The sequence below is a fragment of the Exiguobacterium sp. RIT341 genome (assembly GCF_000632205.1).
In the GTDB taxonomy this organism is placed as follows: domain Bacteria; phylum Bacillota; class Bacilli; order Exiguobacteriales; family Exiguobacteriaceae; genus Exiguobacterium_A.
In genome coordinates this window covers 229,284-283,836 of sequence record NZ_JFYW01000009.1, presented here as the reverse complement: position 1 = coordinate 283,836, position 54,553 = coordinate 229,284, and the positions used below count along the sequence as shown (strand labels likewise).

The window sequence follows — 54,553 nt, the reverse complement described above, 5'->3', positions numbered from 1 at the left end:
CGATAGCCAAGTGGTCACACCCGTTCCCATGCCGAACACGGAAGTTAAGCACTTGAACGCCGAAAGTAGTTGGGGGCTTCCCCCTGTGAGGATAGGACGTTGCCAGGCATTTAATTTATTCCGCAATAGCTCAGTGGTAGAGCAACCGGCTGTTAACCGGTAGGTCGTAGGTTCAAATCCTACTTGCGGAGCCAATGGCCCGTTGGTCAAGCGGTTAAGACACCGCCCTTTCACGGCGGTAACACGGGTTCGAATCCCGTACGGGTCACCATTATACTTTTTGTGCCGGTGTAGCTCAGCTGGTAGAGCAACTGACTTGTAATCAGTAGGTCGCGGGTTCGACTCCTGTTGCCGGCACTGTTTTTCTCAATTGTATAAGTTTCCTAGACAAACTGGGGGGGTAGCGAAGTGGCTAAACGCGGCGGACTGTAAATCCGCTCCCTCGGGTTCGGCGGTTCGAATCCGCCCCCCCCCACCATGTCGAGCCATTAGCTCAGTTGGTAGAGCATCTGACTTTTAATCAGAGGGTCGCAGGTTCGAATCCTGCATGGCTCATTTCTTGCGGAAGTAGTTCAGTGGTAGAATACGACCTTGCCAAGGTCGGGGTCGCGGGTTCGAATCCCGTCTTCCGCTTTTTCTTTTGGGGCCTTAGCTCAGCTGGGAGAGCGCCTGCCTTGCACGCAGGAGGTCAGCGGTTCGATCCCGCTAGGCTCCACCAATTTTATTTAAAGATCTTAAGCGAGTTTCGTTCGTCTTAAGTTTTTTTTATATGAAATGCCAAGCATAACCAGAGTACGTACGCAAGAACACCGTGATTCCCTTCACGGTGTTTTTTTGTATATTCATGCGTTTTTTTGTTGAGTTGAACCACTTGTTTGTTACCGCTTACAATACAGGTAGAAGTGACTATGACATAGGGGGAATATCGTATGAACATCGCGTATATCAGCGTACCGTACCGTTATGGACAAGGAAAGCCGGGCACTGAACACGGACCTGCTGCTGTCGAAAAAGCGGGTCTACTAGCGACACTCGAAGCACGGGGACAAGAAGCAGTACGCTACGGGGAAGCGGCTGTCTTATCCGAGGATGCGGTCCGAGAAGAAGATCCGAAGCTGAAACGTCTTGAAGGCGTCGTCCATACGACGAATGACTTGCATCTAATTGTACGTGATGCGTTATCGGAGCAACGTTTTCCGTTATTAGTCGGTGGTGATCACAGCATGGCGATCGGAACGATTGCAGGATTACGCCAGACTGTACCACGTCTTGGCGTCATCTGGTTCGATGCACACGGTGATTTGAATACACCGGAAACATCACCGTCTGGAAACATCCACGGTATGCCGCTCGCTGTAGCCCTTGGGGAAGGACATCAGCGTTTAACGGAAGTCGGAGGAACAGATGTCAAGCTGCAACCGGAACATCTCGTCTTCATCGGATTACGTGACGTTGATCCAGGCGAACAAGAGCTGATTGATCGTCTTGGTATTCGTGTCTATGATATGGAAGCGATCCGAACTCGGGGAATGGACGCGATCATGGAAGAAGCGATTGCCTATTTGAAGGAAACGACGGATGCGTTCTATCTTAGCTTTGATATGGATGGTCTCGATCCATCACTCGTCGTTGGTACAGGAACACGTGTCGCCGATGGCATTTTCTTAGACGATGCGAAGACGGTGCTCCAGCATTGCGCAACGGCAGAAGACTTCATTGCAGCTGAATTCGTTGAAGTGAATCCGTTGCTTGAAGAAGGAAATGGAACAGCAGAACTTGCGAATGAACTGATCGGAGATCTACTTTTGGCAATGGAAACACATCGCTTAGTAAAATAATGGATAGAACTTGAACTCTTTTCATCGGGGTTCAAGTTTTTTTTGTTACAATTTAAAAGGAGATGAAACATTTATCGGTCGACTTCGTATAAGAGATTGACCGCATAGAGCGGGGGGTATTCAAAGTGGAAGAAACGACACTACGCTTAATTGAGCGAGTGAAACAGGGAGACCGTGATGCATTCGCGGCACTTGTTGATCTATATAAGGAAGGTGCCTTTCTTGTGGCTTTCCGCGTCTTGCGCGATCGAATGGAAGCGGAGGATGCGACACAGGAAGCCTTCATCCGTGTATTTACGAAGATTGATTCGTATAATGCACAATGGAAGTTCCGGACTTGGTTGTACCGAATCGTCACGAACGTATCGATTGACCGATTACGGAAAAAGAAACCTGACTATTCTCTTGATGCTGAGATGTCAGGTACTGAAGGACTGACATTGTATTCACAACTCGAGAGCAAGGACACCTTGCCGGAGGACCAAGTGGTCGATAACGAGCAACGAAACGAAGTCGGGGACGCGATTGCAGCTTTACCAGAAAAATACCGTGTCCCACTCGTCCTGAAATATGTAGAAGATCTTTCGCTAAAGGAAATCAGTGAAATGATCGAATTACCTGTCGCTACTGTCAAAACTAGAATTCATCGTGGACGAGAAGCGCTGAAGAAGCATTTTGCCAAACGATGAGAAGGAGGAACTCACCATGTCACGAGAGCATGTACATGAACGGATCCAGGATTATTTAGACCAAAACCAACCACCTGAGGAATTCGAGCGATTAGAAGCAGAGTTACGAGAAGTAGACGCGATGGACGAGTTCGAAGAGTATCGGCTCCTTGATGCTCGACTGCGTCAACTTCCAGCGCCTAAATTATCGGCAGATTTTACATCCCGCGTGCTGGCACAATTGCCTGAACAGGTGGAGACGCCAAGCGCTGCTTTGCTACACCAACCGCAACCGTCTCGTTTTGGAGGTAAGATGAAGCAGTACCCATTGCTCGCGGCAGCGGCTGTTTTCTTACTCTTGTCGGTCGGTAGCCTAGGTGGTTATATGGCACAAGAAGAACATGACTTATCATATACGAATGCACCAGGTATCGTCGCTCAAAATGGCGAGGTCGTCGTCCCGAAAGGCGTCACGGTCGATCAAGATCTATATGTCGAAGGTGGGAACGTCCGAATCGAAGGGAAAGTCAATGGCGATGTCATGACCGTTGACGGGAAAGCTTACACGGCGAGTGCTGGTAGCGTGACCGGAGAAATCAAGGAAATTGATCAATTATTCGAACGCGTTTGGTACGGAATCAAGCGTCTATTTCAATAATCAGCTGGGACGAGTCGAACTCGTCCCTTTGTGCTATAATGGAAACTGTTTAAATCAGATGAGTTAGGGGGCACGGTTGGTGAATTACTTCAGCTGGCAACCACTTCAATTTCAATTGTTGAAACTGGGAGAAAACGTACATTGGTACGATTATATTAATGACGTGATTGATATTGCGGTCGTGACGTTCGTCATTTACCGTCTCATGATCATTGTCAAAGGAACAAAAGCAGTCCAGCTCATTAAAGGGATCTCGGTCATTTTGATCAGTTGGTTCTTGAGTGGCTTTTTTGGACTCAAAACATTGCAATTCTTATTGAATCAAATCATCACCTACGGGTTACTGGGGATCATCATCATCTTCCAACCTGAACTCCGACGTGGACTGGAACACTTAGGACGAACGAGTAAATTCTTCTCACGTAGTGCCATCAGTGATGAAGATGAACAAGTTCGAATCGTCGATGCACTCGTATCGTCTGCCCAGTACATGTCAAAACGTCGTATCGGAGCACTCGTGACGATTGAACGCGAGACAGGACTAAGTGAATACGTGGAGACGGGCATTCCGCTCGGTTCACAAATCACGAGTCAGTTGCTGATCAACTTGTTCATTCCGAATACACCCTTACATGATGGTGCCGTCATCGTCCAGCAAGGCAAGTTAGCAGCAGCCGCTTGTTACTTACCGCTGTCTGAGAGTGCACATATCTCAAAAGAGCTTGGAACACGTCACCGCGCTGCCATCGGTGTCAGTGAGGTGACGGATAGCGTCACGCTCGTCGTCTCGGAAGAAACGGGTGGTGTCTCACTCGCTATCAATGGACGTCTGTACCGGGAACTCGACGAAGAATCATTACGGACAAAGTTACTTGAGACGATCGTCAAGGCCGAACCGACGAATACTTCCTTCTTGAACTGGATGGGGGCGAAAAAATAATGTTCGAAAAGTGGTTCAATGAACGCTGGTTTTTACGCATCGTTGCCGTCGCCTTAGCCGTCATGTTGTATTTGATGGTCGCAGGTTCGAATACGACGGGAAAAAGTGATGCTGCTAGTCTATTACCGATCGCAGGACAAGGTTCGACGAAATTTGACGTTCCGGTCACGGTCCAGTATGATGAATCGCAGTGGGTCGCCTATAATATTCCAGATAGTATGGAAGTGACCGTCAAAGGTCCGTCGAGTAGCTTGACGATGCTCCGGCTCGTCCAAGATTTTGGATTATCGATTGATTTGAAAGGACTCGACCCTGGCTATCATCGTGTCCGTGTCACAGCAACTGGCTTCGGAAAAGATGTCGAGGTGACACCAAAACAGGAGACGATCGAAGTTTTCCTCGATAAGAAGATTACAAAGGAAGTACCGGTACAAGTCGCCTTACTCAATAAAAATAAAATCGCTGAAGGATATGTCGCTGGGGAAGCGCAGCCGAACCAACAAACTGTTGAAGTCACGGGAGGCGCAGAGAAGTTACAGGCGATTTCAGCAATCCAAGTACCGATCGATGTGACCGGTCGGGCAGAGACGTTCAAAGAGACGTTCAATGCTAAAGCGACTGATACGAACGGGAATACGATCAATGCATCTTATCAACCGGAACAATTAGAAATCACAGTACCGATCTATAAGGAAAGTAAGACGGTACCGATTAATGTGAAGACAAAAGACAACGTCAAAAAGGGGTATACCGTCGTCAAGATCGTTCCCGTCACGACGGAAGCTCGTCTATATGGAACAAAAGAGGAATTAGAGCGCATCGGTTCCGTCGATACGGAAGCGGTCTCGCTCAAAGGATTGACGAAGACGACGGAAAAAACCGTCAAACTCGTCGAACCTGAAAACGCGACGGCGATGGATCCGACACAGGTCACCGTCAATATCGTCGTCGAAAAAGAAAATGCCAATTCGACGACAGAAACCGTCGAGGATCGAGCGGAGAAAACGATTCCGGGTGTGACGGTCACGTTGAATGGATTCGATGAATCAAAGTATACGATTGATTATAATCAAACGATTGATGTCGTCGTCCGTGGGAAAGAATCTGATTTAGCATCGATTGATGCGACGGATATCAAAGCGGTCATCGACGTGACAGGATTAAAAGAAGGAACGCATGGATTACCGATCTCGTATCAGACATCAAAAGCCTTTGATGTCCTGCGTCCGGATAATATGGATGTCACATTAAAAGCGATTCCCCGGACATCTATTCCGACCAATTAAAACAAATTAGTGAAATGAGGAAATAACACATGGGTAAGTATTTTGGAACTGACGGCGTACGCGGCGTCGCAAACGTAGAATTGACACCGGAACTTGCGTATCGCCTCGGTCGAACAGGTGGTTACGTGTTGACGAAACACGAAAGCACACGACCAAAAGTCTTGATTGGACGCGATACACGTGTATCTGGTCAAATGCTTGAGAATGCACTCATCGCGGGTCTGTTATCAATCGGTGCAGAAGTCATGCGTCTTGGTGTCATCTCGACACCAGGTGTCGCGTACCTGACAAAAACGATGGATGCGACAGCCGGAGTCATGATCTCTGCATCGCACAATCCAGTTGAAGATAATGGGATCAAGTTCTTCGGTTCAGACGGCTTTAAGCTCGATGACGCAACAGAACTTGAAATCGAAGCATTACTCGATGAAGCAGAAGATACATTGCCACGTCCAGCCGGAAAAGAACTCGGCTTCGTTCATGATTACTATGAAGGGGCTCAGAAATATCTTCACATGCTTCGTCAGACATCGGATGAAGATTTCTCAGGCATCCATGTCGCGATCGACGGCGCACACGGGGCGACGTCAAGCCTCGCACCACGTCTATTCGGTGACTTGGAAGCAGAAGTATCGACGATCGGTACAACTCCGAATGGACTCAACATCAATGATGGTGTCGGTTCGACACACCCTGAACATCTTGCTGCCTTCGTTAAGGAAAAAGGCGCAGATGTTGGTTTATCGTTTGATGGAGACGGCGACCGCTTGATCGCAGTCGATGAGAACGGCGATATCGTGGATGGTGATAAAATCATGTTCATCTGCGGGAAATACTTGAACGAACTCGGTCGTCTGAAAGACAACACGATCGTTGCGACGGTCATGAGTAACCTCGGTTTCCATAAAACCGTCGAAGAAAACGGGATGATGGCGCTTCAAACAGCGGTCGGTGACCGTTATGTCGTCGAAGAGATGCGTAAGAACGACTATACACTCGGTGGCGAACAGTCTGGTCATATCATCTTCATGGATTACTCAACGACAGGGGACGGCATGTTGTCGGGCGTCCAGTTGTTGCAAATCATGAAAGCGACAGGGAAGAAGTTATCGGAACTCGCAGCTGAGATGCCGATCTTCCCACAACGTCTCGTAAACATCCGTGTTTCAGACAAAAATGGCGCAATGAGCGGTCCTGCCGTGCAAGCGATCATTGCTGAAGTCGAAGCAGAGATGGCGGGGAACGGACGGATCCTCGTTCGTGCGTCAGGAACAGAACCACTCGTTCGTGTCATGGCAGAAGCTCCGACACAAGAAGCATGTGATGCATACGTCGAACGGATCGCGAACGTCGTTCGTGAGAACTACGCGTTACAAGAAAACTAAGTAGCTCGAAGCAGAGCGATTGCTCTGCTTCTTTTTTTACAATTATTTTAGAAAAACAGATTGAGATTTTTACAAAATATAGGGATTATACGTATTGATTAGAAAAATATCGGGAATAGTTACAAATACGTTACCTTTCTTGCTTTTTCACATTAAAGTTCGTATGATGGTGAAGTCGGACAGAAACGGGGTCAGACGGAAACAAGAAGCGCCAGGGCTTTCTTCGTAGGATGAAAGCTGACGAGGTGGGGGTTTATCGAATCATTCGGCGGATGCCTCCCGGTACCAGATCCATACCGTAAATCGCTCTGAAATCGTCCAAGTGATTGGGCGGACAAACAGATCGATCGGGATCCTCTCAACAAGAGCCGTTTCCTCTTTAGGGAAATACTTGTAAATGGAGAGATGTAACATGTGCGGAATCGTAGGTATGATCGGACAGGTCAACACGAAGGAAATTTTATTAAAAGGTCTCGAGAAGCTCGAGTACCGCGGCTATGACTCGGCAGGTCTTGCGTTCGTCAATGACGGCGTTCAAGTCCATAAAGAAGTAGGTCGGATTGCTGCGCTACGCGAAGTCGTTCCTGCTGAAGCAGACGGCACAGTCGGAATCGGACACACACGCTGGGCGACACACGGTGTCCCAAGCGTACCAAACGCGCACCCGCACCAAAGTGCGTCAGCACGTTTCACACTCGTTCACAACGGCGTCATTGAAAACGATGAGCAGCTAAAAGCAGAATTGAATGTCGATCTCCTCAGCGACACGGATACAGAAGTCATCGTTCAGATGATCGAAAAGAACTTCAACGAGACAGGTGACGTCGCGGAAGCATTCCGTCAAACACTCCGTGTCTTGCACGGTTCGTATGCCCTCGCATTGATCGATGCTGAAAATCCAGACGTCTTATACGTCGCAAAAAACAAATCACCACTTCTCGTTGGTCTCGGTGATGGTACGTTCAACGTCGTCGCATCAGACGCAATGGCAATGTTACAAGTAACGGATCAATTCATCGAGTTGCATGATGGCGAGATGATCATCTTGACGCGTGATAGCGTCACGATCCAAGATCTCGATGGGAACGTCCAAGAGCGTGAAGCGTACACGGCTGAAATCGATGCATCAGACATCGAAAAAGGAACGTACGCGCACTACATGCTCAAAGAGATGGATGAGCAACCAGCGGTCATCCGTAACATCGTTCAAAAATATCAAAACGAAGCAGGCGACATTACACTCGACCAATCGGTCCGTGATCTCGTACTCGGTCGTGACCGTGTCTATATCATCGGTTGTGGAACAAGCTACCATGCTGGTTTGATCGGAAAACAGTTGATCGAACAAATCGCAGGCATCCCGACAGAAGTGCACATTTCTTCTGAGTTCGGATACAACATGCCATTATTGACAGAAAAACCGCTCTTCCTCTTCCTTTCACAATCAGGTGAAACAGCGGATAGTCGTGCTGTTCTCGTCGAAGCGAAGAAACTTGGTCACCCGGCACTCACAATCACGAACGTTCCAGGATCAACATTGTCACGTGAAGCAAACGCAACATTATTGCTCCACGCAGGTCCAGAAATCGCCGTTGCTTCATCAAAAGCCTATACAGCTCAAATCGCTGTTCTTGCTGTCCTTGCGTTTGACCTTGCTCAAGCGAAAGGGGTTGCCGTCAACTTCGATCTCATGAAGGAACTCGGTAAAATCTCAAGTGCGATGGAATCAGTCATGTCTCAAAAAGATCGTTTCCAAGAAATCGCGACAGAATACTTGTCTGAGTCACGTAACGCGTTCTTCATCGGTCGTGGACAAGATGCATACGTCGGGATGGAAGGTGCATTAAAACTCAAAGAGATCTCGTATATCCAAGCAGAAGGATACGCGGGTGGAGAGCTCAAGCACGGTCCGATCGCCTTGATCGAAGACAACACACCAGTCATCGCGCTCGTGACACAACCACACGTTCACCTCAACAACCGTGGGAACGTCAAGGAAGTCGTCGCACGTGGTGCCAATGCGTGTGTCATCGCAGCAGAAGGTCTTGAATTGCCGACAGATGCATTCGTCATCCCAGCAGTCGAGCCACTCTTGTCACCGCTCTTGTCTGTCTTGCCACTTCAATTGATTTCATACTACGCGGCACTCGGTCGCGACTGTGACGTCGATAAGCCACGTAACTTGGCGAAGTCGGTAACGGTTGAATAAGAAAATAAATCGACTCCAAACGATAGGCGCGAAAGTGTCTGCCGTTTGGAGTTTTTTATATAGGAGGACAACAAGATGAATCGCTGGATCGCCGCATTTCCTAAACGATATGAACAGGACGTCCGAATCGTCCAAGCGTGTCTACCGTTTGCTTGGACGCGTTTATCACCCGGGGCGATCGAAGTAAATACAGAGCACGACCAGATACAGATTCCGACTCGCTTATATGTACCAGAGATCGACTCGGAGCGGATTCAACTGACGTCGACTCAAAAAACGATGTTATTTTGCCTTTACACCCGTCATCATGATGGTCACATCCGTGAACGTTATCTCCGTCAGTTACTCAAAACAAATCAACAAGATGAATGGATACTCGTCTATATTCTTGAACTTGCTAGTGAATACGTCCGTGAAATCGTCGACATCATCGTACCTGTGATCGAGCAATGGGATCTGGAAGTGAAGCGGCGATTTGTCTCCAATGATCCAGCATACATGAAGCGAATCGAAGACCGGATGATCAGTTACTGGAATGCTTATTATCGGTCGAGTGGAAAACGACGATCCGAAGCGGACTACCCAGGCTTTTGGATTATAGAATCGTTACGGGAAGGTGTTTCAGTAGAGGAAGTCTAAAGAGATGAAGAGGAGGCGCACGCATGATCACAAAATCGAAGGATTTGTACTTAGAAGGACCCGGACCTGCTGTTTTGCTGTTACATAGCTTTACCGGTAGTGCGAATGAGATGCGTGGTCTCGCTCGTGTTTTACATGCAGCCGGGTATACCTGTTACGCGCCAAATTATGCCGGGCACGGCGAATCGCCGGAGCGTTTGTTTGCGACGACGATCGAAGTCGTCTGGCAGTCCGCGCAAGACGGATGCGCCTTTTTACATGAGCAAGGGCATGAGAATGTCTTTTTGATTGGGCAATCACTCGGTGGGGTGATGGCTCTTCGACTGGCAGAACAGTCAGGATGCGCTGGACTCATCTTACTCTCGACGCCGATTCTTGAGCGGACGATTGCGGGACTCGAGCACCGTGTTCGTCGCTATACAGAACGGTATTTTCAGTTTGACGATCGTTCACCGGAGTGGATCGCAGACTTTGTCGACCGTCATTTTCCACGACCGGAAAAAGACTTACGAGCACTGCAACAGTTCATCCTCGACATAGGAGTCGTCTTGCCGAAGATCACGCAGCCCATCGCTCTATTCCTTGGCGCCTTAGATGATGTCGTCTATCATGCCAGTATCGAGCGAATCGAAACGACGGTGTCGAGCCGAGATCAGAAAAAGGTTCTTCTTCCGAACAGTAAACATTTACTGACGCTCGATCGGGACAAACAGCGTCTGTTCGAAGAAATCCTCGTCTTCTTGAAGACGCATCCGGTAGATTCCTTGAAACCATCATCTGCTGTGCAGTAGGCTAGATAGGTAAGCGACACGCGAAAGGGGAAGAGATCATGCGAATTTTAGTAGTAGGGGCAAGTGGAACGATTGGTCAGGCAGTTGTCGAACAGTTGAGTGAGCGACATGAAATCATTCGTGCTGGGCGAAGCGGAGCGGATGTGCAAGTCGACATCACATCAGAGGAAAGCATTCGGGCGATGTATGAAGCAGTCGGTTCTGTTGATGCTGTTATCAGTGCTACAGGTGGCGCTCATTTTGGTTCATTGACGGACTTAACACCGGAGCTCAATCAAATCGGAATCGACAGTAAACTAAAAGGTCAGGTTAATCTGGTCCTACTTGGTTTGGAGTCAGTACGAGACGGGGGAAGCTTTACGCTGACGACCGGCATCATGATGGACGATCCGATTCGCCAAGGCGTATCTGCTGCGCTTGCGAACGGTGGGGTCAAAGCGTTCGTTCATGCAGCGGCGATCGAGATGCCACGAGGCATTCGAATCAACAGTGTCAGTCCGAACGTACTGATTGAGTCGCTCGAGAAGTACGGACCCTTCTTCCGTGGTTTTGAAGCCGTTCCGGCGTCACGTGTCGCAACGGCGTTCGAAAAAAGTGTCGAAGGGGCACAGACGGGGCAAAATTACGAAGTCTATTAACTAAAAAAGCAGGTAGCGAAAAATCGCTACCTGCTTTTTTACAGACCGGATAGGATATAACGTTCAATCCCGAAAAGTAATAGAGTGATCCCGAGACAAATGAGTAAGTTGCGTACGAACCAGCGACCTGTCATCGTCCGGTTCATGATCAGTTTCTCCAGTGTCAGATTGACGAGAAGCACACATAAGAAGATGACGCCAAACCAAATCATCCAGACACATCCTTTCTTTCTTCTTAACGAATCCAATAGCTAAAAAGTTTCGCGCCCGTCAGGAGCAGGAAATCATTCAGAAGAACGGGAAGGAAACAAACAGTCGATTTTACAAGGAGGAACATGACGATGAAACAAGCAGTCCTAGTGATTGATTTTCAACAAGAACTCGTCGACGGAAACACGGAAGAACGTCCAGTATACTTAAAGGAACAAGTCGCGCACGTCATCGAAGCGGTCGTACTCGAAGCAGACGACAGGAACATCCCGGTCGTCTTCATTCGGGATCTAGATGTCGCTGGCGGAACAGGACCTGGGTTTGCAGTCCATGACTTGATTCCCGTTCCAACTTCTAGTGTCACGTTCGATAAAGCGGCGACGAATGCGTTCCATGGCACTCCCTTGCTCGATCATCTACGCCAAGCATCGATTGAACATCTGATTGTCTTAGGCTGTAAGACGGAGCACTGCATCGATACCGCGGTGCGCAGTGCGACAGTACATGGTTTTGATGTCACACTCGTCGCAGATGGGCATACAACGAACGGCTCCGATGTACTGACACCGGAGCAAATGATCGCACACCACAATCAAGTCTTGCACGGTCATTACAACGTTGAGCACTTTGCGATGGTTCGTCCGTCGACGGAGGACGTCTTCACCCCAACCCACAATGACTACCGAACATGAAGAGGAGAATAAGATGATCGAATTACGAAAAATGACAGCGTCTGACTACGATCGATACGCAATGCTTGTTCAAGACGAACGTGTCATGCGTTATATCACGGAGCAGGCGTTAACGGAATCAGAAACGAAACAGCGCTTTGAACGAATCCTTGAACAACAGCAGCGCGACCGACTGGGATCGTATCTGATCTATGCCGAAGAGACATGGATCGGAATCGGACACATGACCCGGAGTCAAACTCAACCGTTCGAAGCAGAACTCGGTTATATGCTACTACCCGATCAGTGGGGACGCGGATACGGCACAGCCATTGCAGAGCGTCTGTTACAGTTAGCGACAGAAGAAGAGTTACAGGTTGTCACGGCAACGATTGATCCAGCACATGAAGCCTCGCGCCGTATTTTGATCGGATTAGGTTTTGAATCGACATATGTTGGACCGATTGATGGACTATCAGGCGAAACGCTACAGAAAATATTGGGGACTACGGAATGACACGAGATGAATGGATTAAACATTTTCAACTCGACGTCGTGGCGTGTGCGACCGTCGACGAATCGTATAGTTCTGAAGTCGATCGTCTCGTCCTAACGGATGGTCAGGTCGTCTTCTTGAAGCGTCCGTATACGGCTGAAAAGTGGTACCGGGAATGTGGCTGGATTCGTGCACTAGAAGGGCTTGTACCCGTACCGCGCATCTTTGCTGAAGCAGCTCCTGGGCAGACAACCGGGGCATTCGTGCTGGCTGCCTTACCGGGACAGGCACCGGTCTCGATGACTAAAAAATTGGCGTACGAAATTGGTCGAACGCTTGCAATACTGCATACGTGCACAGGAGAAGCCTACGGCGAGTATACGAAAAACGGATTTTATGCCTACCCGGTTCAGGACTGGCGACGTTTCCGGAATGAAAAACTTGATGGATTCATGCCGTTCATCACGTCCGAACTCGCCCCCGGTTTTTTAGAGAACATTCAAACAGAGTTACTCAGACGAGAACAATCGTTACCAGAGCCTTCACGTCCCGTTGCCACACATTGTGACTTCCGCCTAGCAAATTTACTGACGGTAGGTGATCAAGTCACAGGGGTGATCGATTTCGAGACGACCCGCTACGGGGCCGTCGAGATGGACTTCACGAAGATCGTCCGTAATCTCAATACGTTCGGTTCCATTTACGTCATGGCATTTCAAGAGGGATACGCGACGTTACACCCAGACGTGCCGATTGAGACGTATCTCGCATACTATCGTTTGTGGGAAGCACTCACGGCCGTCGGCTGGTGCATCAAACGTGGACTAGAAGAGCACCGGGTGTTCTTTGAGGAGAACATCATGCTCATCGAGCAGGAATTACAGATGACGAGCATATCGGACGGATATTGATTCACCCATGTCTTGGAAGAAACCTCTATACTTAGAGAAATGAGGAATATGAGGGGGAAGCGAGATGACAGGGAAACGAATCGGAATCATCGGTGGTGGACTCGCCGGAATCTTTGCGGCACGTCAATTGCAGGCAGCAGGACATGCTGTTGAAATCATCGAAAAAAGCCAGAGCGTCGGGGGGCGAATGGCAACACGTCGGATTGATGAAGGAACAGCTGATCATGGTGCTGTCTTCTTCACGGTTCGGACGGAAGAGTTGGGACGCGAAGTCGACGGATGGCTTGAGAAAGGGTGGGTTCGTAAATGGTTCGGAACGGATTTTCCACGCTATGTCGCGACGGACGGCATGAATCAACTCGTACAAGCGATTGGTCGAGGGATTCCCGTCCAGTTGAATGAACAGGTCACGCATATTACGGCAATGGAGGACGAACTCGTCACACAAGCGACGGATCATCAAGGTGCGTATGATGCGTTACTTGTGACGGCGCCTGTACCGCAAGCATATGAACTGTTGCAGGCTTCTGATCTGGCGCTCGGAGAGGGCGATCATGAGCAGTTACGCCAAGTGACGTTCGAGCCGACATTCGTGGGTCTGTTTGAAATCAAAGAGCGACTGACGATCGGGGAAGTCGGCCTACAAGACGAACAACTCGTCGATGGGATGTTAAAACTCGTCAATAATGCCGAGAAACAGATTTCGAAGACGACACTCCTGAGCGTCTATATGACAGCTCGCTTCAGTGAAGACTGGTACGAGCGCCCAGAAGAAGAGACACTCGTGGAAGTCGAGCGTCTGTTACAACAGCAACTCGGACCAGTGACGATTATCTCCCGCCAGCTCAAGCGTTGGCGTTACGCTCAGGCACGCGCAGTTTACCGGACACCGCATTTGAAACTGTCGTCACATCCACTTTGGCTTGCTGGTGATGCGTTCCTTGAAGCCGATGATGCGTCAGGACGGACGCGCGTCGAGAGCGCTATCATCTCCGGATTACGTGTCGCAGAAGCGATCGACACCCACTTACGTCAGACGGTAACAGCGACGGAATGAACGAAAACATGCACTTCTTCTCTGACTCGAGAAGAAGCGCATTTTTTTGTTACTCACGATCATTTCACCTGAAAGTGTTGTTCACTCCAAGCTGCCATGTGATCAAGAATTGGTAAAAAACTATGACCAGCATCCGTTAGAGAATATTCAACACGAGGGGGAACTTCGCCAAAGATGTGCCGTTGAATCAACCCATCCGCTTCAAGCTCACGTAGCTGACGTGTCAATGTTCCCTTAGAGATACCTGTTAATTGTTGCAGTTCATGAAAACGATGTGTCCCGTGTGTCAGGTGCCACAGCAAGATGATCTTCCATTTTCCAGCGACCATCTGTTGGACCCGAGTGACTGGACAGGCAGTGCGTTGATTGGTCGTTGTATCGAATACAGCCACATTCATCCTCTCCCATTGGTTCGTTTTGAGGGACCTAGTTTCAGATAAGTGCCTACTTTTTTTAGTGTATCACCTAGCGTATCATGAAGAACAACATCAAACTTCAAAGGAGTGGTTTCATCATGAAATGGTTAATTACAGGAGCAACCGGAAAATTAGGCGCGCGGATCGTGCAGCACCTCAGTGAACAAGTCGGCAACGAACATGTAGCGGTTAGTGTCCGCGACGTCGAAAAAGCAACAGAGCTTGCAGCACAAGGAATCGATGTCCGATACGGAGACTTTGATCAGCCCGAAACACTCGGACAAGCGTTTCAAGGAATCGATCGATTGTTGATCATTTCGACGGACGGTGAAGAGGCGACTCGGATCCGGCAACACCAAGCCGCTGTCACGGCAGCAAAAGAGGCAGGCGTCAAGCTGATCGGCTATACGAGCATCGCCAATGCGGCACACAGTACAAACGGACTTGCTCGAACGCATCGTGTCACAGAGGAAGCGATTCAAGCGACAGGTATCCCGTATGTCTTTTTCCGTAACAACTGGTATCTCGAAAATGAACTCGGAACGATTGACGCCGTCGCGCAAGGCGCAGACTGGTTAACGGCAGCAGGCGAAGGGAAAGTCGGATGGGCGTTACAAGATGAGTATGCGCTAGCCATTGCGACGGGACTAACGCTTGAGCATCCAAACCCCATCTATGAACTATCGGGTCCGTTGCATACACAAGCAGAACTCGCGACTGCAGTCGGAACAGTGCTTAACCGATCGGTCGCTTTAGATGAAGTGGATGAAGCGACATATGGTGAGCGGATGCAAGCAGCTGGCTTACCTGACTTCTTGATTCCAATGCTGACTGGTATCCAGGCAGATATCGCAGCAGGGACTCTGGCAGTAGAAAGTACTGATTTTGAAGCATTACTCGGTCGTCCCGTGACGACGCTGGAAGAGGGAGTCCGTCTCCTTTTGAAAAGATAAGTTCATCTGAACGTTTTCAGGATGAATGAGTAGGGTAAATCCCCTTTAGAAGCAATTAAAGGAGGAGCCCTACCATGAAACTGTCATCCTATCGTGTTAAGGAAGGCGAGCAAGTCTCGTTTTCGAATTACCCGACATCAGAAGAACATAAAATTTCGGAAGCAGAATTGCGAGAGAAACGGATTCCAAAAAGTGTTGAGACGTTACAAGAGTTACATTGGCGTTTGCATGCTGAAGAGAAAAATGGCGTCCTCGTCATCCTGCAAGCAATTGATGCAGCGGGGAAGGACGAGGCGATCAGCTATATCTTTTCTAACTTGAACGCACAAGGACTCCGAACGATTTCCGTCAAAAAACCGTCGGATACGGAGCAAAAACATGACTACCTATGGCGGATCCACGAAGGACTACCAGAAAAAGGGGAAGTCGGCATCTTAAACCGCTCCTATTATGAGGAAGTCATTGCACCACGAATCCATGATTTGCTCGAGGAGGAAGAAAAGCCGGATGAGGGTGACGTGTGGCAGATGCGCTATCGTCAAATCAATGACTTTGAACGCTATCTCGTCGAGAATGGCTTCCGAGTCGTCAAGTTTTTGTTTCATGTCTCAAAAGAGGAGCAACGGCAACGGCTGTTGACTCGTCTGAAAGATCCAACGAAAAACTTCGAATTCTCGTTTAATGACATTGAGGAACGCAAGCACTGGGACGAATACCATGAGATTTTTGCTGAGCTCGTCTCAGCGACATCGACATCGTATGCACCATGGTATATCTTACCGGCAGATGACGAATGGTATTCCCGCTATATCGTCACCGAAGTCATGAATGACGTCCTGAAGGAAATTGATCCGCAATATCCAAAGCTATCAGAAGAGGATCAGGAACAGCTGGATGAAGCGATTAAACGACTGGAAGAAGAAGCATAAAATATTTAAATACACCAAAAGCGATTGTTCTCTTGCTGAGAAGAATCGCTTTTTTAATACACTTAGAGTTGTATGAAATTCTATTTACTCATCATGATTTCTGAACTTCTGAACATCTCGGGACAAATGTCCTGTTCAAATCAGAAGGACTCTCGTTAAATGAGAGTATCATGGAAGAAGAGAGGAGTATGCATATGCGTGGTATCTTATTTGCGATTGCTGGTGGCTTTTTCTTAACGCTTCAAAGTGTCGCCAATGCCCGGATCAGTCAAACGATCGGGACGTGGCAAGCAGCGACGATCACTCAGATGACCGGGTTCATCGTTGCGATCCTCTTAGCGGTCGTCTTACGGGATCGTAGTTTTTCAGCGATGCGCCGTGTCAAACCGCTTTATCTAGCAGGAGGTGCCTTTGCGGCGATCATATTATTCAGCAACATGACGGCGGTCCACCGGATGGGTGTGACCTTAACGATTTCGCTCTTTTTATTAGCGCAATTAGCGCTGGCACTCTGGATTGACGGAAGAGGCTGGTTCGGCGTCATGAAACGCCGACTGCGGGGGCCGCAGATCATCGGCATCTTGATGATGGTTGCAGGCATCTTCATCTTAAAGAGCTAAGGAGGAGAAGAAGTGACGGACATTGTGAGCTATTTGGAACGGTATCAGTTAACGCATGTCTTTGATGTATCGCTACGCAAGGCGATGCACATCCAGACGTTCGCACCGGGTGAGGCTTTATGCCGACAAGGCGATGTTGCGCATGAACTGTACTTGCTCGTCGAAGGGAAATTGAAGATTACGCATATGTCGGCAACAGGGAAACGTCTCGTGTTATCCTTCAAGCATCCGTTTGATCTCGTCGGCGATATTGAGTTTGTCCGAAAGATTGATTTGATGAACACGGTTAAGGCAGTGACACCAGTAACCGTCTTACGCATCGCCTATGCGGATTTGGAAGAGGCACGTGTACATCATTCTGCTTTTCTATTATTTTTACTCGAGACGATCACGAAAAAGTTTGAATTGAAATCGCATACGCTCAGCTTCAATCTGCTGTATCCGGTAGAAGTTCGGCTAGCCAGTTATTTGCTGTCGATGACACCTGATACGGATGCTTTTGCGAGTAAGGAACTGGTCGATGCGGCAGATTTGATCGGGACGAGCTACCGTCATGTCAACCGTGTCTTACGTCAGTTCGTCGACGATGGGTTGATTCGCAGAACGCAGCATACGATTGAGATCATTGATCGAGACGGATTGATGGAGCGCGTTGGAGAAAGCATTTACGAATGAAAGAGGTGCGACATGGTTACGGGAATCATCCTTGCTCTTTGTGGGGGCATGCTCGTTTGTATTCAAAATACGTTTAACGCAAAAGTCAAAGAACATGTCGGTGCTTGGGCGACGACGACGCTAGTCCTTGGACTCGGGTTCCTCGCTTCACTGACGATTGGTTTGATCGTCGAAGGGTCACAATTGTTTGCACTCGAACAGGCGCAAACTTGGTTTTGGTTCAGTGGTATCATCGGTGTCGGTGTCGTCCTCTGTGTGACGCAAGGAGTTCAACAACTCGGACCAAGTCGAGCGATTTCGATCGTCATGGTGTCGCAAATCTTATTTGCCTTACTGTGGGATACGCTCGGTTGGTTCGGGTTACAAGCCGTTCCATTTACGTGGACGAAAGCACTCGGTGTGTTGCTGATTGGTGGGGGCGTACTGTTATTTCAACTGGGCGGGAAAACAACAACTGTACGACAAGTACGTAAAGGAGCTTGAAGATGTTTTATACGACAGTATTATTCGATATTGACCATACACTACTTAATTTTGAAGCGACGGAACGGATTGCCTTTCGCCATCTGCTCGAGCAACAAGATCTAACGTGGACGATTGAGCGAGAAGCGCGCTACAAGGAAATCAATCACGCGCTCTGGAGAGCACTCGAACGGGGTGAAGTGACACGTGAGGAAGTCATTCACTCGCGATTCGTGACGTTCTTTGCGGAAGAAGGACGAGAAGTCAACGGACGAGAAGTTGACGAAACGTATCGTGGATACCTCGCGCAAGGGACGGAATTGATTCCGGGTGCGACTGCCCTGTTAGAGCAACTAGAAGGGAACGTCGAGATGTACGTCGTCACGAACGGGATTTCAAAGACGCAACGCGCGCGACTTGATGGCGCCGGATTAACGGACTTCTTTAAAGCGATTTTCGTTTCAGAAGAGACGGGTTTTCAAAAGCCGATGGCAGGATTTTTCGATCATGTGTTTGCGCGGATTCCACAATTCGACCCGGCGCGAACGATCATTATCGGAGATTCCTTGTCAGCTGATATTGCAGGTGGCAATCAAGCTGGTATCGCAACATGTTGGTTTAATCCAGAAGGAAAGCCGGCAACGGATATCAAGCCCACGTTTACGATTACCTCTTTAGCCGAACTACCTGCAGTGCTTGAAAACGCAGCAGTCCTTCAACAATGAATCAAATCAGTCGATAGGAAAGAGAAGAAAAGGGGGCGATCACCGTGCAACGATGTGATCAACAGACGCTGGAGGCAACTCCCGTCTAATTAAAAGGGGAAATGAACATGATTCAACTCGTACCGGTAACAGCAGAAAATTGGGAAGCTTGTTGTGAGCTGACGCTGACAGCAGAACAGCAGGACTTCATGGAAGCGAATGTCTATTCGATCGCGCAAGCGAAGTTCGAACCAAGCCTTGTCCTTCGGGCGATTATGATGAACGATATGGTTGTTGGTTTTGTGATGTACAACACGGAACTAGAAGAACTCGACGGTTACTGGATATACCGCATCATGATTGATCAGGTGCGGCAAGGGAACGGGATCGGGCGATTAGCGATGCAAGCCGTGATTGAAGAGATGCGAATGTTACCCGCAGCAAAACGAATCGTCGTCGGTTATCGACCGGATAATCAGGCGGCACACCGTCTGTATGCGAGTCTTGGCTTCATCGACCACGGGGATCGATTCGGTCGGGAAATGGCAGTACGATTAGAAGTATAAAACTTGATGAACCGTCGATTAAACAGGAGTCTCCTGACATGCTGTCGAACTAGAATCAGCATGTGAGCAACAAAGGAGTCTGATGAGATGAAAGTACGTCAAATGATAGCGGACGATTACGAAGAAGTCGTCCGTATTTACGAACAAGGAATAAAGACGGAGAACGCGACGTTTCGCACGGAAGCATTACCGTACGAAGAATGGACGAGACATCACCATGAACACAGTCGTCTCGTTGCGATTGAAGGCGAGCAACTGCTCGGCTGGGTTGCGTTAAGTCCATTTTCTTCGATTCCAGCATACGCTGGTGTCGCTGAAATCAGTCTTTATATTGCAGAAGAAGTACGCGGTAAAGGTGTCGGCACTCGCTTGATGGAAGACGTCATTGCAACAAGTGAAGCAGCAGGCATCTGGACCCTGCAATCGCAAGTCTTTCCGGAAAATCATGCGAGTCTGCGCCTTCATGAACGTTTTAATTTTCGCGAAGTTGGTCGCCGGGAGCGAATTGGTCGGCTCGGAGGCAGATGGCGCGATACGGTATTGCTCGAGCGACGCAGCACATATCTCTAAAATTCGGCAAGTGGACGCAATGTTCCCTTGCCTTCTTTGTGTTGAAAGCAAGGGATAACGGGAAAAGACAGACAGCAAAAGAAGGGGAGGGATCACGATGGATGATTTTTTTGGTGAAGGACTTGAGACCAATCAACAAAAGCGGAAACGCAAACTAGAGGAAATTTTTGATCAGTCGTTTGAATCGGAGCGACGGGATTTTAATCAATCGTTGGAGCAGGACGTGACAGTTGCTTTGATCGGAGACGTCAATGCGGGAAAATCCTCGACCTTGAACGCAATTCTTGGTCGCGAAGTCGCAACGGTCGGAGCACGTCCAGGTGAAACGGTTCGGATCGATCAAGTAAGGCAACATCCAGAAGATAAAGTCATCTTCGTCGATACACCGGGACTAAATGATGCCAATACACAGAACTCGGAAGCGACATGGACGTATTATCAAAGTGCCGATGTCATCCTTTATTTTTTAAATGCGGCAGGTACCGTCTTATCTGAGACAGAGACGAAGAATTTCCAGAAAATCTATCAACATAACCAAAATGTCTTGATCGTTGTCACGAAGATGGATGCGACGGATGATGTCGACACGATCGTTCACCATATTGCAGAAAAACTACCAGGACCAAAAATCATTCCCGTATCAGCACGAGAAGGAACGAATATTGATCGGCTCCGCCGGGAGGTCCTCGATATCTTAAAAAAGTTCGACAAGGATAATGTGTTCGTTCGCCAGATGGATCCGACCGTTCGTGGGAAGATCGCCAACAATTGGATCGTGGGTGCTGGAACAGCTGCTGGTGCAATCGGTGCCGTCCCGTTTCCAGGAGCTGATATCATTCCGTTGACTTCAATTCAAATCGGCTTGATGCTCAAGTTATCAAATCTGTATGAACGGCAGTTATCCAAGGAGAGTGCGAAGGAGTTGCTTGTCGTGACAATCGTCGGAAACTCCGGGAAAACGGCTTTTCGACAAATAGCGAAACTGGTTCCGGGATATGGTGCCGTCATTGCAGCGGGAGTCGCTTCGACCGCCACCCTTGCACTTGGATATGGAACGAAATATGTCTATGAGAATAAGCTCGAACTAACGCCGGAACAACTAATGGGATTCGTCAAACGATTCCGAAAGAAGGCGGAGGAGTCGTCAAAAGAGACAAACGAGTAATCTCCTTGCTATTCCATACAGCAATGAAGGGGGAGAACATATGACACGATACTCGAAGAAATCAAACAATATCAATCGAAATTCCGACAAAAGGCACCTGCTGAGAAACAACGGTTGATGGCGGAAGCGACAGCTGAACTGGCTGCTTCTGGAGTCGCACAAGGTCTAGGTGTCGGTGACACAATCCCACACTTTACATTACCCGATGTATTTGGAGAACCAGTCGCAATCGAGACATTACTCGAGCAAGGTCCTGTTATCTTAACGTTCTACCGGGGTGGCTAGTGTCCGTACTGCAATCTCGAGCTTCGCGCGTACGAACGGTAAATCGACCGAATCCGCGCTCAAAGAGCGCCTGTCATTGCAATTAGTCCGGAGACAGCTGATTTTGCTGAGCAAACGGCGAATAAGAATGCGTTAAGTTTCCCTGTCTTAAGTGACGTTGATTTACATGTATCCCGTCAATTTGATTTGGTGTTCGACTTGCCAGATTATTTGATTGAGATTTACAAAGCATCGGGACTTGATGTAGCGAAGCACAATGGAAATGAGGATTGGCAGTTACCGAAACCGGCGACGTTTATCATTGATACGAATGGTGTGATTCGTTTCGTAGAAGTGCCGTCCGATTATACGAAACGCGTTGATCCAGAACACATCCTCCAAAACCTTGAACAGAATAAAAAGTATGAAGATTGACTTAAACGGTCTGGCTTCTCTCTACTTGTTGGGAGAAGTCAGACCGTTTGAAGTTTCCCTTTATTTTGTATCAAGAAGTACTCGTCTCAGCCATTCTTGAAATTTGAGATCAGTCTGTTGCCAATCCATTGCCCGTGCAAAATGATGAGCGGAGATGCGAATGGCTTCGTACTCCTCTGGATCTCGGAAGCAAGCTCGCATTTCGGCAGCGAGTGCACCAGGTGTTTTGTTTTTAGCCATGTAGCCTGTCATGCCGTACTGAACGGCGTCTCGGACACCAGGAGCATCATATACGATGGATGGTGTTCCGACCGCCGCCGCTTCAATAATAGAAAAACCTACGCCTTCACGTATGGAAGGGAAAAGGAGAGCGGTGGCACGACTCATCATGCGGCGCGTTTCTGTTTCAGTGACTGAATCGTAATATGTGATAGCATCCTTCACTTCTTTAGGAAGGGGAAGTGTAAGGTATTGCAAAAGATGAGAGCTGTTACGAATACCAATCAGCCAGAGGCGTGTCTCAGGAAACTCACGTTGGACCATGAGGAATGCCCCAATCGTATCTTGAAGTTCTTTTTTGTTCAGACGGTTGATATATAGAAAGGTTGGAACATGTTCTTTTAACTCCCATTCCTGTTCAGACCACGTGGAAAAGGAAAGTCCTGGCGGCAACATCGTGATATGACTGTTAGTAAAACCAGCACTTTGTAGTTCATCTACAACAGAGGGGCTGACAGTCAAGGCATGACTATCTTTATACCAGCTTAACCGTCGAGTCTCTGTCCATTCGCCAAGCTTTGAAAAAGGAAACACAAGCGTCGTCGACCAACGCTCACGAATCAATTGATAAAGAAATAAAGTTCGTTTATGACGTGGAACATAAAGTGGTGTGAAGAAATGAAACCCATTCAAATGATCCAGAACTAAATCAATCGTTTTAGCATAAGACCAGTAATAATAAAGTGCATATGGAATAAGAGAAGCTGTCGTACCATAACGGAGGTAAGTGATACCATCTCGATACTCCGTCGGTGATCCGCCCTTGAATGAGACAGACAAATGGGTAACTCGGTAGGTAGTACTGACACGCCGCAACATTTCATGAATAAAAGTTTCAGCTTCTCCGGCTTGTGGATGTCGAGCATCACGCCAAGATAAAAAAAGTAGATGAGGTTTCATGTCGTACCTCCTTTGCGTAGAAAAAATTGGATCCGAAAGATCGGTTCTGCTAATAATCTTCTCTAAAGTAGAAGGATATTCCTAGAAAATGCATCAAATCAATAGACTTCTGTTTCATCCATGATGTCCTGAAGCGTTACGTATAAAAGCTTTTGGGTAAAGAACAATAACGAAACGGGTAGGAGGAAAGCGCATGAAATGGAAGGGAAGAGAACGGAGTTCGAACGTCGAGGACCGGCGGGGAATGGGTGGGAAAGGAATCGCCGGTATCGGCGGTGGTGTCGGGATCATCCTGCTGATCGTCATCACTTTGATGGGCGGTAATCCAACTGAACTACTCGGAGACTTAACCGGTGGGGATCAGCAAAATACGACGTATGAGGAAACAGCGCAGGAAAAAGAAGCAGCGGACTTCGTCTCCGTCGTCTTGGCCGATACGGAACGAGTCTGGACGAAAGAATTTAAAGAAGATGGTAAGACCTATAAAAAACCGAAACTCGTCTTATATACGGATCAAGTTAGTTCGGCTTGCGGACAAGCAGGGAAGTCCGTCGGTCCCTTTTACTGTCCCGGTGATCAGAAATTATACATTGATTTAAGCTTTTATGATGAACTGCAGACGAAATACGGAGCACCGGGCGATTTTGCGATGGCGTATGTCATTGCGCATGAAGTAGGGCATCATGTCCAGACGTTACTTGGAAAATCGGATGAGATCATGCCACTTCGAAAGCAAATGAGTGAGGAGAAGTTCAATAAATACCTCGTTCGATTCGAGCTACAGGCAGATTATTATGCCGGCGTATGGGCGCATCACGCGCAAGGAGAAAACTTGCTCGAAGAAGGCGATCTTGAAGAAGCGTTGACAGCAGCCAATGCTGTTGGGGACGATACGTTACAAGAGAAAGGACAAGGATATGTCGTACCGGAAAGTTTCACTCACGGCACATCGGCGCAACGAGAGCGTTGGTTCCAAAAAGGCTTTGATAACGGCACGATCGAAGGTGGAGACACATTCAAAGCGAAGAATCTATAAAACGAAGTAAAGACATACCTTTTGAAACATTTTCCAGTCGTTTCCGTAAAGAAGAGAGAAGGATTCAAAGGGGAGTGTCGAAGTTGAAGCACATCAGTCTATTTTTGTTGCTGTATACGGCTGTCGTCGTATTGACGTACATCGTGTCACGATTTGCGCCAAACTTGTTGGTCTACATGGTCTATATTGCGATTGCGTCGTTACTCGTCATCACGGGCTATTTATTGAAACGGCTTGTACTGAAACGTTAAATACCAAAAAGGGGCTGACTCACATGTCAGCCTCTTTCGCTATTTAAAAGCAATCTTATGAACGGAACATCGTCGGATCATCTGGAACGTTCTCCAGGTAAGTGATCCGTCCGTTTTCATTAAGACGTGCGATATCTTTTCCGTCTTGCGTGAAGACGCTACCGTCTGCCCGTTTTCCGCAAACTGCCCAGCGTGTTTCATACGTTCCTGGTGTTGTTTCTTCCCAGCCGGCGTACATATGCTTAATATCCTGATTCGCCGTGAACACATGACGGACGAATTGTTTCCAGGCGTCGATGCCGTGCTTTGGTTGTCCGTTCAGAACGAACGTGATGTCTGTCGTAAACAAGGAAACGAGATCCTCGAACGCTTGTGCGTCCGTGCGTGACGCGTCGAATAAATCGAAATAACGATTCAATACCATAGTAAAAACCTCTTTCTGTTCATTAAAGTGTCATCATCCGGTCTGTGATTAACGCATGCAACCGTTCTAAATGTTCCGGTGGACAGGAGGTATCGATTGCTTGACGGATCGAGCCGATTGATTCGCGCTTCAACGTCGATTGCCAAGCATCTTCTGCCTCTGTCATCAGATTCGAGAGCAGACCGATCTCCTGTTCCTGAATCCCCATCAAATCTTCAAAGACACCACTTGACGCGTACAATGTCTGTTTGCCCTCAATGGCTTGATAGACATCGAAGATTTGAATTTCTTCTGCCGGACGTCGTAAGCGAAAGCCCCCTTTGACACCCGGTACGGAATACAACAGATCCGCCTGAACGAGTTTTCGTAAGAGCTTTTGGAAATAGGTCGGTGAAGCACCGAGTTGCTGACTAATGAACTCACCGGACAAAACGGCGCGCTCCGGCAGGAAGGTTAAGAGCAACATCGCATAAACGGATTGCTCGACTCCTGTTTTCATTTGCATAGAAAGACTCCTTTCGTTAAACGTGGATAATGTATATCCATAATAGTTCGATGATGAAAAATTGTCGAATGATATGCTCTCACAAAACCGTCACACCTTTTCGACAGCATCTGCATGGCATCCCCGTTCCGGATTCGGTATACTAAATGTACGATATGTGAAAATATTCACTAAAAGTCGTTCACACTTTGTGAAAGGACGTTTGTATATGAATCCATTAAAAGGAATCGTCCAGATTCCACGTAGTATTCTCATTCAATTCATCATTGCAGCTTTCTTAATGGGGGTCGCGGTCGTCGGTCAGTCATACGGCATCGTGTTGACGGTCGATCGCATTTTCCTAAAAGAACAACCGTTTGAAGCTGTCATTCCGTTACTACTCACCGTTCTCGGTATGTTGTTGCTCCGAGTCGCCGTGACGTATTGGAACGGTCGTCTTGGTACGACGTTATCGGCACACATGAAGCAGGCGCTTCGAGAAGCACTCGTTGCGAAATATACGAGTCGCTCAGTCGAGATGATGCTACAAGGGCAAGCGGGACAGAAGGTCAGTGTCTTGCTCGATGCAGTAGACGAGATGGACAGCTACTATAGTCAATATTTGCCGAAAGTCGTCCAGACGACGATCGTTCCCTTGATGGTCTTGATTGCGGCATTCAGCTATGACTGGATCACGGGTCTTGTCATGATGATCACGGCGCCGTTCATTCCGTTGTTTTACATCATCATCGGCATCATGACGCAAAAGCGGGCCGATGCTCAACTCGAGAAGATGACGGCATTCTCAGGAACGTTCCTCGATACGTTACAAGGACTGACGACCTTGAAGTTATTCGGTCGCGCGAAACGACAGCGTGACGTCATCGAAAAAAGCAGTCTCGATTTCCGAGATGCGACATTAACGGTCTTGAAGCTCGCCTTCTTGTCGTCATTGATGCTTGAGTTCGTCTCGATGCTCAGCATGGGAATGATTGCACTTGAAGTCAGTCTGCGTTTGATTCTGTTTCAAAGCATCACCTTTATCCCAGCGTTCTTGATGCTCGTGTTGGCACCAGAATACTATCTTGCCTTAAAAGAGATGGGGGCTGCTTTCCACACGGGACGCGGTAGTGTGGCAGCAGCGAAACAAATCGCAGCCGAATTGACGGCAGACGATCGTCCTGTTGCATTCGGTCAATCGGAACTCACGATGAATCGTCCACCACAAATCGTCTTGGATGAAGTCGGCTTTACGTACCAAGAAGGACGTTTTGCCTTGCAAGATATCGGGCTTACGATTGAGCCGTATCAAAAGGTAGCGTTGATCGGTCGCAGTGGGGCCGGTAAATCGACCGTCTTGCAGTTGATTGCCGGACTCGCGGATCCACAAGAAGGACGGATCCTACTCGACGGAACCGAGCGCGGTCAGGTGGAGGAAACAAGCTGGTTCCGTCAGTTGAGCTACATTTCTCAACATCCGTATCTGTATGCCGGAACACTGGCAGAAAACATCGCGATTGGTGAGCTTCGTCAAGCGACGCCGGAAGAGATTTTCGAAGCGGCGCAGGCGGCAGGGCTCGAGGAGTTGATTGCGACGTTGCCTGAAGGGATCGACACGGTGATCGGAGAAGGTGGACGCGGTCTATCGGGTGGCGAAAAACAGCGTGTTGCGTTAGCGCGAGCGTTCTTGAAACGACCGAACGTCGTCGTCTTTGATGAACCGACGACTGGACTTGATGTCAAAACGGAGCGACTGCTCCAACAAGCGATTGAGCAACTCGGACAATCGGCAACGGTCATCACTGTCGCGCACCGTTTGCATACGATTGAACGATCGGATCAAATCGTCGTTCTCGACGGCGGACGAATCGTCGATCGTGGCACCCATGATGAATTGCTTGGTCGCGATTCGGAATATGCGCGGATGCGTAGCGTCCAGAGAGGGGAGGAAACACGATGAAGGAATTATTAGGAGTCTTTCGGTTGATGGTGCATCAAAAACGCGATATCGCCTGGTCGATCTTCTTCGGTGTCCTCGCCGGTGTGACAGCGGTCGGTTTATTCGCAGCAAGTGGTTACCTGATTTCAAAGGCAGCCTTGTTGCCACCGATCCAGACACTCGCCGTCTTGATCGCCCTGCAAAAAGTGTCGAGTCTGACGCGCGCCGTCAGTCGGTATGCGGAACGTTACTATTCGCACCGGGCGACGTTTACGATCCTTAGTGACATCCGAACGTCATTTTACCGTCGTCTCGAGCCGCTTGCGCCAGGGATTTTTGGTAAGTACCGCAGTGGTGACTTACTTGCGCGGATCGTCGGGGATGTCGAGAGTCTACAAAATACGTTCTTACGTGTCCTCTATCCACCGATCGTGTTACTGCTCGTCTTCTTCTGTACGATCTTTTTCGTCAGTTTCTTCTCATGGACGATTGCCGGGATTCTGTTGCTTGGTTTAATTTTGACCGGTTTCTTGATTCCGGCATGGTTCGCGTACCGTGAACAACGCTTCGCCCGTTCAGTCCGTGTTCGACGTGGTGACTTGTCGACAGAAGTGACAGAGTTATTCCAAGGCTATCGTGATTTGAAGATTTACCAACAGCTCGACCAAAAGGAACAGGACTTGAATGCCGTCGCGAAACGGTATGTCGAGGAAGAGAAACGTAATGGTTTACACGCTGTCTCGAACCTGGCCTTGAATACGATGGTGACGTTGATCATCTCTTGGCTTGTCCTCGGTGTGGGTGCCTATCTCGTCGCAAGCGGACAACTCGAGGGAGTTTTCCTCGCTTTACTCGTCATGACATCGCTGACCGTCTTTGAAAATGCGGCACCGATGGCGATCTTACCCGGCTTTTTTGAAGATAGCCGCCATGCTGCGAAACGACTCGATGAAGTCGTGACTGAGCAAGAGGAGCCGACGTACGCTCCGTTCGTCCTCGATCAGGCACCGTCCTTTGAAACGAATGCGCTGACGTTTACGTTTCCTGATGCACCCCGTCCAGTCTTACGTGACGTCACTGTTTCGATTCCGGCTGGTAAGAAGACGGCAATCGTCGGAGCGAGTGGTTCCGGGAAATCCACGTTACTTCAATTGATGTTACGGATGTATCCGACGGACGGATTAACGATTGCTGGACAGGACAGTCAGACGGTTGATCCGGAAGGACTCTGGCAGCACGCGAATGTCGTCCTGCAACAAAATCACTACTTTTATGGAACGCTTCGTGATAATCTACTGCTCGCAAACGAAGCAGCGACGGACGAAGCGATGCGACAAGCACTCGACGATGTCGGATTAACGACATTCGAGTTGAGTGATCGTGTGTTTGAAAAAGGAGAGAACTTATCCGGAGGAGAAAAACAGCGGCTAGCGATTGCCCGCGTGCTCTTGCGAGAAGCATCGCTTTACTTGCTTGACGAACCGACGTCATCCGTTGATGCTTTGACGGAACAGATGATTCTCAAGCGACTGTTTGCGCGAGCAACGGATGCGACACTCGTGCTCGTCAGCCACCGCTTAGCGGGTCTTGAAGCGATGGATCAAATCATCGTCATGGATCAAGGACAAGTCATCGAAGTCGGAACGTATGCCGAATTGATGACACGACAAGGGGCATTTTATGAGTTAAAACAAGTCGAACAATCTGTGTTTGCTCCAATTGGATAAAAAGTATGGAAGGCAATGAATCAAGTAAGGTTCATTGCCTTTTTTATTTAGCTTGGAAGAACTGAAAAGACATGACAGTCTACTTCTGAAATGGTAAAGTCTAGAAAAAACATAGGGGGATTTTATGCATATCGAACAATCATCCATCGTTGTCGATCAGTCGACCGTTTCATATGATCATTTTCAGATGGGATCCAAACAGGTCTGCTTCTTGATTTCGGGAGCATCGTACGTATACGACCATCCATACTTTTACTACAGTCGAATGGCATTACTCGCGCGAGGCATCGATGTCATCTGCATTCACTATGTGACAGAAGATCTATTTTCGATGTCAGACGCTGAATCAAATGCCTGCATGACCCGTAGAGTCGACGCTGTCGTCTCGGAAGTGCTTGCGACGCATCCATACGAAAACGTTCAGTTTATCGCAAAATCGTTAGGCACGATTCCGCTTGCCGCGTTACTTGCTAAGCCGAGTCTACAGACAGCACGCTTCGTTTTCTTAACACCCGTCCTAAATGAAGTGGTCGAACAAATCGCCGCCTCGACGCAAGCTGGACTGATCGTCATTGGCACGGCCGATAAGTTTTATGATGAGGCAGCACTTGAAACGTGTCGGACATCACAATTAATGATTGATGTTATCGAAGGAGCGAATCATTCACTAGACCAAGGATTTGAGGTCGATTCGTCACTTGCAGTTCTCGGACATGTCATTCGTCAGATCGAAGCCAGTCTATTCGAACCGCTACATCAGTAAAAAATCCGTCCAGCAGAGAGGCTGCTGGACGGATTTTTTAGTATGGGCGAAGTAAGGCGCGAACGGGACTACCATCGCCGTCGACGAGCGGGAGCGGGACGGCATTCAAGTGGTAATTACCAGGCGTGATCGCATCGAGGACGAGTCCTTCGAGGATATGGATTCCATGCTGTGCCAGTGCGTGATGGGCTGCCATTTCCTTGCTATCAATCGCATCGACGCTTGGTAAGTCAAGACCAATCAGCGAAATCCCGAGTTCTCCGAGACGTTCAGCAAGACTTGGTGTCAACACAGGAATCGTCTCTGGGAAAGTCGATTTGTCGATCCAACCATCCGTTTTGATGATCAAGCGCTGGACGTCATTTAGCTCAAAGCCATCTAAATCAGCGGCTGTGATTTCTGTACGACCTGGTAAGTAAATGACACGCGCATGTCCGATATAGAGGTCTGGATCCAGGTCGATGATTTTTTGTCCAGCATCATCAAAATGAAACGGCGCGTCGACATGGGTACCGGTATGCAGACTCATCGTAACTTTGCCGACGTTAACGGAACCGGTGTCTGCCTTATTCCATGTCAATGTGGCTTCAAAAGGTGTATCCCCCGGCCACGTCGTGACGTGACGATCAAGTGGTTGTGAAACATCAATCCATCGTGTCATCGTTTCATCCTCCTCATAATGTCGTGCGGACCGACCACAGTTCTGGGAAGAACCGGTGGTCGAGCACACGCCGTAGATAACTGACACCAGACGAACCGCCCGTTCCTGGTTTTTGTCCGATGATCCGTTCGACGGTACTCATATGGTTAAAGCGCCACATCTGTTGCTGGCTCCCGATATCCAGTAGTTTTTCACCGAGTTCATACAGATCCCAGTACCGCTCGACATCACGATAGACGCTTGCCCAAGCGGCCTCGACACTTGTATTTGGTGTCCAGTCTTCCGTGACATCACGCTCAAGGACGGACGCGTCGATCGGTAGCCTATGGCGCGCCATCGCCCGGATCGTTTCATCGTAGATGCTTGGTGTCTTCAAGTCTTCGAGCATCATCGGATAAAGTGTTTCATCATGTGCATAAACTTTTAGCATCTGCTCATTCTTGAAACCGAGCGCGAATTCGATTTGCCGGTTTTGATACGATTGGAAACCGGATGAGTGACCAAGTGCGTCACGGAATTCCAGATATTCGGCAGGGGTCAAGGTCGACAAAACATTCCACGACTGGATCAACTGGTGCTGAATCTTTGAGATCCGTGCGAGCATCTTAAACGATGATTCGAGATCATCGTTTGCAACGGCTTGCGTCGCTGCACGCATCTCATGCAGGATCAGCTTCATCCATAGCTCGCTCGTTTGATGAATGATGATGAACAGCATCTCGTCGTGATGACCTGATAAGCGATGTTGACTCGTAAGCAATGGATCCAGTTGCAAATAATCCCCATAGGACATATCTTTCTTAAAATCCGTTTGAATCGATGCTTCAATAGACGTAGGATCTGTCTTTGTCATTCCCATTCATCCCCTTTATCGAGTTAATTCAGTTTTCGTTTTTCAGCGGTCTTCAGTTGTTCTGGATGCGCCCGTTTCCAGAAGAAATAGGCGATAGATAAGAACACTAACCACGGTATACCAAACTTCAAGACGATTTGGAAATCTGTGAACCATGTCGTCAGGACGAGTGCGAATAACAACAATGCACCGAGAGCCGTTAGATACGGATAGCCCATCATCCGAACCGGTAACGTCCGTCCACCTTCACGTTCCCAGGCTTTACGGAAGTAGAGGTGGGAGATGAAAATCATGAACCACGTGAAAATCGCCCCGAACATCGAAATCCCCATCATGAACGGATAAGAGACGCTCGACTGACTGCTGATGATCGCTGCGAGAAAAATGCCGAGTGTTGATAAGGCGAGTGCAAAGAGCGGTACACCTTTTCGATTTAAACGACCAAATACTTTTGGCGCATACGTTGCCTTGGATAATGAATACATCATCCGTGTCGAAGCATACAGCTGACTGTTCATCGCGGAGAGCGCTGCTGTCAGGATGATGAAGTTCATGATACCGCCTGCATATGGAATCGATAGCATCTCCATTACTTTGACGAACGGACTTTGATCGACGCCGCCTGCTTGTTGCCACGGGACAATCATCAACATTAAAGCAATCGTGACGACATAAAACGTCGAGAGACGGAAGACTGTCGCTTTCAATGCTTTCGGTACGGCAACGTCCGGGTCCTTTGCTTCACCGGCAGTGACAGCAATCAATTCCGTTCCGAGGAAACTGAAAAGGGAGATGAAGATCGCAATCCAGAGACCCGAGAAGCCGAATGGCATGAAGCCACCATCATTCGTGAAGTTTTGTGGACCGATCTCAGGGCTCGGACTACCGATGACCAAGTAAGCACCAAGCAGGATGAACAGTAAGATGGCACTAATCTTAATGACCGAGAACCAGTACTCAAAGGTTGCGAACGTATTGACTGTCGTAGCATTGATGTAAATCAACGCGGCAGCGAATACGAGAATCCAGACGACCCCGGGAACGTCCGGGAACCAGTATTTCATATAGATGGCGATCGCACTAACTTCAACGCCGATTGCGAGAACGTTTGCGATCCAGTACGAATAGCGGACGAGAAAACCCGCGTACGGACTAATGTATCGTTCGGCAATCGTACCGAACGAGCCAGATGTCGGATGAGCGACCGTCATTTCAGCCAGACAGCCCATTAAAAGTAGGACGATGAAGGCGCCGACTGCGTAACTGATCAAAACGCTCGGTCCAGCAAGCCCGATTGCAAGCCCACTTCCGAGGAAGAGACCGGTACCGATCGCGCAGCCCATTGCAATCATCGTGAGTTGACGTGTCTTGAGTTCACGCCGTAGTTCAGTAGGTTGTTCCATGGTGTACTCCTTAAGCAACGACTTCGCGTTCATTCGCGAAACGTTCGTATTCTTTATCTTCCATGATTCGTTTAAGTGTCGCGACGACGTCATAGACATCGGTAAACGTGTTGTAAAGCGCGACGGGTGCTAGACGGACAATGTTCGGTGCCCGGAAATCGGGGATGATCCGATTTTCCTTGAGTGCTTTACAGATCCGCGCCGCTTCCGGGTGCTCGAGGCTGAGATGCGCCCCACGGCGTTTATCGTCAATTGGATTTCCGATGACGAAACCGTACGGTATGAGTTCCTGCTCGACAAGGTCCATCATGTACTGCGTCAGGGCGAGTGACTTCGTTCGGACGGCTTCAATACCGACTTCGTCAAACATCTCTAACGCACCGATTTGTGGGGCGAGACTTAAGACGTGTGGTGTTCCAATCTGGAAGGCACCTGCGTGCGCGGCCGGTGTCATCGTGTGATCCATGTCAAACTGCTTGTCCTTGCGCGAACCGAACCAGCCCGTCAGCCCAGGCAACGTTCCGAAATGACGTTCGTGGACGAATAATCCACCGACTGTTCCAGGACCGCCGTTCAAGTGCTTGTAATTACACCAGTAAGCAAAGTCGACGCCCCAGTCATGGAAAGCGTGCGGAACGGCTCCGACGGAATGACAGCCATCAAAACCAATCAAGATGCCGCGGTCGTGTGCCGCTTTCGTTAAACGCTCCATATCGAGAATCTGTCCGCTTCGGTACAGCACCGCCGGCAAGACAATCAAAGCGATATCGTCTGTCATCGCGGCAATGATATCGTCCTCCTCTAAAAAGCGACCATCATGACTTGGTACTTGGACGAGATGTGTCTCCGGATCCAGTCCGCGTAAACGAAGCTGACTTTGTAAAGCATAGATATCCGACGGGAACGTCAGCGCATCCGCTAAAATCTTATCTCGTCCTTCTGTTGGTTGGAAGAATGTCGCGACGAGTTGATGTAGATTGACGGTCGTCGAACCGGTGACCATGACTTCTTCCGCTTGTGCGCCGACAAGCGGAGCGTTGAGGGCAGCGAGACGTTCTGATAATTCGAACCAAGGATGACGTCCTTTCATCCAGCCGTCGATTCCGAGTTCTTTCCAGTCTGATAGCGACTCGAGCAACGTCTTCTCGGCACGCTTCGATAATAAACCGAGCGAGTTTCCGTCCATATAGATACTACCCGGTTGCAGATAAAACTCATCACGATAGGTGGACAATACATCTTGATCGTCCCGAGCAACGGCATCCGTCCGTTTTGCTTGTAATGTCATACGTCATCCTCCTCAAATGAATACTCAATCAATTTTGACAAAAGCGTAGCAAACAAATTGACATTGTGTCAATATTATCGAATAGAGAAAACAAAAGGAGTGAAGGACATGTCATCTTCTCAACCAGAAAAAATCGATAAACGGCATCTGCGCACAGTGCGGACACGCGAAAAACTGTTGAGTGCGGCACGTGACGTCTTCTTAGAACAAGGGTTTCAAACGGCAACGATTTCACAAGTGATCAAACAAGCTGGCGTCGGCTACGGAACAGCCTACGTGCATTTTGAAGGGAAAGATGAGTTGCTCGTCGTCCTGATGGAAGATGTCATGAGTCGTTTCCATGCGATTGCGGAACGAACATTTGAACCGACGACGCCGCTAGAGGCAAAGGAACGTATCGTGACGCAAGCTACGGATTTCTTACGTCTCGCGGAAGAAGAACGAGCGATGCTACGGATCGTTGAGCAAGCAATCGGCGTCTCTTACATCGTCCGTGCGAAATGGAAAGCGATTCGAGAACGCTTCATTGATCGGATCAGTCAGGACATTCAATATGCTCAGGAGACAGGACTCGCGCGACAAGATGTCGATTCGAAGCTCGTCGCCCGTGGCTGGTTCTTCGCGAACGAGATGTATTTATTCGAAGTCGTCCGTGAAGAAGCAACAGCGACGATTGAAGAGATCGCACACGTCTTAGCGACGATTTATACGCAAGGACTCTACCGGATCGAGGATTGATGAACGGATAGGAAGGGAACGTTTCAAAGTAGAAGGGAGCGTGACCGGGATGCCATTTGATTACGATCTCGATTTCAAGACGACGGATTTTCGCAAGGAGCCGGAAAAATACCGGGTTGGACGCGGGGAGCAAGGGGTCTTGCTCGTCGAACCCTATAAAAGTGAGATTTTGCCACATTGGCGTTTTAAGACGCCGGACATCGCGAAGGAATCCTCTGAGAAAATTTATGAGATGTATTTAGCTTATAAAGAAGACGGGGACTTCGTCGGCATGGATATGGCGCGGAAGTTCATTCAGATGGGGCATACGCGCGCGCGACGTTACGCGAACTACAAGGGTGGGCGCAAATATAAAGATAAAGAGACCAAAGAATTGCACACACGCGAGATCGACGAAGAAAAAGCAAAATCCGCGGCCATCTTCCAAGAAAAATGGGATTTGATTCGCGCGGACGAAGAATACCTCGAACTCAAACGTGCGCATCAAAAGAAGTACGGATAAGTCATTTCAAAATAAAGGGAATCCATTCAAACCATGCGATACTGAAAAGAAAACGGGAGGCATGAGGATGAACCGTTGGTGGATTCCGCTGTATCCGATCGGTCTGTTTTTACTGGTCGATCACTTTTTCTATGATATTTCATTGATATGGCTTATCATGCTTGGTATTGTGAGCATCCTTTTAAGTATCCGTCCGAAGCGACCATCCTTTTCGTCATATCGTCCATTAATGATTGGGACGTTTTTGATCGGCTGTGGTCTGATGCCATGGTTGACGCTGGATTTTACAGGAGTCGTCTTCGTCTTCTTGTTAACAGAAATCGCTGCAAAACTGCTCGTGTCAGTAACGGAGGAACAATTCGTATGACGAACGAATAGGGATAAAGGAAATAGCCTCGATTACTCTGTCCAATAGGATAGAGCGATCGAGGCTATTTTTGATTCGTTTAAGAACTCTGTTCGACCTTGGCAATTAATCGTGCTTGACGTTTTTGCCAGATGAATGATCCGATGAACGTCACGACGAGGAAGATCAGACCAAGTGCGAATGGATAGAGAATGTTGACGTCATACAGTACACCGGCAAGCGTCGGTCCGAGCACGTTCCCGATGCTCATATAGGCATTGTTCATTCCCATAGCAAAGCCTTGCTCATTACCAGCGAGCTTTGAAATCATCGTATTCAAGACGGGGCGTAAAATCGATGTCGCAAGGAAGATGACGAGGGTAATCGCAAAGAATCCACCGTAACTTGATGTCAATAATGACAACAGGAAGCCGAGTGCTGCGATGAACAGGAACAGGTTCAGGACCTTTCCTTCGCCTAAATTACGGGATAACTTATCGACGATGAAGATTTGAGCAATGACGCTGATGATTCCAGTTGACGTCACCATGATCGCGATGTCCTTCGGTGAAGCACCGAATTGATCATCAACGAACAGACCGAGTACCGATTCGTATGCCATGAGACCAAAGCTCATGACGAGTGTAATGACGAGCGGTACGAAGTACGGTTTTTTAAACGATGCCCCCAGTTTCTTAAGCATCGACCCTTCATCTGGTGCCATCGCTGTTGCATCGTGTTGTTCGCTTTCTTGAAGTAACAGGACGCTGAATAAGACAGCTGCACCCGAGACGATCGCTGAGATGAGCAACGGCAATTTTAAGTCATACTCGGCAAGGAATCCACCAATTCCTGGACCGATGACGATCCCGAGTGACATCGCAGCTGAGACATAGCTGTTTCCTTTTGCACGTTGATCCATCGTCGTGATGTCCGCAACGTAAGCAAAAATCGCTGGAATCAGGAGTGCGGCACCGGCACCACCGATTGCGCGCGAGATGTAGAGAACCGTGACAGAGTTTGAGAAATAGAAGACAAACATCGAGAGCGTCAAGCCGATCAATCCATAGATGATCATCTTACGACGACCATATTGATCTGCCCATTTACCAGCAATCGGTGACATGACGAGCTGTGCTCCGGCAAAGATGGCAATCATTAATCCAGCCGCCGTTCCACCTTGTCCAATCGACGCTAAGTAAGCGGGTAAAATCGGAATGATGATCCCGAAGCTCCCGACCGCAATAAACATATTGATCATGAGGACCGTTAATTTTTTTCGTTGATCCGCGTGCAAGGGGACCCCTTCTTTCGACCCGCTTTTTGTAAGCGGTTATTTGTTTCACCTTCATTATCTTAGATTCAAGCTAAAGCGTCTGTCAATGTAGACGAGTCGATGATTTGAAAAAGACTCTATCCTTCAAGAAGGATAGAGCCAATTCAAACTTATTACTCTTTTTTGAATAACCATTTGACGTTCGGTGACAGCAACGGTCGGAAAATCGTCACGACGGGTCGACTCGACAGCAACCAGACGAATCCGGTAGCGAGTAAGAAAGAAAGTCCAATCAATAACAGTGGTGACTCTGTAATGGCTGGTGGAACCGAATCTCGGAACAAACGAACGATGAACGAGTGGATCAAATAGATCGCGAGCGTCTGAATTCCGATCTGGTCGAACCGTTCACCGAACGACCGATGCGGTACGAGCAGGAGAACGGAGAAGATCATGATAGTGCTGATGGCGTAAAGAAACAGTTGGATTGCCACTCCCTTGAGGAGCGGGACTTCGAATTCACCATACGTATCGCGGTAAAAGAGCCAGACCGTGTCAAACCCGTTTTTTGTCCAGAGAATCATGAAGACGGCAATCAAGAGTGAGATGATCAGTCCGGTCAACCGCCCGATCGGTGCTGTCATCTGTTTTCGCCAACCGGTATCAGTTAACCAGTCACGCTTCTTGACGAGATACCCCATCAAGAAGAACGGATAAAAGCTGACGACTTTTTGTAATGATAGGAAGTTCGTGATCGAATCTGGATTGGCGTTGATCAATAAGGCGAATAAGACACTGACGATCAGCGGAAAACGCATCGCTAGAAAAGCCGGTGTGACGGTCTGCCAAATGATAATGCCGAGCAAATACCAAAGTGTCCAGTTCGGAACGAGTGGATGAAGTAATCCGTCGAGCATTTCCCGTAAGGAGTCATCCTGCGTGTAAGATAAATAAATTTCGTGAATCGACTGCCAGAGAAAATAGAGAACGACGAACGCGATGATTCGTTGTGGTCGCGCTTGTTTGAAGAAATAGCCACTCATGAAGATGAAGGCTGGCATATGCAACAGGTAAATGACGTTATACGCCATCTTGACGACATCATTTCCTGGTAAGTCACGGAACGTCTCGATCAAGTGACCAAAGACAACCGTGAAAATGAGTAGCACTTTATAGTTTCCAAGCCAATGATCGTACATAGGAGCGGTCACTGGTTTGATAGCAGTGGTCATTTTTTTTCACCAAGCAGAATTTGATCAACGAACCGGGCACTCGATTTCCCGTCCTGATGCTCGAAGAAGTACTCCGCGAATGCTTTGACGTTGTGCATTTCGAAGTCTTGATTTTTAATTCGCTCAATCAACTCTTCTGATGTCTTGACGATCGGACCAGGTACGAATTCCTCAAAATCATAGTAAAAATCGCGTTTTGAGATATAGTCTTCAAGATCGTACGCGAAGAACAACATAGGTCGATTCAATAGAGAGAACTCGAAGCACGTCGATGAGTAATCCGTGATTAAAATGTCTGAGACGAACAGCAATTCATTGATTTCACGATGATCCGTCAAATCAAGGAAGAAGTCGGCATAGACTTCAGGAATCTCCATCCGACGACGGATGAACGGGTGGAGTTTTAGGACAAAGACATACTCCTCATGAAGTGCTTCATACAATGCATCGAGATCCAGCTGATCAAAATCATAATAAGCACTCTTCGCACCATTTCCTCGGAATGTCGGAGCAAACATGATGACTTTCTTTTGTTTGAAGGTTGGATATTCCTCATAAATACGTGCTTTCGCTTCCTCGATGAACGGTTGATCGAAGAACATATCCGTCCGAGGAATACCGGTCGCGACGACTTGATCTTCCCGTAAACCAAAACCTTCTGCGTAATGACGGGCGACATTATGAGAGCTAACGATCGCTTTCGTGTAGTTCCGGTGACTGAGCGAGTTCGCACTTGGACCACCTGGTTTTCCGAGGCGACTGTAACCGAACGTCTTGAAGGCGCCAACGGCATGCCAGACTTGAACGAGGTCACTGCCTTTACGAATATTCAATGGATAGATCATCGGATAGAAGTCATCGACAAGAATCGTCTTTGCTGTCGCTAAGTGATATGGCAGCGTAAACTTATCACGCCAATCACGGCGAGACTGGAGATTCGGTTTGAAGAACGTCTTCACATCAAGATCGAGATTGCGACGCTCGACTTCATCCAAGATATAGGCAAAGTTACCGCTAATATCGCTCCGTGAGTCGGAAGCGAGGATGACTTTATTCTCTTGGATCGGTTGGGTCCATTTCGTAACGTTATAAATCGCCTTGAACGTAAAACGACGGAACTTGAACGCCCGCTTTTTCATGTTCTTCTTCCATTTTTTATACCGGTTAATGACTTGAATTAGACGTTTCGTTTCGCCTTTTTTCAGGGAATGGAAACCTAAAGAGTTGCTGTATTGCGAATACTTCACGACAAGTTCGTACTCAAGTAAGATCAACGCGTTACTATGTTTCGTATCAACGCGGTAAGCGACAGGGATAAGTGAACGTGTATCACCAAAAGGCGCTTCATGTAAGATCGTCTTTCCTTGCACGATGGCAAAAAAAGCATCAAAATAACCCATCGGCAATGGTCGACCCGTTGGCGTAATATGGTTCAAATTTAATTCGCCTGTAAAGGACTCTTCCGTCCAGTCTCCTTCAAACGGAAAACGACAGATAAATGTCCGTTTATTTCGTTTGTTCCGAAAAACGATGGCACGTTCGAGCGGTACCGATACTTCAGCAGGTTCAGACTGAATATAGTCGTCGATCGGTTCCTCGGAATCAGTTTGATGCGATATAGGATTTTCAAATAATGTTTGTTCGGCGTGCAAAAAATCAGTCAACCCGCTTAAACGTGCTTCGAAACGAAACGTCGTTCCGGCTAACTCTAAGTAGGTGACCTCGGCATGTAAAGTAGGCATAATTGTCTCTTCTGTCAAAACCATCTCTCCTCGCTCGAATAATTACATTACATTTACACAATACGGATAAAATTTTAAAACGCAGTTGAACATAGTATAGTGAAACTAGAAATCACCACTCATTATATCGTGAGACATTAAATTTAATAGGGATTTCTTTATTTTTTTGTGTTTTTGTAAAATAACACTTCAACAAAGACTGCATCATTACACATACCCTGAAGGATAGGGAGAGAAAACCGAAATACGATTATTTCATAAGGGAGGGAAGCAGGTCGTCTCGTTTGGAACAGGCAACGAGACACTGCGTCAGAAGATGATTTATGCAGCCATTTTAGCTGGAGGAAAAGGAACACGAATGGGGAATGTCGATCGCCCGAAACAATTCTTATCGATCGGAGAACGTCCGATCATCGTCCATACAGTAGAGAAATTCTTGTTACATGAGGATTTTGACCGCATCATCATCGTCACACCGACTGCTTGGATTAACTATACACGCGATATTTTGGAGAAATACATCGGAAAAGATGAACGTCTTGTCATTACACCGGGTGGACAAGATCGAAATGAATCAATCATGGCAGCTGTGAACTGGATTGAAGAGAAAAACGGTCTGTCTGAAGAAGACATCATTGTCACGCACGACGCCGTCCGTCCGTTCCTGACGCGCCGCATCATTAAGGAAAACATCGAAGCAGCGCAAGAGTTCGGTTCATGCGACACGGTCATTTCAGCGATCGATACGATCGTCGCGTCAACGAACGGCAAAACGATCACGGATATTCCGGTTCGTGATCAAATGTATCAAGGGCAAACACCACAAAGTTTCCAAATCACGAAGTTAAAATCGCATTATGAGTCACTCTCAACGGAAGAACGGGCGATTTTGACGGATGCTTGTAAGATTCTTCTTCTGAAAGGAGAAGATGTGGCGCTCGTCACGGGGGAACTGTTCAATATTAAAGTGACGACACCATACGACCTACGGATCGCGAATGCTATCTTGAAGGAGCGGATTCATCAATGATTAACCAAGTCTATCAACTCGTCGCCCCGCGTCAGATTGAAGTGACCTATGATGAGCGATCACTGAATACCGATCGTGTCGTCGTGCGTCCGACATATCTATCGATTTGTCACGCCGATCAACGCTACTTCACAGGTAGTCGTAGTGCGGAAGTATTGGCGAAAAAATTACCGATGGCCATGATTCATGAGGGAATCGGAAAAGTCGTCCATGATCCAAGCGGTACATTCAAAAAGGGAACGCTCGTTGCGATGGTACCGAATACACCGATGGAAGAAGATGATATCATTGGTGAAAACTATCTGCGCACGAGTCGTTTCCGTTCGAGTGGATACGACGGTTATATGCAAGACTATGTGTTCTTGAAAGCGGATCGCCTTGTTGAGGTACCGGCTGATCTTGATCCTGAAGTCGCGGCATTCACTGAACTTGTCAGTGTATCGGTCCATGCCTTAACTCGCTTTGAAAAGATTGCCCATCCACGCCGTGAGACGTTCGGTGTTTGGGGCGATGGAAATCTTGGTTTCATCACGGCACTTTTGTTGCGTAAATTATATCCGGAAGCAAAACTACTCGTCTTCGGTAAAACCCAGTCGAAGCTCGACTACTTCTCGTTTGCGGACGAGACATATCACATCGACCAGATTCCAGCTGATGTCTCCTTCAACCACGGTTTCGAATGCGTCGGTGGAATCGGTAGCCAATATGCGATCAATCAGATGATCGATTACATTATTCCAGAAGGCACGATGGCATTGCTCGGTGTGTCAGAAGATGCCGTCGCGATCAACACGCGGATGATTCTTGAAAAAGGACTGCGTGTCTACGGATCAAGTCGAAGTACACCGGCTGATTTCGCACGGACGATGGAATTATATCAAACCCATCCGGACATTCCAGCCTATCTATCGAATCTGGTTTCGGGCGTATTCCAAATCCGACAAATCGAAGATATTCATAAAGCGTTTGAAAACGATTTAACGAATCGCTTCGGAAAGACGGTCATGGAATGGTGCATGTGATGATATGCGCTGAAAAAGAGGAGAATCGTCTATGAAACAAAAAATTCGGTTATTGCAACGACGGACGGTCCACTATTTGCTTGCTATGACATATTGGTTGACGAAGCGACTGCCGATCCAATCAAAGAAAGTCGTTTTTGCGACCTATCGTTCCGATCGTCTCGTCGATAACTTTCGTGCCGTCTACGATGAACTAGAGCGACGCGATTTAGGATATGAATACGTTTTTTTGTTGAAACGATTTCCTCAATCGTTGGTGGGACAAATTCAATACGTCTTCCACATGATGCGAGCGACGTATGAATTAGCGACTGCCCGTTATTTCATCATCGATGATTATTATTATCCTGTATATGTCTCGTCCTTACGGAAAGGAACAGAAGTCATTCAGCTGTGGCATGCTTGTGGAGCCTTTAAAAAGTTCGGCTATAGTGTGCTTGATAAATCCTATTCGCCGGATGATGATTATTTGAAGATGGTCCAGATTCACCGGAACTATAGCAAGGTCTATGTTTCCGGTGAAGCATGTATCGCACCATATGCGGATGCTTTCGGAATGACGCAGGAACGGATCTACCCATTAGGGGTTCCACGGACGGATCAACTACTGAACACAGCACGCCAAGCCCGTGTGCGAGAAAAGTTGTATGACCGATATCCAGAATGGCGCAAGAAACGAATCATCTTACTCGCGCCGACGTTCCGAGGAAATGGACAAACAACGGCACATTACGATCAAGAGCTCGATTTTGAGAAGTTTCGTCGTGAGCTTGGACCGGATACAGTCCTCTTGCTTCGCATGCATCCGTTTGTTCTTAATCCACCAATCGTACCGGACGCGTATTCGGATCAAATCATTAACATGACAGACTATCCGGATATCAATGATCTGATGCAGATTGCGGATATTCTGATCACGGATTATTCATCTGTCATCTTCGAGTTTGCCTTGTTGCAGAAGCCAATGATTTTCCTTGTTAACGATCTGCAGTCGTACAAAGCAGAACGCGATTTCTATTTCCCGTATGAATCCTTCGTACCGGGACCGATTGTCTCGACGTTCGAAGACGTCATCGCTTGGATTAAACGCGGGCAATTCGATACGCAGAAGATCGAGACGTTCGCGAATCAGTTCTTTACGTATCAGGACGGGGAAGCAACCAAACGAATTGTCGATCATTTGTTATATGACACGATTCCGGAAGCACCTGTCTATACGAAAACGCCGGTATGAACACAAAAAAACGTTCCGATTGCGTCTCCATTTGGGGAGAGAGACGTCATCGGAACGTTTTTATTTTGAATTGGGGCTTGATTGGCGCGAGCAGGGGTAGCTCGCAGAATGCGCACCTCTTAAAAGTGCGTCAACTTGTCCTTCAGGGACGTTCTCGGTTTGACAGGTGGAACGAGGGCTGGCCAGCCGATTTGAATGACGCCGAGAACCCGTTCATTTTCTGAAGCGTGAACGATTGAAGCATATTCTGGTGTAAACCAATGTTTTCCGCTCTTCCAGCAGCAACCAAGGCCGCGCTCTGTCGCCACCAACTGTAGATTTTGAATCATGGCAGCTGTTGCGAGTGTATCCTCTAGCTGTTGATCCGGTGTCCCTTGTACCTGACAAAGTACTGTTAAGTAAACCGGGACTTCCCGTAATTTTTGTTCAGCCTGTTGACGTTGTTCAGATGTTTTCGTCTCGAATTGACCACGCGCTGTCAGTAACTCCATCAAAGCATCGACGTACCGAGTTTGTCCCTCTTCGATTGCGAGAACAAAACGCCAAGGTTCTCGTAATTTATGATTCGGGGCATACATCGCCGTTTCGAGTAATGCCTCTACTAATTCGACTGGAACTGGTTGTTCCGTATAAGACCGGATGGACCGGCGTGTTTCAATCACTTGTTGGACATGCATCCGTTTCATCTCCTCACTGAGTACTTTTTCACTATAGATGATAACGATTATCATTGTCAATGTTATTTGTCAGAAAACAAAAAGACGATTCCTAAGAAGAAATCATCTTTCGTTGAATTTGTATTAAGAGGCTTTTCGTTCCTCTTCTTGAGCAACAGTCGTTAGTTTCTTTTTCATGAGACGAATCCGGTACAACGCAAATAAATAATGGGCGAAATAAATCGTGAATCCCAGGAAAAGCGTTAATGCTACATGAATCTGAACGCCAGGAACAGCATGAAGCTGAATGAAGAGCAAGACAGCCATTGCCATCGTATAGAGCACCATTTCCACCGATTGTGGCATGACGCGTTGACGTTTTAGGAAAAAGGAACGCATGAGTGGTAGGACGACGAGACTGACGAGACGATCGACCAGTCCGATGACGAGCACACTGATCACCATCGCTAAACCATTTTCAAAAGTGATTAATCGTGGAAAAACAAGATATGTGACGAGTAATAGTGGTCCAACTAACAAAAAGATTGAAATCGAGGCACGTGCAAAGACGAAGAGCCCGTTGACACTTGTTAAAAAGGCGCGAAAAATCTTTTGCGACCAAGGCGATGGTCGACCGACTTGCCAAGCAAAACAACAAGCAAAGATGAACGCATAAAATTGCAGAAAAGCAACCATAAAGCATCTCCTTTAGATATGAAACTCATTGTCCCTAGTGTATCGATTTTAAGAGAGAAGTGCAAAGAAGAACTTTTCACGAAGTATAGCAAAAGACCAGTTGATATGACATCAACTGGTCCTTCATGAATCAATCCAGATTTGGTTCTTTTTTTCCGTGCAAGAAGAAGGACAGAATCAATGCGAGCGCAGATAAAACGGTCGCAATCCAGAACGCGTCAGTGATCCCTTGGATCGTTGCTTGTTTTGTCAGCATCGTAAACCAACTCGTTGAAGCAGCTTGTGAGCTACCCAGCTGTTGTCCAAGATCGTTTAAATGTTGCGAAAGCGTCGGGTCGAGCGTCGTGAACTGATTCGCATCGTCTGCCAAGTGAGCCGTCGTTTGACGGGTCATGACGGTGACGAGAATTGCCGTTCCGATGGAGCCGGCGACTTGACGAAGTGTGTTTTGGGTTGCGTTTCCGTGCGGGATCATCTTCATCGGTAAAGCGTTCATACCGGCAGTCATGATCGGCATCATGATGAATGCCATACCGAATGACCGAAGCATGTAGATGCCCATGATGGAATAATACGACGTATCCATGTTTAATTGCGTCAATTCCCATGTCCCGTACGTCATCAACGTCAAACCGAAGATAGCGAGCGGTCGAATACCGAAGCGGTCAAATAAACGACCGGCAATCGGTCCGGTGATTCCCATGATCAGTGATCCGGGCAAAAGGAGAAGACCTGAATCGACCGGTGAAAAACCGCGAATGCTTTGAAGGTAAATCGGTAAAAGCAACATCCCACCGAACAACGCCATCGTGACGATGACATTGATGAAGAGGGTGAACGAAAATTCCGGAACCTTTAACACACGAATATTCAACATCGGATCTTCCATCGACAGCTCACGCATTGCAAAAGCAGCGATTCCAATTAAGCCGATGACGATCGTGCTGATGACGATCGGGCTATCCCAGCCGTCATTCCCGGCTTCACTGAATCCGTAAAGGAGACTCCCGAATCCGATCGTACTGAATAAGACGCCCAGTGCGTCGAAAGAAGGTTTCGAGAGTGGCTGCGTCAGGCGGAACCAGGCCGTACCGAGTAACAATGTCACTAATCCAAAGAACGACATCGCATAAAACATGACGTGCCAGTCATAGTTTTGGATGACATATCCTGTGATCGTAGGTCCGACAGCAGGAGCGAGAATCATAGCGATTCCGAGCATTCCCATGGCAGCACCGCGCTTATGCGGTGGGAATAATGTCATGAAGACGTTTGATCCGAGTGGCATCAAGATACCAGCCCCCGCTGCCTGAACGACACGACCAATCATCATGACCGGGAAGTTCATTGCCATCGAACAGATGACCGATCCGAAGAAAAAGAGTGTCATCGAAGCGAGGAACAACTGGCGGAACGTATAACTGCGCATTAAAAAAGCACTGATCGGAATCAAGATCCCGTTGACGAGCATGAAACCTGTCGTCAACCACTGGGCAGTGGACGTCGACACGTTGAAGTCATTGATTAGAACCGGTAACGCGACATTAATCAACGTTTGGTTCAAAATAGCAATGAACATACCAATCAGTAAGACCGTCAGTACTTTCGGAATACTGACGTTTTCAGTCGATACTTGTTTTGAAGGTGCTGCGACTGGTGGTGTCACGGTCATCGTCGGTTCCGCCTCGAGGGACTCCTCAAGTGTCGGTCCGTCAGTGGCCAGTGCGATGTCGGATTGACGATTCCGGCGGGCGATCCAGTTGACGCCGATGATGACCAGAATCGTGAACGCACTATATCCGAACAAGAAGGTAGTAGACATGAACGTCCCTCCTTAATCCTTATGAATGCGGACGGTCACATTCATACCAGGTCGAATGTCGAGTGATTTTTCTTGCGAGAGTGATACTTTAACTGGAATGACTTGTGCGACTTTCGTGTAGTTCGCATTTCCGTTTGAAGAAGGCATCATCGAGAACGTCGAAGCTGTCGTCATTCCGATCTGTTCCACTTCACCAGAAAGTGTCGTGTCAGGATAGCTGTCGACATATACGTCAACGGTTTGTCCGACTTTGATTTCATCGATTTCTGTTTCTTCGATGTTCGCTGTGACCCAAAGGTCGTTTAAGTCAAAACCATAGGCAAGTGGTGTACCGGCTGCGACGAAGCCGTTCTTTGTCGCCATCGACTGAACGATCGTTGCCTTCGCAGGCATCGAAACAGAAAGATCTGTTGGTTTTTGTCCAGCTTGCGCAGTCATGATGTGACCAAGTGTTGCACCGCTGTCGAGCGATTCGCCTGTTTTAGCAGACCAGTCCGTTAATTTACCAGCGCTTGGGCTAGCAATCGTTATCATTTTGCCATCGATTTTCGCATTGTCTGTTTTGACATAGCTTGTTGCTTGATCGTAATAGTAGTATCCGACGACCCCACCACCGATCAAAACGATGAGTGTAACGACATTAATGATTAGTAATTTTTTCATACTCATGAGTGTGTTAGCATCCTTTCTTGTGTACAATCGATTCAAAAAAAGTACTCCTCTGGGGGGAGGAGTAATTAATATAGTTAATTATATGGATAGTTAGATAACAAACAACCAACAATTTCCGACAAAATGTTGGAAAAATAAATGATAACGGATTCATTTTTAAAAAGATGATGGAAAAGGAGTGAAATGCACATGAAAGAGAGCCGTGATCCACGACCAAAACGGTCACGTGACCGTATTACGATGGAATTGTTTCATTTACTGAAGACAAACAGCTTTTCGAGCATCACCGTCAAGATGCTGACGGATGGGGCGGGTGTGAACCGCTCGACCTTTTATGCGCACTACACAGATAAATATGATTTGCTTGACCAAATCGTTGAGGAACAGATGATGGCGCTCGAACAAGCGATTCGGATCACGGGTACAGGCACTGTATTTCCGACAGTCGAGCAGGTCAGTCGCTATTTTGCTCGTTTGTTCATTCACATTGAAGAAAACGAATTATTTTACCAGACGATGCTCGTTCAAGGTCCTATCAAAACGTTCATCTCACGTTTTCTTGATACGTTGAAAGAAAATTATCGCCTCGTCTTTCGATCCCAAGTCGCAGAAGATGCGACTTTCGTCGATCGGGATTTGTTACTGAATTATGTCATTGGTGGACAGTTAGGATTATTGATTTCCTGGTTGCGAAACGGTCGGCCATATTCATCCGCATATATGGCGGAGCAATTGAGCCGGATGATCGTCTTTGGAACGGTTGAAAGCATCGGTTTTCCGAAAGAAACGGAATAAGGTCATAGAAAGAGACACTCCCGCTAGGAAGTGTCTCTTATTCAAGCTTGTCGGAAGGCAAGTTCCTTCGTATAAATCGTACTTCGGTTTCGTCCGCTTTCTTTTGAGTAATACAACGCTTTATCTGCTTTTTGTAATGCTTCTAAAGACGTATGGGAACCACTAGAATGTGCAATCCCAAGCGAAATCGTGATTTGCAGATCAGGTACGTCTGCCGTCGGGAACAGGTTGCGTGCGACCGTCATCCGAGCCAACTCTGCGATTTTTTGAGCTTCTTTAGCTGTAGTGCTTGGTAAAATGATCAAAAACTCTTCACCACCGTATCGTCCGACGAGGTCATCCGGTCGTGTTAAGGAAGCGAGTGTCATGCCGAGTTGACGTAGGACATCATCCCCGGCGTCATGACCATATGTATCATTGACGTGCTTGAAGAAGTCGATATCAATCAAGACAAGTGAATACCCTTGATCCGTTGAACCGACAAGTGACAGTGAATCATCGAGACGGCGCCGATTGGCAAGTCCGGTTAAAGCATCCGTCATCGCTAGTTTTTGTTGATACTGAATGTTTTCGAAGTGACGGCGTAATTCCGTCAGCAGTCGAAAAGCAACAAAGCCAGCCAATAGATTAAAGAAAATATAAGCGATTGAAATTTTAAAGAATGTCGACCAGCTGTTTGTTAGGATATAGATGGCAGGTAACGAATAGAGAACACCAATTGACACCAATAATTGAAAATGGCGCGTCGAGACATGAACGAATCGACGTACGATTCCGATCGTCGTAATGATTAAGACGATAATCAGTGTGGACAGATAAAAACCCTCCATTTGATCGACGGGTGTCAAAAAGTAACGTGTCCCGATGATCATTATACCGGCGACGATGGCGCTCGGGAAACCACCGAATAGCATAGCGATCGCGACTGGGATGATTCGTAAATCCACACGGGCGACATCGATCTGAATGCCATTGAACATCAATAAAACTGCAATCAGACCACAGACACTTCCCAATATGAGGCGTGTACTCCAGCTGGAATTCAGCGAAATACGTGGTCGATTCCGAAATGGTAAGAATAAGAGAGTAATCGTCGTGAACAGTAGACAAAAGTTAATGATGAATTGATTCATGATGGACAACAAATCCTCCCAACTCCCCCAGCTAACAGATTTCCATATATATACTCCAGTATACTCATCTAGGTAACGGTTAGACAGAGGTAAATGTTTAGATAAAACATAAAAAACGGTAGAAAATCTACCGTTTTTTATGAAGACGAAGTGAGCGTATCCTCATCCATCGTCAGTAAAATCTTATCGAAGACGCGAATCATCGTTTCCAGTTCTTCTTCTGTTAAAGTTCCGAAGCGATCTTGTAAATAGTTTCTTCGGACGACCTCGAGTTCCCGAAAAGCACGCTCTCCGTTATCCGTCAAAGCGAGGACAATCGAGCGACGATCTTCCGTCGAACGCGTCCGTGTGACATATCCTTGTTTATAGAGCTTATCCGTTAAAGCAGTGACTTGACTCGTCGCCAGCTCAAATTGTTCCGCAAGAAGTGTCGGACGCTGGGGACCGTTTTCTGAAAGACTCCGTAAGATGAAAAATTCGCTTCGGGTTGCTGTTCCTTCAAATAGTCGATTAAGTTCACGTCGCAGGGTACGAAGAATGACACGCATTTGTTCCTCGAGTCGGTAAGTCAGCAAATCACGTTCCTGTGGCATGCAAGCAGCATCCTTTCTCTCAGTGGACTTCTATCATTTAGTGTACTAAACATATCGGATTTTTACCATCTACTACCCCAGATTCAAAAAAGGCAATTGACAATTTCGTGGCGGTTTGTGTAATATGGCGTAGTAATAACTAATTTAATTCAGTTCTCACTCAACCAGTGGGATGGAGGTTGCAGTTCTTAAGAGTACGGTTACGGATGTCGTCAAGCGACAAATGAAGTGACCTGAAAGGAAGAATTGCCGAAATCAATCATCGCTTTGAAGATGATCGATTGGGATTAGATCGAATAGGTCTAATACTGTCACAAGTCGGGTATCACTTACTTGTGGAGAGCTATCTTTCACGACGGTAGAATGAGGCGCATTCATTTTATTATGTTGCGTTCTCATCTTCCATCTGGAAGATGAGGGCGCTTTTTGTTTTTTCATTCAAAAAGTGTCCTCTCAAAAAATCTAAACAGAGAGAAGCGAACGAAATGAACAAACTAGATGTGAAACAAACAACAGATTCGACAGCCGAAGGATTAAAACGTGGATTACAAGCCCGTCATATGTCGATGATCGCCATCGGTGGGGCAATCGGAACAGGACTTTTCATCGCGTCCGGTGCTTCCGTTGCAGCAGCAGGACCAGGTGGTGCACTCCTATCGTATGCAATCGTTGGTCTGATGGTCTACTTCTTAATGACAAGTCTTGGCGAAATGGCGGCGTATATGCCTGTCGCCGGATCCTTCTCGACATACGGGACAAAATTCGTCGATCCCTCATTCGGCTTTGCCCTCGGCTGGAACTACTGGTACAACTGGGCAGTCACGATCGCAGTTGAGCTCGTTGCAGCACAAATCGTTATGACGTATTGGTTCCCGGACGTTCCTGGATTTTACTTCAGTGCCTTATTCCTTTTACTCATGATCGGCTTGAACTACTTCTCCGTTAAAGGTTTTGGGGAAGCGGAGTATTGGTTCGCCATGATTAAAGTCGTCACTGTCATCGTCTTCTTAGTCGTCGGTGTTGCGATGATTTTCGGTGTCTTTACATCGGAGCCACCAGTTGGCTTTAAAAACTTTGCTCTCGGGGATGCGCCGTTCGTCGGTGGTATTCCTGCCGTCATCGGAATCATCCTCGTTGCTGGATTCAGTTTCCAAGGAACAGAACTAGTCGGAATTGCCGCAGGTGAATCGGAAAATCCGAAAAAAAACGTTCCAAAAGCAGTCAAACAAGTCTTCTGGCGCATTTTACTCTTCTACATCCTTGCGATTTTCGTCATCGGGATGCTCATTCCGTATACGAGCCCGAACTTGGTTTCCAATGACATCACGGACATTGCCGTTAGTCCGTTTACGCTCGTCTTTGAAAAAGCAGGTCTTGCGTTCTCGGCAGCACTCATGAACGCCGTCATCTTGACATCTGTTCTATCTGCCGGTAACTCAGGTATGTATGCTTCCACACGGATGCTGTATACACTTGCTCGTCAAGGAGATGCACCAAAGTTCTTTGCAAAAGTGTCGAAAAATGGGGTACCGCGTAACGCCTTGCTTGCAACAGGAGCAATCGGTGCGCTCTGTTTCTTAACATCGATGTTTGGTGGACAAGTCTACCTGTGGTTACTCAATGCTTCAGGTATGACAGGATTCATCGCATGGCTCGGAATTGCGATCAGTCACTATCGTTTCCGTAAAGGATTCCTTGCACAAGGTCATTCGTTGAAAGATTTACCTTACGTTGCACCAGCGTTCCCGTTCGGTCCGCTGTTTGCATTCGGTCTTTGTTTCCTTGTCATCGTTGGTCAAAACTATGCAGCATTCCTTGCTGATCAAATTGATTGGGTCGGGATTGCCGCGACATATGTCGGAATTCCGTTGTTCCTTGCCTTCTGGTTAGGACACAAATTCAAAAACCGGACGTCGATTGTTCGTTACGAAGAGATGGACTTCCCAGAACATCCACGTCAATCGTAATCAACGAGCCACCTTCAAATGAAGGTGGCTTTTTAGATGTCGCTTCAAGTAAGATGAAAGAAAAACAGGAGGCGATCTTCGTGAATTACTGGTACCACTTTAAGCGTGCCTTCTTACCGATCGCATTATTGCTTGTGACGCTTGCCTTGTACCAAATGATTTATCGTTTGAATAACATCTGGTACTCGCTTGGAGGACTTCTTCTTGTCTTCGCAGCAATTTACTTCGTCATGCGTCGCCTAAAAACGAACCCAGAGGATTGAATGAGCAGGAAAGTCGAGTCCATTCTCTGAACGCGGTAAAATAGAGACATACAGAGGAGGGGAAGATAGATGGCAAAAGCAATATTTGCAGGTGGTTGTTTCTGGTGCATGGTCAAGCCATTCCATAAATATGATGGGGTAGAGCAGGTCATTTCAGGATATACCGGTGGTCATACAGAGAACCCAACTTATAAAGAGGTCTGTTCGGAAACGACAGGTCACTTGGAGGCGGTTGAAGTCACGTACGATCCGTCCGTCATTACGTACGAAGAATTACTCGATATCTTCTGGCGTCAAATCGATCCGACAGACGGGGGCGGTCAATTCAATGACCGTGGTGAATCATATCAGCCGGCCATTTTTTATGTCGATGAAGCGCAGCGTGAAGCAGCTGAACGTTCGAAAGCAGAGCTTGACGCATCAGGACGTTTCTCGCGTCCGGTCGCGGTAGAAATTCGTCCGGAAAAGCCGTTTTGGCCAGCAGAAGAATATCACCAAGATTATTATAAAAAGAACCCATTCCGCTACCAGATGTATAGCGTCGGCTCCGGTCGTGCGAAATTCATTAAGGAAGCGTGGAAGGATCATGGTAAGGAAAAAGAATTGAAAGAGCGTCTGACACCGATTCAGTATAAAGTAACACAAGAAAACGGGACAGAACCCGCTTTTCGTAACGAATACTGGGATGAAGAACGTCCAGGTCTTTATGTCGATATCGTCGATGGTACACCACTCTTCACATCAAAAGATAAATTCCAGTCAAACTGTGGTTGGCCGAGCTTCGCTAAACCGATCTCAGAAGACAAGATGGAAGTCGAACTCGACACGAGTCATGGGATGACGCGGACGGAAGTACGTTCTGCGAATGCAGATAGTCATCTTGGTCACATTTTCGATGATGGTCCGACAGAGCTTGGTGGTCTACGCTATTGTATCAACTCAGCAGCGTTACGATTTATTCCGGTAGAAGAGCTTGATTCGGCAGGATACGGGGAATATAAAAAACATTTCGAGTAACATGTAGGGAGCAGTCAAACGATTTCGTTTTGACTGCTCTTTTTTTCAAATGGAAAGGAGAGGATCAGATGTTTCAGTCCGTGTATGAAGAGATTCGACAGATGACGATTGCAAAGGTACTTGATTTCTATGATCATGAAATCCGTCAGCTCGATGAGAAAGCACGTCAGGAAAAGTACGACAAGATGAGTTTGAGTCCATTTCGTTTTTTTCGGGGGAGTTCGCATCTTTTTTATTACGATGTGACCCGGATTCCGCTTGGTTTTGACACACCTCGTGATAAGCCAACTTGGATCCAAGGTGATCTTCACTTTGAGAACTTTGGTGTCCATGGCAATGCAAAAGGAGAAATCATCTACGACGTCAACGATTTTGATGAAGGATACTTAGGATCGTATTTATACGATTTGATTCGCATGGCAGTCTCTGTGCGATTATTCGCTGAAGAGGCAGGATATGATTCAGTCCCTGCAATTCGTAATTATGTTCTTGAATACTTACATGATTTAAAAAAGTATGCACTTGGAAAAGATCCAAGTGATGTTTGTTTTACACGGGATAATACAAAAGGACCAATCAAGAAGTTAATCAAAAAAGCAGAAAAAAAACGTGAAGAATTAATGGGGGAGCGAACGGAACTGGTAGATGGCGTGAGACGATTTTGTACACTCCCGGATATGGAAGTAGTAGATAATGCGACACGAGCAGCAATTGAGTCTGCCTGGCCTTCCTACATCGAGACAATCGACACCGAGGATCGCCGTGAGGAATCGTTCTATACGATCAAGGATATCGTTCGTAAGCTAGACAGCGGAACAGCATCCATTGGTCTCGAGCGCTATTACATCTTGATTGAGGGCGAAGGGGGAGAAGAAGATTTGATTCTTGAGATGAAACAAGCGCAAACGTCTGTCCCTTCGTTATTCCTGCCCGTTTATCGTCCAGAAGCAGAAACCGTTCATCAAGGGAGACGGGTCATCACGTCGCAAAAGGCGATGCAGGCACATGAAGATCCATATCTTGGTTATCTGACGATTGAAAAAAAGGAATATTATGTACGCGAGCGCTCACCGTACAAGAAAAAACTAAAGGCGAAGCATATAAAAAGTCAGGAAGACCTTGAGAACGTGTTATGTATTCAAGGTCAAATTACCGCGAAAATCCATGCGCGGGCAGATCAAGATGCGGGAATTCAAGAAAAAATATTAACCCATCATGCGGATGTTGAAATCATTCGAGCTATCGGTGTTTCCGATACCGCTTTTTTGGAGCAGATCGAGCGTTGGTCAGAAGCTTATGTCATGCGAACAAAGCTGGATTACCAAGTGTTTTTAGAATGGACGAAGACGTGGAAAACGACTTAAAACGTGGACTGAAAAAGGAGAAAAATATCGGCATGTAACAGATGTTACATGCCGATATTTTTGAAGTGATTTTTATTCTTTAACAGATGAAAGCGTCATGCAAAAAACAAATAGGTATAATGACCTATATCAATTTATCTGAAAACTTCGTAAATTTTTGATTAAGTTCTTACGAACGACTCGCTTCGTAAGACAAATCACAACGGATATAGGGGGAAGTACATCATGAGTTTGACGCGGAAAAAAGATGTTTCCGCTATGATTGCTGCAAGTAAACGCAACAGTGGAC

Annotated in this window: 60 protein-coding genes, 7 tRNA genes, 1 rRNA gene and 1 riboswitch (1 of these 69 running past the window's edge); of the genes, 50 read left to right on the top strand and 18 right to left on the bottom strand. The window is 47.5% G+C overall.

The window, feature by feature from the left end; genetic code table 11:
• The 18 genes from rrf to BW42_RS12320 all read left to right on the top strand — a co-directional run.
• Positions 1-108 (top strand): 5S ribosomal RNA (gene rrf / locus BW42_RS12405); the annotation flags it as partial.
• Positions 109-119: 11 nt separating this feature from the next.
• Positions 120-194, top strand: a tRNA-Asn gene (locus BW42_RS12400).
• A gap of 2 nt (positions 195-196) precedes the next feature.
• Positions 197-271, top strand: a tRNA-Glu gene (locus BW42_RS12395).
• A gap of 13 nt (positions 272-284) precedes the next feature.
• Positions 285-357, top strand: a tRNA-Thr gene (locus BW42_RS12390).
• A 37-nt stretch (positions 358-394) separates the two neighbouring features.
• Positions 395-478, top strand: a tRNA-Tyr gene (locus BW42_RS12385).
• A 4-nt stretch (positions 479-482) separates the two neighbouring features.
• Positions 483-555, top strand: a tRNA-Lys gene (locus BW42_RS12380).
• A 6-nt stretch (positions 556-561) separates the two neighbouring features.
• Positions 562-633, top strand: a tRNA-Gly gene (locus BW42_RS12375).
• Positions 634-642: 9 nt separating this feature from the next.
• A tRNA-Ala gene (locus tag BW42_RS12370) sits at positions 643-718 on the top strand.
• Positions 719-929: 211 nt separating this feature from the next.
• On the top strand, positions 930-1,838 hold the full coding sequence (gene rocF, locus BW42_RS12365; protein ID WP_023466659.1) for an arginase: 909 nt from the start codon (positions 930-932) through the stop codon (positions 1,836-1,838).
• Positions 1,839-1,963: 125 nt separating this feature from the next.
• Positions 1,964-2,527: an RNA polymerase sigma factor SigW gene (gene sigW, locus BW42_RS12360; protein ID WP_023466660.1), complete on the top strand. Its 564-nt coding sequence runs from the start codon at positions 1,964-1,966 to the stop codon at positions 2,525-2,527.
• A 16-nt stretch (positions 2,528-2,543) separates the two neighbouring features.
• The gene (locus BW42_RS12355; RefSeq protein ID WP_023466661.1) at positions 2,544-3,164 is read left to right on the top strand and encodes an anti-sigma factor; all 621 of its coding nucleotides are present in this window, start codon (positions 2,544-2,546) and stop codon (positions 3,162-3,164) included.
• 79 nt (positions 3,165-3,243) lie between these two features.
• Positions 3,244-4,104, top strand: coding sequence for a diadenylate cyclase CdaA (gene cdaA, locus BW42_RS12350; protein ID WP_050676886.1), 861 nt, complete (start codon positions 3,244-3,246; stop codon positions 4,102-4,104).
• Positions 4,104-5,390 carry a YbbR-like domain-containing protein gene (locus BW42_RS12345; RefSeq protein ID WP_035411620.1) on the top strand — a complete coding sequence of 429 codons (1,287 nt, stop codon included), beginning with the start codon at positions 4,104-4,106 and terminating at the stop codon, positions 5,388-5,390. Before cdaA ends, BW42_RS12345 begins: the two co-directional genes overlap by 1 nt.
• A 29-nt stretch (positions 5,391-5,419) precedes the next feature.
• Positions 5,420-6,775, top strand: coding sequence for a phosphoglucosamine mutase (gene glmM / locus BW42_RS12340; protein ID WP_035411617.1), 1,356 nt, complete (start codon positions 5,420-5,422; stop codon positions 6,773-6,775).
• Between the two features lie 412 nt (positions 6,776-7,187).
• On the top strand, positions 7,188-8,984 hold the full coding sequence (gene glmS / locus BW42_RS12335; protein ID WP_035411615.1) for a glutamine--fructose-6-phosphate transaminase (isomerizing): 1,797 nt from the start codon (positions 7,188-7,190) through the stop codon (positions 8,982-8,984).
• A 75-nt stretch (positions 8,985-9,059) separates the two neighbouring features.
• Positions 9,060-9,623 (top strand): hypothetical protein, encoded by a 564-nt coding sequence (locus BW42_RS12330; RefSeq protein WP_052019141.1) that lies wholly within the window; start codon positions 9,060-9,062, stop codon positions 9,621-9,623.
• Between the two features lie 23 nt (positions 9,624-9,646).
• On the top strand, positions 9,647-10,414 hold the full coding sequence (locus BW42_RS12325; RefSeq protein WP_035411613.1) for a carboxylesterase: 768 nt from the start codon (positions 9,647-9,649) through the stop codon (positions 10,412-10,414).
• Positions 10,415-10,452: 38 nt separating this feature from the next.
• Positions 10,453-11,052, top strand: coding sequence for a short chain dehydrogenase (locus BW42_RS12320; protein ID WP_035411610.1), 600 nt, complete (start codon positions 10,453-10,455; stop codon positions 11,050-11,052).
• 38 nt (positions 11,053-11,090) lie between these two features.
• Here the strand turns inward: BW42_RS12320 and BW42_RS16335 are convergent, their stop codons facing one another.
• Positions 11,091-11,264, bottom strand: coding sequence for a hypothetical protein (locus tag BW42_RS16335; protein WP_155960197.1), 174 nt, complete (start codon positions 11,262-11,264; stop codon positions 11,091-11,093).
• A gap of 129 nt (positions 11,265-11,393) precedes the next feature.
• Between BW42_RS16335 and BW42_RS12315 the strand changes: the two genes are divergently transcribed.
• The 4 genes from BW42_RS12315 to BW42_RS12300 all read left to right on the top strand — a co-directional run bounded on the left by BW42_RS12315 (position 11,394) and on the right by BW42_RS12300 (position 14,397).
• The gene (locus BW42_RS12315; protein WP_035411606.1) at positions 11,394-11,954 is read left to right on the top strand and encodes an isochorismatase family protein; all 561 of its coding nucleotides are present in this window, start codon (positions 11,394-11,396) and stop codon (positions 11,952-11,954) included.
• 13 nt (positions 11,955-11,967) lie between these two features.
• On the top strand, positions 11,968-12,450 hold the full coding sequence (locus tag BW42_RS12310; protein WP_035411603.1) for a GNAT family N-acetyltransferase: 483 nt from the start codon (positions 11,968-11,970) through the stop codon (positions 12,448-12,450).
• Complete coding sequence (locus BW42_RS12305) at positions 12,447-13,340, top strand: phosphotransferase family protein (protein ID WP_035411600.1); 894 nt, start codon at positions 12,447-12,449, stop codon at positions 13,338-13,340. The genes BW42_RS12310 and BW42_RS12305 overlap by 4 nt, the downstream gene beginning before the upstream one ends.
• 64 nt (positions 13,341-13,404) lie before the next feature.
• Positions 13,405-14,397 (top strand): NAD(P)/FAD-dependent oxidoreductase, encoded by a 993-nt coding sequence (locus tag BW42_RS12300; protein ID WP_035411597.1) that lies wholly within the window; start codon positions 13,405-13,407, stop codon positions 14,395-14,397.
• Positions 14,398-14,456: 59 nt separating this feature from the next.
• Here BW42_RS12300 and BW42_RS12295 read toward each other — a convergent pair whose 3' ends face one another.
• A complete protein-coding gene (locus tag BW42_RS12295; protein WP_369792033.1) occupies positions 14,457-14,789 on the bottom strand; it encodes a winged helix-turn-helix transcriptional regulator in 333 nt (110 codons plus the stop codon).
• 122 nt (positions 14,790-14,911) lie between these two features.
• On the opposite strand from BW42_RS12295, the gene BW42_RS12290 reads away from it, so the two are divergent.
• The 11 genes from BW42_RS12290 (at position 14,912) to BW42_RS16595 (ending at position 22,156) form a co-directional block, all read left to right on the top strand.
• The gene (locus BW42_RS12290; protein WP_035411591.1) at positions 14,912-15,766 is read left to right on the top strand and encodes an SDR family oxidoreductase; all 855 of its coding nucleotides are present in this window, start codon (positions 14,912-14,914) and stop codon (positions 15,764-15,766) included.
• 74 nt (positions 15,767-15,840) lie between these two features.
• The gene (locus tag BW42_RS12285) at positions 15,841-16,695 is read left to right on the top strand and encodes a phosphate--nucleotide phosphotransferase (protein WP_035411588.1); all 855 of its coding nucleotides are present in this window, start codon (positions 15,841-15,843) and stop codon (positions 16,693-16,695) included.
• Between the two features lie 194 nt (positions 16,696-16,889).
• Entirely contained in the window at positions 16,890-17,315 is a 426-nt protein-coding gene (locus BW42_RS12280) for a DMT family transporter (RefSeq protein WP_035411585.1), read from the top strand.
• Positions 17,316-17,327: 12 nt separating this feature from the next.
• Entirely contained in the window at positions 17,328-17,990 is a 663-nt protein-coding gene (locus BW42_RS12275) for a Crp/Fnr family transcriptional regulator (protein ID WP_035411582.1), read from the top strand.
• 12 nt (positions 17,991-18,002) lie between these two features.
• The gene (locus tag BW42_RS12270) at positions 18,003-18,473 is read left to right on the top strand and encodes a DMT family transporter (protein ID WP_035411580.1); all 471 of its coding nucleotides are present in this window, start codon (positions 18,003-18,005) and stop codon (positions 18,471-18,473) included.
• A gap of 2 nt (positions 18,474-18,475) precedes the next feature.
• Positions 18,476-19,177: a YjjG family noncanonical pyrimidine nucleotidase gene (locus tag BW42_RS12265; RefSeq protein ID WP_035411577.1), complete on the top strand. Its 702-nt coding sequence runs from the start codon at positions 18,476-18,478 to the stop codon at positions 19,175-19,177.
• 107 nt (positions 19,178-19,284) lie between these two features.
• Positions 19,285-19,722, top strand: a complete 438-nt coding sequence (locus tag BW42_RS12260) for a GNAT family N-acetyltransferase (RefSeq protein WP_081780426.1) — start codon at positions 19,285-19,287, stop codon at positions 19,720-19,722.
• Between the two features lie 87 nt (positions 19,723-19,809).
• The gene (locus BW42_RS12255; RefSeq protein WP_035411571.1) at positions 19,810-20,292 is read left to right on the top strand and encodes a GNAT family N-acetyltransferase; all 483 of its coding nucleotides are present in this window, start codon (positions 19,810-19,812) and stop codon (positions 20,290-20,292) included.
• A 97-nt stretch (positions 20,293-20,389) separates the two neighbouring features.
• Positions 20,390-21,457: a YcjF family protein gene (locus BW42_RS12250; RefSeq protein ID WP_035411567.1), complete on the top strand. Its 1,068-nt coding sequence runs from the start codon at positions 20,390-20,392 to the stop codon at positions 21,455-21,457.
• Between the two features lie 117 nt (positions 21,458-21,574).
• Positions 21,575-21,742 (top strand): hypothetical protein, encoded by a 168-nt coding sequence (locus tag BW42_RS16600; protein ID WP_231496911.1) that lies wholly within the window; start codon positions 21,575-21,577, stop codon positions 21,740-21,742.
• Positions 21,743-21,784: 42 nt separating this feature from the next.
• Positions 21,785-22,156, top strand: coding sequence for a redoxin domain-containing protein (locus BW42_RS16595; RefSeq protein ID WP_369792034.1), 372 nt, complete (start codon positions 21,785-21,787; stop codon positions 22,154-22,156).
• Between the two features lie 60 nt (positions 22,157-22,216).
• On the opposite strand, the gene BW42_RS12240 is transcribed toward BW42_RS16595, so the two are convergent.
• On the bottom strand, positions 22,217-23,335 hold the full coding sequence (locus tag BW42_RS12240; protein WP_035411564.1) for a glycosyltransferase family 4 protein: 1,119 nt from the start codon (positions 23,333-23,335) through the stop codon (positions 22,217-22,219).
• A gap of 193 nt (positions 23,336-23,528) precedes the next feature.
• Here BW42_RS12240 and BW42_RS12235 point away from each other — a divergent pair, with 193 nt between their 5' ends.
• Positions 23,529-24,371, top strand: a complete 843-nt coding sequence (locus BW42_RS12235; RefSeq protein ID WP_035411561.1) for a neutral zinc metallopeptidase — start codon at positions 23,529-23,531, stop codon at positions 24,369-24,371.
• Positions 24,372-24,454: 83 nt separating this feature from the next.
• The gene (locus BW42_RS16330; RefSeq protein WP_155960196.1) at positions 24,455-24,622 is read left to right on the top strand and encodes a hypothetical protein; all 168 of its coding nucleotides are present in this window, start codon (positions 24,455-24,457) and stop codon (positions 24,620-24,622) included.
• A gap of 55 nt (positions 24,623-24,677) precedes the next feature.
• Here BW42_RS16330 and BW42_RS12230 read toward each other — a convergent pair whose 3' ends face one another.
• Both BW42_RS12230 and BW42_RS12225 read right to left on the bottom strand, forming a co-directional pair.
• Positions 24,678-25,046 carry a nuclear transport factor 2 family protein gene (locus BW42_RS12230; RefSeq protein ID WP_035411560.1) on the bottom strand — a complete coding sequence of 123 codons (369 nt, stop codon included), beginning with the start codon at positions 25,044-25,046 and terminating at the stop codon, positions 24,678-24,680.
• 22 nt (positions 25,047-25,068) lie between these two features.
• Complete coding sequence (locus tag BW42_RS12225; protein ID WP_035411554.1) at positions 25,069-25,551, bottom strand: Rrf2 family transcriptional regulator; 483 nt, start codon at positions 25,549-25,551, stop codon at positions 25,069-25,071.
• 208 nt (positions 25,552-25,759) lie between these two features.
• Between BW42_RS12225 and cydD the strand changes: the two genes are divergently transcribed.
• From cydD to BW42_RS12210, 3 genes are all read left to right on the top strand, one after another.
• Positions 25,760-27,490 (top strand): thiol reductant ABC exporter subunit CydD, encoded by a 1,731-nt coding sequence (gene cydD, locus BW42_RS12220; protein WP_035411552.1) that lies wholly within the window; start codon positions 25,760-25,762, stop codon positions 27,488-27,490.
• The gene (gene cydC, locus BW42_RS12215; protein ID WP_035411549.1) at positions 27,487-29,196 is read left to right on the top strand and encodes a thiol reductant ABC exporter subunit CydC; all 1,710 of its coding nucleotides are present in this window, start codon (positions 27,487-27,489) and stop codon (positions 29,194-29,196) included. Before cydD ends, cydC begins: the two co-directional genes overlap by 4 nt.
• 124 nt (positions 29,197-29,320) lie before the next feature.
• A complete protein-coding gene (locus BW42_RS12210) occupies positions 29,321-29,959 on the top strand; it encodes an alpha/beta hydrolase (protein ID WP_035411546.1) in 639 nt (212 codons plus the stop codon).
• A 37-nt stretch (positions 29,960-29,996) separates the two neighbouring features.
• Here BW42_RS12210 and kynB read toward each other — a convergent pair whose 3' ends face one another.
• The 4 genes from kynB to kynU are packed head-to-tail and all read right to left on the bottom strand — an operon-like array spanning position 29,997 to position 34,164.
• Entirely contained in the window at positions 29,997-30,620 is a 624-nt protein-coding gene (gene kynB, locus BW42_RS12205; RefSeq protein WP_035411543.1) for an arylformamidase, read from the bottom strand.
• A gap of 13 nt (positions 30,621-30,633) precedes the next feature.
• Positions 30,634-31,473 (bottom strand): tryptophan 2,3-dioxygenase, encoded by an 840-nt coding sequence (kynA, locus tag BW42_RS12200; protein ID WP_035411540.1) that lies wholly within the window; start codon positions 31,471-31,473, stop codon positions 30,634-30,636.
• Positions 31,474-31,496: 23 nt separating this feature from the next.
• Entirely contained in the window at positions 31,497-32,876 is a 1,380-nt protein-coding gene (locus BW42_RS12195; protein ID WP_035411537.1) for an amino acid permease, read from the bottom strand.
• A 10-nt stretch (positions 32,877-32,886) separates the two neighbouring features.
• Positions 32,887-34,164 carry a kynureninase gene (gene kynU, locus BW42_RS12190; RefSeq protein WP_035411535.1) on the bottom strand — a complete coding sequence of 426 codons (1,278 nt, stop codon included), beginning with the start codon at positions 34,162-34,164 and terminating at the stop codon, positions 32,887-32,889.
• A 108-nt stretch (positions 34,165-34,272) separates the two neighbouring features.
• Between kynU and BW42_RS12185 the strand changes: the two genes are divergently transcribed.
• The 3 genes from BW42_RS12185 to BW42_RS12175 all read left to right on the top strand — a co-directional run bounded on the left by BW42_RS12185 (position 34,273) and on the right by BW42_RS12175 (position 35,771).
• The gene (locus BW42_RS12185; RefSeq protein WP_035411532.1) at positions 34,273-34,902 is read left to right on the top strand and encodes a TetR/AcrR family transcriptional regulator; all 630 of its coding nucleotides are present in this window, start codon (positions 34,273-34,275) and stop codon (positions 34,900-34,902) included.
• Positions 34,903-34,951: 49 nt separating this feature from the next.
• Complete coding sequence (locus tag BW42_RS12180; protein ID WP_035411528.1) at positions 34,952-35,404, top strand: DUF4385 domain-containing protein; 453 nt, start codon at positions 34,952-34,954, stop codon at positions 35,402-35,404.
• Positions 35,405-35,471: 67 nt separating this feature from the next.
• On the top strand, positions 35,472-35,771 hold the full coding sequence (locus BW42_RS12175) for a hypothetical protein (RefSeq protein WP_035411525.1): 300 nt from the start codon (positions 35,472-35,474) through the stop codon (positions 35,769-35,771).
• A gap of 79 nt (positions 35,772-35,850) precedes the next feature.
• Here BW42_RS12175 and BW42_RS12170 read toward each other — a convergent pair whose 3' ends face one another.
• The 3 genes from BW42_RS12170 to BW42_RS12160 form a co-directional block, all read right to left on the bottom strand.
• On the bottom strand, positions 35,851-37,047 hold the full coding sequence (locus BW42_RS12170; protein ID WP_035411522.1) for a tetracycline resistance MFS efflux pump: 1,197 nt from the start codon (positions 37,045-37,047) through the stop codon (positions 35,851-35,853).
• Between the two features lie 152 nt (positions 37,048-37,199).
• Positions 37,200-38,258 carry an acyltransferase family protein gene (locus BW42_RS12165; protein ID WP_035411519.1) on the bottom strand — a complete coding sequence of 353 codons (1,059 nt, stop codon included), beginning with the start codon at positions 38,256-38,258 and terminating at the stop codon, positions 37,200-37,202.
• Positions 38,255-40,000 carry a CDP-glycerol--glycerophosphate glycerophosphotransferase gene (locus tag BW42_RS12160; protein ID WP_035411700.1) on the bottom strand — a complete coding sequence of 582 codons (1,746 nt, stop codon included), beginning with the start codon at positions 39,998-40,000 and terminating at the stop codon, positions 38,255-38,257. The genes BW42_RS12165 and BW42_RS12160 overlap by 4 nt, the downstream gene beginning before the upstream one ends.
• A 316-nt stretch (positions 40,001-40,316) precedes the next feature.
• On the opposite strand from BW42_RS12160, the gene BW42_RS12155 reads away from it, so the two are divergent.
• Genes BW42_RS12155 through BW42_RS12145 form a run of 3 tightly spaced genes read left to right on the top strand, consistent with a single transcriptional unit; the run spans position 40,317 to position 43,286 of the window.
• Positions 40,317-41,030 carry a 2-C-methyl-D-erythritol 4-phosphate cytidylyltransferase gene (locus BW42_RS12155; RefSeq protein ID WP_035411516.1) on the top strand — a complete coding sequence of 238 codons (714 nt, stop codon included), beginning with the start codon at positions 40,317-40,319 and terminating at the stop codon, positions 41,028-41,030.
• Positions 41,027-42,052, top strand: a complete 1,026-nt coding sequence (locus BW42_RS12150) for a ribitol-5-phosphate dehydrogenase (protein WP_035411513.1) — start codon at positions 41,027-41,029, stop codon at positions 42,050-42,052. The genes BW42_RS12155 and BW42_RS12150 overlap by 4 nt, the downstream gene beginning before the upstream one ends.
• Positions 42,053-42,083: 31 nt before the next feature.
• Positions 42,084-43,286: a CDP-glycerol--glycerophosphate glycerophosphotransferase gene (locus tag BW42_RS12145; protein WP_035411510.1), complete on the top strand. Its 1,203-nt coding sequence runs from the start codon at positions 42,084-42,086 to the stop codon at positions 43,284-43,286.
• Between the two features lie 119 nt (positions 43,287-43,405).
• Here BW42_RS12145 and BW42_RS12140 read toward each other — a convergent pair whose 3' ends face one another.
• The 4 genes from BW42_RS12140 to BW42_RS12125 form a co-directional block, all read right to left on the bottom strand.
• Complete coding sequence (locus BW42_RS12140; protein ID WP_035411506.1) at positions 43,406-43,963, bottom strand: nitroreductase; 558 nt, start codon at positions 43,961-43,963, stop codon at positions 43,406-43,408.
• A gap of 123 nt (positions 43,964-44,086) precedes the next feature.
• Positions 44,087-44,638 carry a hypothetical protein gene (locus BW42_RS12135; protein WP_035411503.1) on the bottom strand — a complete coding sequence of 184 codons (552 nt, stop codon included), beginning with the start codon at positions 44,636-44,638 and terminating at the stop codon, positions 44,087-44,089.
• A 130-nt stretch (positions 44,639-44,768) separates the two neighbouring features.
• Positions 44,769-46,460 carry a DHA2 family efflux MFS transporter permease subunit gene (locus BW42_RS12130; protein WP_035411500.1) on the bottom strand — a complete coding sequence of 564 codons (1,692 nt, stop codon included), beginning with the start codon at positions 46,458-46,460 and terminating at the stop codon, positions 44,769-44,771.
• 12 nt (positions 46,461-46,472) lie between these two features.
• Positions 46,473-47,129 (bottom strand): HlyD family secretion protein, encoded by a 657-nt coding sequence (locus tag BW42_RS12125; protein WP_035411497.1) that lies wholly within the window; start codon positions 47,127-47,129, stop codon positions 46,473-46,475.
• A gap of 192 nt (positions 47,130-47,321) precedes the next feature.
• On the opposite strand from BW42_RS12125, the gene BW42_RS12120 reads away from it, so the two are divergent.
• Positions 47,322-47,927: a TetR/AcrR family transcriptional regulator gene (locus tag BW42_RS12120; RefSeq protein WP_052019139.1), complete on the top strand. Its 606-nt coding sequence runs from the start codon at positions 47,322-47,324 to the stop codon at positions 47,925-47,927.
• Positions 47,928-47,968: 41 nt separating this feature from the next.
• On the opposite strand, the gene BW42_RS12115 is transcribed toward BW42_RS12120, so the two are convergent.
• Both BW42_RS12115 and BW42_RS12110 read right to left on the bottom strand, forming a co-directional pair.
• A complete protein-coding gene (locus BW42_RS12115; protein ID WP_231496910.1) occupies positions 47,969-49,060 on the bottom strand; it encodes a diguanylate cyclase in 1,092 nt (363 codons plus the stop codon).
• Positions 49,061-49,197: 137 nt separating this feature from the next.
• Positions 49,198-49,653, bottom strand: coding sequence for a MarR family winged helix-turn-helix transcriptional regulator (locus BW42_RS12110; protein ID WP_035411491.1), 456 nt, complete (start codon positions 49,651-49,653; stop codon positions 49,198-49,200).
• Positions 49,654-49,818: 165 nt separating this feature from the next.
• Positions 49,819-50,007, top strand: a riboswitch (Lysine riboswitch).
• 131 nt (positions 50,008-50,138) lie between these two features.
• Between BW42_RS12110 and BW42_RS12105 the strand changes: the two genes are divergently transcribed.
• From BW42_RS12105 to BW42_RS12085, 5 genes are all read left to right on the top strand, one after another.
• The gene (locus BW42_RS12105) at positions 50,139-51,620 is read left to right on the top strand and encodes an amino acid permease (RefSeq protein WP_035411488.1); all 1,482 of its coding nucleotides are present in this window, start codon (positions 50,139-50,141) and stop codon (positions 51,618-51,620) included.
• An 80-nt stretch (positions 51,621-51,700) separates the two neighbouring features.
• A complete protein-coding gene (locus BW42_RS12100; RefSeq protein WP_035411695.1) occupies positions 51,701-51,883 on the top strand; it encodes a hypothetical protein in 183 nt (60 codons plus the stop codon).
• Positions 51,884-51,952: 69 nt separating this feature from the next.
• Positions 51,953-52,900, top strand: a complete 948-nt coding sequence (msrA, locus tag BW42_RS12095) for a peptide-methionine (S)-S-oxide reductase MsrA (protein WP_035411485.1) — start codon at positions 51,953-51,955, stop codon at positions 52,898-52,900.
• A 68-nt stretch (positions 52,901-52,968) separates the two neighbouring features.
• On the top strand, positions 52,969-54,264 hold the full coding sequence (locus BW42_RS12090) for a DUF2252 domain-containing protein (RefSeq protein ID WP_035411483.1): 1,296 nt from the start codon (positions 52,969-52,971) through the stop codon (positions 54,262-54,264).
• 225 nt (positions 54,265-54,489) lie between these two features.
• Positions 54,490-54,553, top strand: partial view of an amino acid permease gene (locus BW42_RS12085; RefSeq protein ID WP_035411480.1) — the 5' portion only. The gene runs 1,373 nt beyond the window's last position; only the first 64 of its 1,437 coding nucleotides appear in the window; it begins with the start codon at positions 54,490-54,492; the stop codon falls past the right edge of the window.

What these genes read in the sequence shown, in the direction of transcription:
- BW42_RS12150 (WP_035411513.1), top strand. Translation starts at nt 41,027, where the DNA reads ATGATTAACCAAGTCTATCAACTCGTCGCCCCGCGTCAGATTGAAGTG.
- BW42_RS12265 (WP_035411577.1), top strand. Translation starts at nt 18,476, where the DNA reads ATGTTTTATACGACAGTATTATTCGATATTGACCATACACTACTTAAT.
- BW42_RS12155 (WP_035411516.1), top strand. Translation starts at nt 40,317, where the DNA reads ATGATTTATGCAGCCATTTTAGCTGGAGGAAAAGGAACACGAATGGGG.
- BW42_RS12195 (WP_035411537.1), bottom strand. Translation starts at nt 32,876, where the DNA reads ATGGAACAACCTACTGAACTACGGCGTGAACTCAAGACACGTCAACTC.
- BW42_RS12310 (WP_035411603.1), top strand. Translation starts at nt 11,968, where the DNA reads ATGATCGAATTACGAAAAATGACAGCGTCTGACTACGATCGATACGCA.
- BW42_RS12140 (WP_035411506.1), bottom strand. Translation starts at nt 43,963, where the DNA reads ATGCATGTCCAACAAGTGATTGAAACACGCCGGTCCATCCGGTCTTAT.
- msrA (WP_035411485.1), top strand. Translation starts at nt 51,953, where the DNA reads ATGGCAAAAGCAATATTTGCAGGTGGTTGTTTCTGGTGCATGGTCAAG.
- BW42_RS12115 (WP_231496910.1), bottom strand. Translation starts at nt 49,060, where the DNA reads ATGAATCAATTCATCATTAACTTTTGTCTACTGTTCACGACGATTACT.
- BW42_RS12165 (WP_035411519.1), bottom strand. Translation starts at nt 38,258, where the DNA reads ATGACCACTGCTATCAAACCAGTGACCGCTCCTATGTACGATCATTGG.
- BW42_RS12280 (WP_035411585.1), top strand. Translation starts at nt 16,890, where the DNA reads ATGCGTGGTATCTTATTTGCGATTGCTGGTGGCTTTTTCTTAACGCTT.
- BW42_RS12180 (WP_035411528.1), top strand. Translation starts at nt 34,952, where the DNA reads ATGCCATTTGATTACGATCTCGATTTCAAGACGACGGATTTTCGCAAG.
- BW42_RS12270 (WP_035411580.1), top strand. Translation starts at nt 18,003, where the DNA reads ATGGTTACGGGAATCATCCTTGCTCTTTGTGGGGGCATGCTCGTTTGT.
- BW42_RS12260 (WP_081780426.1), top strand. Translation starts at nt 19,285, where the DNA reads ATGATTCAACTCGTACCGGTAACAGCAGAAAATTGGGAAGCTTGTTGT.
- rocF (WP_023466659.1), top strand. Translation starts at nt 930, where the DNA reads ATGAACATCGCGTATATCAGCGTACCGTACCGTTATGGACAAGGAAAG.
- BW42_RS12235 (WP_035411561.1), top strand. Translation starts at nt 23,529, where the DNA reads ATGAAATGGAAGGGAAGAGAACGGAGTTCGAACGTCGAGGACCGGCGG.
- BW42_RS16600 (WP_231496911.1), top strand. Translation starts at nt 21,575, where the DNA reads ATGGCGGAAGCGACAGCTGAACTGGCTGCTTCTGGAGTCGCACAAGGT.
- BW42_RS16335 (WP_155960197.1), bottom strand. Translation starts at nt 11,264, where the DNA reads ATGATTTGGTTTGGCGTCATCTTCTTATGTGTGCTTCTCGTCAATCTG.
- BW42_RS12240 (WP_035411564.1), bottom strand. Translation starts at nt 23,335, where the DNA reads ATGAAACCTCATCTACTTTTTTTATCTTGGCGTGATGCTCGACATCCA.
- BW42_RS12355 (WP_023466661.1), top strand. Translation starts at nt 2,544, where the DNA reads ATGTCACGAGAGCATGTACATGAACGGATCCAGGATTATTTAGACCAA.
- cydC (WP_035411549.1), top strand. Translation starts at nt 27,487, where the DNA reads ATGAAGGAATTATTAGGAGTCTTTCGGTTGATGGTGCATCAAAAACGC.
- BW42_RS12135 (WP_035411503.1), bottom strand. Translation starts at nt 44,638, where the DNA reads ATGGTTGCTTTTCTGCAATTTTATGCGTTCATCTTTGCTTGTTGTTTT.
- BW42_RS12225 (WP_035411554.1), bottom strand. Translation starts at nt 25,551, where the DNA reads ATGCAAATGAAAACAGGAGTCGAGCAATCCGTTTATGCGATGTTGCTC.
- BW42_RS12330 (WP_052019141.1), top strand. Translation starts at nt 9,060, where the DNA reads ATGAATCGCTGGATCGCCGCATTTCCTAAACGATATGAACAGGACGTC.
- BW42_RS12130 (WP_035411500.1), bottom strand. Translation starts at nt 46,460, where the DNA reads ATGTCTACTACCTTCTTGTTCGGATATAGTGCGTTCACGATTCTGGTC.
- BW42_RS12285 (WP_035411588.1), top strand. Translation starts at nt 15,841, where the DNA reads ATGAAACTGTCATCCTATCGTGTTAAGGAAGGCGAGCAAGTCTCGTTT.
- glmS (WP_035411615.1), top strand. Translation starts at nt 7,188, where the DNA reads ATGTGCGGAATCGTAGGTATGATCGGACAGGTCAACACGAAGGAAATT.
- BW42_RS12230 (WP_035411560.1), bottom strand. Translation starts at nt 25,046, where the DNA reads ATGGTATTGAATCGTTATTTCGATTTATTCGACGCGTCACGCACGGAC.
- BW42_RS12185 (WP_035411532.1), top strand. Translation starts at nt 34,273, where the DNA reads ATGTCATCTTCTCAACCAGAAAAAATCGATAAACGGCATCTGCGCACA.
- BW42_RS12105 (WP_035411488.1), top strand. Translation starts at nt 50,139, where the DNA reads ATGAACAAACTAGATGTGAAACAAACAACAGATTCGACAGCCGAAGGA.
- kynB (WP_035411543.1), bottom strand. Translation starts at nt 30,620, where the DNA reads ATGACACGATGGATTGATGTTTCACAACCACTTGATCGTCACGTCACG.
- BW42_RS12315 (WP_035411606.1), top strand. Translation starts at nt 11,394, where the DNA reads ATGAAACAAGCAGTCCTAGTGATTGATTTTCAACAAGAACTCGTCGAC.
- BW42_RS12160 (WP_035411700.1), bottom strand. Translation starts at nt 40,000, where the DNA reads ATGCCTACTTTACATGCCGAGGTCACCTACTTAGAGTTAGCCGGAACG.
- glmM (WP_035411617.1), top strand. Translation starts at nt 5,420, where the DNA reads ATGGGTAAGTATTTTGGAACTGACGGCGTACGCGGCGTCGCAAACGTA.
- BW42_RS12090 (WP_035411483.1), top strand. Translation starts at nt 52,969, where the DNA reads ATGTTTCAGTCCGTGTATGAAGAGATTCGACAGATGACGATTGCAAAG.
- BW42_RS12325 (WP_035411613.1), top strand. Translation starts at nt 9,647, where the DNA reads ATGATCACAAAATCGAAGGATTTGTACTTAGAAGGACCCGGACCTGCT.
- BW42_RS12125 (WP_035411497.1), bottom strand. Translation starts at nt 47,129, where the DNA reads ATGAGTATGAAAAAATTACTAATCATTAATGTCGTTACACTCATCGTT.
- BW42_RS12120 (WP_052019139.1), top strand. Translation starts at nt 47,322, where the DNA reads ATGAAAGAGAGCCGTGATCCACGACCAAAACGGTCACGTGACCGTATT.
- BW42_RS12250 (WP_035411567.1), top strand. Translation starts at nt 20,390, where the DNA reads ATGGATGATTTTTTTGGTGAAGGACTTGAGACCAATCAACAAAAGCGG.
- BW42_RS12290 (WP_035411591.1), top strand. Translation starts at nt 14,912, where the DNA reads ATGAAATGGTTAATTACAGGAGCAACCGGAAAATTAGGCGCGCGGATC.
- kynU (WP_035411535.1), bottom strand. Translation starts at nt 34,164, where the DNA reads ATGACATTACAAGCAAAACGGACGGATGCCGTTGCTCGGGACGATCAA.
- BW42_RS12175 (WP_035411525.1), top strand. Translation starts at nt 35,472, where the DNA reads ATGAACCGTTGGTGGATTCCGCTGTATCCGATCGGTCTGTTTTTACTG.
- kynA (WP_035411540.1), bottom strand. Translation starts at nt 31,473, where the DNA reads ATGACAAAGACAGATCCTACGTCTATTGAAGCATCGATTCAAACGGAT.
- BW42_RS12345 (WP_035411620.1), top strand. Translation starts at nt 4,104, where the DNA reads ATGTTCGAAAAGTGGTTCAATGAACGCTGGTTTTTACGCATCGTTGCC.
- BW42_RS12255 (WP_035411571.1), top strand. Translation starts at nt 19,810, where the DNA reads ATGAAAGTACGTCAAATGATAGCGGACGATTACGAAGAAGTCGTCCGT.
- cydD (WP_035411552.1), top strand. Translation starts at nt 25,760, where the DNA reads ATGAATCCATTAAAAGGAATCGTCCAGATTCCACGTAGTATTCTCATT.
- BW42_RS12305 (WP_035411600.1), top strand. Translation starts at nt 12,447, where the DNA reads ATGACACGAGATGAATGGATTAAACATTTTCAACTCGACGTCGTGGCG.
- BW42_RS12300 (WP_035411597.1), top strand. Translation starts at nt 13,405, where the DNA reads ATGACAGGGAAACGAATCGGAATCATCGGTGGTGGACTCGCCGGAATC.
- BW42_RS12110 (WP_035411491.1), bottom strand. Translation starts at nt 49,653, where the DNA reads ATGCCACAGGAACGTGATTTGCTGACTTACCGACTCGAGGAACAAATG.
- BW42_RS12210 (WP_035411546.1), top strand. Translation starts at nt 29,321, where the DNA reads ATGCATATCGAACAATCATCCATCGTTGTCGATCAGTCGACCGTTTCA.
- BW42_RS12320 (WP_035411610.1), top strand. Translation starts at nt 10,453, where the DNA reads ATGCGAATTTTAGTAGTAGGGGCAAGTGGAACGATTGGTCAGGCAGTT.
- BW42_RS12145 (WP_035411510.1), top strand. Translation starts at nt 42,084, where the DNA reads ATGAAACAAAAAATTCGGTTATTGCAACGACGGACGGTCCACTATTTG.